Origin of the sequence: Kluyvera sp. Awk 3 (genome assembly GCF_028069715.1) — a bacterium.
Lineage (GTDB): Bacteria > Pseudomonadota > Gammaproteobacteria > Enterobacterales > Enterobacteriaceae > Kluyvera > Kluyvera georgiana_A.
In genome coordinates this window covers 1-43851 of sequence record NZ_JANEWH010000026.1, presented here as the reverse complement: position 1 = coordinate 43851, position 43851 = coordinate 1, and the positions used below count along the sequence as shown (strand labels likewise).

The 43851-nt window shown below is 56.1% G+C and carries 41 protein-coding genes and 1 riboswitch; of the genes, 25 read left to right on the top strand and 16 right to left on the bottom strand.

From position 1 onward, the window contains the following. Positions 1-140 precede the first annotated feature (140 nt). The 4 genes from dps to glnQ all read left to right on the top strand — a co-directional run bounded on the left by dps (position 141) and on the right by glnQ (position 3212). On the top strand, positions 141-644 hold the full coding sequence (gene dps / locus NNN71_RS08030; RefSeq protein ID WP_163447058.1) for a DNA starvation/stationary phase protection protein Dps: 504 nt from the start codon (positions 141-143) through the stop codon (positions 642-644). A gap of 363 nt (positions 645-1007) precedes the next feature. After that, positions 1008-1754 carry a glutamine ABC transporter substrate-binding protein GlnH gene (gene glnH, locus NNN71_RS08025; protein WP_065355584.1) on the top strand — a complete coding sequence of 249 codons (747 nt, stop codon included), beginning with the start codon at positions 1008-1010 and terminating at the stop codon, positions 1752-1754. Positions 1755-1833: 79 nt separating this feature from the next. Further along, positions 1834-2493, top strand: coding sequence for a glutamine ABC transporter permease GlnP (glnP, locus tag NNN71_RS08020; RefSeq protein WP_065355583.1), 660 nt, complete (start codon positions 1834-1836; stop codon positions 2491-2493). Further along, positions 2490-3212 (top strand): glutamine ABC transporter ATP-binding protein GlnQ, encoded by a 723-nt coding sequence (glnQ, locus tag NNN71_RS08015; RefSeq protein ID WP_223802203.1) that lies wholly within the window; start codon positions 2490-2492, stop codon positions 3210-3212. The genes glnP and glnQ overlap by 4 nt, the downstream gene beginning before the upstream one ends. Positions 3213-3253: 41 nt before the next feature. Here glnQ and rlmF read toward each other — a convergent pair whose 3' ends face one another. Then, positions 3254-4180, bottom strand: a complete 927-nt coding sequence (gene rlmF, locus NNN71_RS08010; protein WP_271458254.1) for a 23S rRNA (adenine(1618)-N(6))-methyltransferase RlmF — start codon at positions 4178-4180, stop codon at positions 3254-3256. Positions 4181-4276: 96 nt separating this feature from the next. On the opposite strand from rlmF, the gene NNN71_RS08005 reads away from it, so the two are divergent. The 5 genes from NNN71_RS08005 (at position 4277) to ybiJ (ending at position 9195) form a co-directional block, all read left to right on the top strand. Further along, complete coding sequence (locus tag NNN71_RS08005; RefSeq protein WP_271458253.1) at positions 4277-4897, top strand: flavin reductase family protein; 621 nt, start codon at positions 4277-4279, stop codon at positions 4895-4897. Between the two features lie 85 nt (positions 4898-4982). Further along, positions 4983-5231 (top strand): DUF1471 domain-containing protein, encoded by a 249-nt coding sequence (locus NNN71_RS08000; protein WP_163447064.1) that lies wholly within the window; start codon positions 4983-4985, stop codon positions 5229-5231. A gap of 236 nt (positions 5232-5467) precedes the next feature. After that, positions 5468-7750 (top strand): catecholate siderophore receptor Fiu, encoded by a 2283-nt coding sequence (locus tag NNN71_RS07995; protein WP_271458252.1) that lies wholly within the window; start codon positions 5468-5470, stop codon positions 7748-7750. A gap of 46 nt (positions 7751-7796) precedes the next feature. After that, positions 7797-8474 carry a PKHD-type hydroxylase YbiX gene (ybiX, locus tag NNN71_RS07990; RefSeq protein WP_271458251.1) on the top strand — a complete coding sequence of 226 codons (678 nt, stop codon included), beginning with the start codon at positions 7797-7799 and terminating at the stop codon, positions 8472-8474. A 460-nt stretch (positions 8475-8934) separates the two neighbouring features. After that, positions 8935-9195: a DUF1471 family protein YbiJ gene (ybiJ, locus tag NNN71_RS07985; RefSeq protein WP_064548464.1), complete on the top strand. Its 261-nt coding sequence runs from the start codon at positions 8935-8937 to the stop codon at positions 9193-9195. Positions 9196-9378: 183 nt separating this feature from the next. Here ybiJ and ybiB read toward each other — a convergent pair whose 3' ends face one another. From ybiB to rhlE, 3 genes are all read right to left on the bottom strand, one after another. Beyond that, positions 9379-10347, bottom strand: coding sequence for a DNA-binding protein YbiB (ybiB, locus tag NNN71_RS07980; RefSeq protein WP_271458250.1), 969 nt, complete (start codon positions 10345-10347; stop codon positions 9379-9381). Positions 10348-10399: 52 nt separating this feature from the next. Continuing rightward, complete coding sequence (dinG, locus tag NNN71_RS07975) at positions 10400-12538, bottom strand: ATP-dependent DNA helicase DinG (RefSeq protein ID WP_163447073.1); 2139 nt, start codon at positions 12536-12538, stop codon at positions 10400-10402. Between the two features lie 96 nt (positions 12539-12634). Continuing rightward, positions 12635-14011 (bottom strand): ATP-dependent RNA helicase RhlE, encoded by a 1377-nt coding sequence (gene rhlE, locus NNN71_RS07970; RefSeq protein ID WP_163447075.1) that lies wholly within the window; start codon positions 14009-14011, stop codon positions 12635-12637. 228 nt (positions 14012-14239) lie between these two features. Between rhlE and cecR the strand changes: the two genes are divergently transcribed. The 5 genes from cecR to NNN71_RS07945 all read left to right on the top strand — a co-directional run bounded on the left by cecR (position 14240) and on the right by NNN71_RS07945 (position 19969). Continuing rightward, complete coding sequence (gene cecR / locus NNN71_RS07965) at positions 14240-14917, top strand: transcriptional regulator CecR (RefSeq protein WP_163447125.1); 678 nt, start codon at positions 14240-14242, stop codon at positions 14915-14917. Beyond that, the gene (hlyD, locus tag NNN71_RS07960; RefSeq protein ID WP_163447077.1) at positions 14914-15909 is read left to right on the top strand and encodes a secretion protein HlyD; all 996 of its coding nucleotides are present in this window, start codon (positions 14914-14916) and stop codon (positions 15907-15909) included. Before cecR ends, hlyD begins: the two co-directional genes overlap by 4 nt. Further along, entirely contained in the window at positions 15902-17641 is a 1740-nt protein-coding gene (locus NNN71_RS07955) for an ATP-binding cassette domain-containing protein (RefSeq protein ID WP_271458249.1), read from the top strand. The genes hlyD and NNN71_RS07955 overlap by 8 nt, the downstream gene beginning before the upstream one ends. Beyond that, positions 17631-18764 carry an ABC transporter permease gene (locus NNN71_RS07950; RefSeq protein ID WP_271458248.1) on the top strand — a complete coding sequence of 378 codons (1134 nt, stop codon included), beginning with the start codon at positions 17631-17633 and terminating at the stop codon, positions 18762-18764. Before NNN71_RS07955 ends, NNN71_RS07950 begins: the two co-directional genes overlap by 11 nt. 98 nt (positions 18765-18862) lie before the next feature. Continuing rightward, positions 18863-19969, top strand: a complete 1107-nt coding sequence (locus tag NNN71_RS07945; RefSeq protein WP_271458247.1) for an ABC transporter permease — start codon at positions 18863-18865, stop codon at positions 19967-19969. Here NNN71_RS07945 and NNN71_RS07940 read toward each other — a convergent pair. The 7 genes from NNN71_RS07940 to moaA form a co-directional block, all read right to left on the bottom strand. After that, complete coding sequence (locus tag NNN71_RS07940) at positions 19931-20341, bottom strand: YbhQ family protein (protein WP_163447083.1); 411 nt, start codon at positions 20339-20341, stop codon at positions 19931-19933. The two genes, NNN71_RS07945 and NNN71_RS07940, sit on opposite strands and share 39 nt — an antisense overlap. A 284-nt stretch (positions 20342-20625) precedes the next feature. After that, positions 20626-21330 carry a Bax inhibitor-1/YccA family protein gene (locus NNN71_RS07935; protein ID WP_167576359.1) on the bottom strand — a complete coding sequence of 235 codons (705 nt, stop codon included), beginning with the start codon at positions 21328-21330 and terminating at the stop codon, positions 20626-20628. Between the two features lie 42 nt (positions 21331-21372). Then, positions 21373-21825, bottom strand: a complete 453-nt coding sequence (gene moaE, locus NNN71_RS07930) for a molybdopterin synthase catalytic subunit MoaE (RefSeq protein WP_271458246.1) — start codon at positions 21823-21825, stop codon at positions 21373-21375. A gap of 1 nt (position 21826) precedes the next feature. Continuing rightward, the gene (gene moaD, locus NNN71_RS07925) at positions 21827-22072 is read right to left on the bottom strand and encodes a molybdopterin synthase sulfur carrier subunit (protein ID WP_064548439.1); all 246 of its coding nucleotides are present in this window, start codon (positions 22070-22072) and stop codon (positions 21827-21829) included. Then, entirely contained in the window at positions 22065-22550 is a 486-nt protein-coding gene (moaC, locus tag NNN71_RS07920) for a cyclic pyranopterin monophosphate synthase MoaC (protein ID WP_167576360.1), read from the bottom strand. Before moaC ends, moaD begins: the two co-directional genes overlap by 8 nt. Positions 22551-22553: 3 nt before the next feature. Next, positions 22554-23066, bottom strand: coding sequence for a molybdenum cofactor biosynthesis protein B (moaB, locus tag NNN71_RS07915; protein ID WP_163447091.1), 513 nt, complete (start codon positions 23064-23066; stop codon positions 22554-22556). A gap of 22 nt (positions 23067-23088) precedes the next feature. After that, the gene (gene moaA / locus NNN71_RS07910; RefSeq protein ID WP_167576361.1) at positions 23089-24078 is read right to left on the bottom strand and encodes a GTP 3',8-cyclase MoaA; all 990 of its coding nucleotides are present in this window, start codon (positions 24076-24078) and stop codon (positions 23089-23091) included. Continuing rightward, a riboswitch (molybdenum cofactor riboswitch) is annotated at positions 24066-24202 on the bottom strand. (Overlaps the previous gene by 13 nt.) 241 nt (positions 24203-24443) lie before the next feature. On the opposite strand from moaA, the gene yvcK reads away from it, so the two are divergent. Genes yvcK through pmrB form a run of 4 tightly spaced genes read left to right on the top strand, consistent with a single transcriptional unit; the run spans position 24444 to position 28822 of the window. After that, positions 24444-25367 (top strand): uridine diphosphate-N-acetylglucosamine-binding protein YvcK, encoded by a 924-nt coding sequence (yvcK, locus tag NNN71_RS07905; RefSeq protein WP_249022132.1) that lies wholly within the window; start codon positions 24444-24446, stop codon positions 25365-25367. 58 nt (positions 25368-25425) lie between these two features. Next, entirely contained in the window at positions 25426-27057 is a 1632-nt protein-coding gene (eptA, locus tag NNN71_RS07900; RefSeq protein ID WP_163447097.1) for a phosphoethanolamine transferase EptA, read from the top strand. Positions 27058-27067: 10 nt separating this feature from the next. After that, on the top strand, positions 27068-27739 hold the full coding sequence (gene pmrA, locus NNN71_RS07895; RefSeq protein ID WP_163447099.1) for a two-component system response regulator PmrA: 672 nt from the start codon (positions 27068-27070) through the stop codon (positions 27737-27739). A 3-nt stretch (positions 27740-27742) separates the two neighbouring features. Next, positions 27743-28822: a two-component system sensor histidine kinase PmrB gene (gene pmrB / locus NNN71_RS07890; RefSeq protein ID WP_271458245.1), complete on the top strand. Its 1080-nt coding sequence runs from the start codon at positions 27743-27745 to the stop codon at positions 28820-28822. A gap of 326 nt (positions 28823-29148) precedes the next feature. Here the strand turns inward: pmrB and uvrB are convergent, their stop codons facing one another. From uvrB to bioB, 5 genes are all read right to left on the bottom strand, one after another. Then, positions 29149-31173 carry an excinuclease ABC subunit UvrB gene (gene uvrB, locus NNN71_RS07885; protein ID WP_163447102.1) on the bottom strand — a complete coding sequence of 675 codons (2025 nt, stop codon included), beginning with the start codon at positions 31171-31173 and terminating at the stop codon, positions 29149-29151. A gap of 638 nt (positions 31174-31811) precedes the next feature. Continuing rightward, positions 31812-32489 (bottom strand): dethiobiotin synthase, encoded by a 678-nt coding sequence (gene bioD, locus NNN71_RS07880; RefSeq protein ID WP_163447105.1) that lies wholly within the window; start codon positions 32487-32489, stop codon positions 31812-31814. Then, positions 32482-33237, bottom strand: coding sequence for a malonyl-ACP O-methyltransferase BioC (gene bioC / locus NNN71_RS07875; RefSeq protein ID WP_271458244.1), 756 nt, complete (start codon positions 33235-33237; stop codon positions 32482-32484). Before bioC ends, bioD begins: the two co-directional genes overlap by 8 nt. Continuing rightward, positions 33221-34378, bottom strand: coding sequence for an 8-amino-7-oxononanoate synthase (bioF, locus tag NNN71_RS07870; RefSeq protein WP_271458243.1), 1158 nt, complete (start codon positions 34376-34378; stop codon positions 33221-33223). Before bioF ends, bioC begins: the two co-directional genes overlap by 17 nt. Next, the gene (gene bioB, locus NNN71_RS07865; RefSeq protein ID WP_163447110.1) at positions 34375-35415 is read right to left on the bottom strand and encodes a biotin synthase BioB; all 1041 of its coding nucleotides are present in this window, start codon (positions 35413-35415) and stop codon (positions 34375-34377) included. The genes bioF and bioB overlap by 4 nt, the downstream gene beginning before the upstream one ends. 84 nt (positions 35416-35499) lie before the next feature. Here bioB and bioA point away from each other — a divergent pair, with 84 nt between their 5' ends. From bioA to NNN71_RS07830, 7 genes are all read left to right on the top strand, one after another. Next, positions 35500-36789: an adenosylmethionine--8-amino-7-oxononanoate transaminase gene (gene bioA, locus NNN71_RS07860; RefSeq protein WP_271458242.1), complete on the top strand. Its 1290-nt coding sequence runs from the start codon at positions 35500-35502 to the stop codon at positions 36787-36789. A 70-nt stretch (positions 36790-36859) separates the two neighbouring features. After that, the gene (locus NNN71_RS07855; RefSeq protein ID WP_163447114.1) at positions 36860-37336 is read left to right on the top strand and encodes a kinase inhibitor; all 477 of its coding nucleotides are present in this window, start codon (positions 36860-36862) and stop codon (positions 37334-37336) included. A gap of 446 nt (positions 37337-37782) precedes the next feature. After that, positions 37783-39759, top strand: a complete 1977-nt coding sequence (locus NNN71_RS07850) for a PTS mannitol transporter subunit IICBA (RefSeq protein WP_271458241.1) — start codon at positions 37783-37785, stop codon at positions 39757-39759. A gap of 53 nt (positions 39760-39812) precedes the next feature. Next, entirely contained in the window at positions 39813-40970 is a 1158-nt protein-coding gene (locus NNN71_RS07845) for a mannitol-1-phosphate 5-dehydrogenase (RefSeq protein WP_271458240.1), read from the top strand. Positions 40971-41136: 166 nt separating this feature from the next. Continuing rightward, positions 41137-41694 (top strand): MltR family transcriptional regulator, encoded by a 558-nt coding sequence (locus NNN71_RS07840; protein ID WP_223804163.1) that lies wholly within the window; start codon positions 41137-41139, stop codon positions 41692-41694. A 197-nt stretch (positions 41695-41891) separates the two neighbouring features. Then, positions 41892-43175: a putative acyl-CoA thioester hydrolase gene (locus tag NNN71_RS07835; RefSeq protein WP_163447120.1), complete on the top strand. Its 1284-nt coding sequence runs from the start codon at positions 41892-41894 to the stop codon at positions 43173-43175. Between the two features lie 203 nt (positions 43176-43378). Then, a partial coding sequence (locus NNN71_RS07830) for a GntR family transcriptional regulator (protein WP_271458239.1) occupies positions 43379-43851 on the top strand: 473 nt, incomplete at its 3' end.

Below are 43851 nucleotides of genomic sequence, written 5' to 3'. Positions count from 1 at the left end.
AAACCACGCTCTCTATCAAACCTATAGGCAGAATCAGAAAATACCGTCCCGCTCACGGTGCTATACTTGTTTTCGTTAATTCATGAGGACGCAGATACACATGCTTTTATAAGTGTATCGGATCAAGAGGATATATGATTATGAGTACTGCAAAACTGGTTAAAACGAAAAACGCCCAACTTCTCTATACGCGTAACGACGTTCCGGAAAGCGAAAAACAGGCCACCGTTGCGTTACTCAACCGTCAGGTTCTTCAGTTTATCGATCTGTCGCTGATTACAAAGCAGGCGCACTGGAACATGCGCGGTGCCAACTTTATCGCGGTGCATGAAATGCTTGATGGCTTCCGCACTGCGCTCACCGACCATCTGGATACCATGGCTGAACGTGCCGTACAGCTCGGCGGGATTGCGCTGGGGACCACTCAGGTCATCAACGCCCAGACGCCGCTGAAAAGCTATCCGCTGGATATCACCAGCGTGCAGGATCACCTGAAAGCGCTGGCTGAGCGTTATGCGATTGTTGCTAACGACGTACGTAAAGCGATCGGTGAAGCCAAAGATGAAGATACCGCCGATATCTTCACCGCCGCTTCCCGTGACCTGGATAAATTCCTGTGGTTCATCGAGGCAAACATCGAATAACACATAGGAAAATCTTATCTCCCTCCGGTCCCTCCACCGGAGGGATTTGCACCAGAAAAGTGCACCCAATCGGACAGAAACCCCGCCAAAGTAAATCATTTGTAATAATCACCTCACACAATCGTTAATAAAAGATTGTTTTCTCCTCTGCGTTTGCGCTAAAAAACGCCATACTTAACAACACGATTTTCGCGCACCACTTTGGTGCCCTTTTCTGGTGCAAAGCGGTCGTTATTTTTCCGCTTTTGTGCAATGAAAAACGCATTATTTGTTAAGAAACAACTGATTGTAAAGTTGGCACGTTTTTTTCATAAGCCGTTTGTTATCGCAGGGGATCGCCCCGTGGATATAAAAGGAAATGCTATGAAGTCAATGTTTAAAGTTTCACTGGCTGCACTCACCCTGGCGTTTGCGGTCTCTTCTCAGGCTGCCGAGAAACAGCTGGTTGTGGCAACGGATACCGCGTTCGTCCCGTTCGAGTTCAAGCAGGGTAATCAGTATGTCGGCTTTGACATCGACCTGTGGGCAGCAATTGCGAAAGAGCTGAAGCTGGATTACACCCTGAAGCCGATGGACTTCAGCGGCATTATCCCGGCACTGCAGACCAAAAACGTCGATCTGGCGCTGGCTGGCATTACCATTACCGACGAGCGTAAAAAAGCGGTCGACTTCTCCGACGGCTACTACAAAAGCGGCCTGCTGGTGATGGTGAAAACCAACAACAATGACATCAAGAGCGTGAAAGATCTGGATGGCAAAGTGGTGGCGGTGAAGAGCGGAACAGGCTCCGTTGATTATGCAAAAGCGAATATCAAAACCAAAGACCTGCGCCAGTTCCCGAACATCGATAATGCGTACATGGAATTGGGCACCAACCGCGCCGACGCGGTGCTGCACGATACCCCGAATATTCTCTACTTTATCAAGACTGCCGGTAACGGTCAGTTCAAAGCGGTAGGCGAATCGCTGGAAGCTCAGCAGTACGGTATTGCGTTCTCGAAAGGCAACGACGAGCTGCGCGAAAAAGTGAATGGCGCGCTGAAAACGCTGCGTGAAAACGGCACTTATAACGAAATTTACAAAAAATGGTTCGGTACTGAACCTAAATAATTATTCCAAAATCTGATGCAAACTCAGGGGCGGCCTTTCGCCCCTGCTATTTTTGAACCACGGTAACAGGATTATCATCATGCAGTTTGACTGGAGCGTCATCTGGCCTGCCATTCCTATTCTTCTGGACGGCGCCAAAATGACTCTGTGGATTTCGATCCTCGGCCTCGCGGGCGGCATCATTATCGGTCTGGTGGCTGGCTTAGCCCGTACTTACGGCGGCTGGATTGCAAACCATATCGCCCTCGTATTTATTGAAGTGATCCGCGGTACGCCTATCGTTGTACAGGTCATGTACATCTACTTCGCGCTGCCAATGGCTTTCCCGGACATTCGTATCGATACCTTCACTGCGGCAGTTGTCACCATCATGATCAACTCCGGTGCTTATATTGCAGAAATCACTCGTGGCTCAGTGTTGTCCATCCACAAAGGCTTTAGCGAAGCGGGTCTGGCACTCGGCCTGTCGCGCCGCGAAACCATTCGCCATGTGATTATGCCGCTGGCCGTTCGCCGTATGCTGCCTGCGCTGGGTAACCAGTTGATCATCAGTATCAAAGACACCTCTTTGTTTATTGTTATCGGTGCCGCTGAGCTGACCCGCAGCGGTCAGGAAATTATCGCCGGAAACTTCCGCGCGCTGGAAATCTGGACCGCCGTTGGCGTTATCTACCTGATCATCACCCAGGTACTGAATATCGTGCTCCGCATTCTTGAAAGAAGGATGAAAATCCTGTGATTGAATTTAAAAACGTCTCCAAGCACTTTGGTCAAACCCAGGTGCTGCACAACATCGACCTGAAGGTCAAACAGGGCGAAGTGGTCGTGATAATCGGGCCTTCCGGCTCGGGAAAATCGACGCTGCTGCGCTGCATTAATAAACTCGAAGAGATAACCAGCGGCGATCTGATTGTCGATGGTCTGAAGGTAAACGACCCGAATGTTGACGAACGCCTGATCCGTCAGGAAGCCGGTATGGTGTTCCAGCAGTTCTATCTGTTCCCACACCTGACGGCGCTGGAAAACGTGATGTTCGGGCCGCTCCGCGTCCGCGGTCTGAAAAAAGAGGCGGCGGAAAAGCTGGCCAAAGATCTGCTGGCCAAAGTGGGCCTGGCGGAACGCGCGCACCACTACCCTTCCGAGCTTTCCGGCGGCCAGCAGCAGCGCGTGGCGATTGCCCGAGCGCTGGCGGTGAAGCCGAAAATGATGCTGTTCGATGAACCAACCTCGGCGCTGGACCCGGAATTGCGCCACGAAGTGCTGAAAGTGATGCAGGATCTGGCGGAAGAAGGGATGACGATGGTGATTGTCACCCACGAAATCGGCTTTGCTGAGAAAGTCGCGTCTCGCCTGATCTTTATTGATAAAGGCCGGATTGCCGAAGATGGCAATCCGCAGGAGCTGGTGAAGAACCCACCAAGCCAGCGTCTGCAAGAGTTCCTGCAGCACGTCTCCTGATAAGCACGCCGTTTATCCCTCGGGGTAAACGGCGTTTTCTCTTAGCGTTTGCGCGCCAGGAAACGACGACGCTGCTCATCATCCATAAACGACCAGGCGATAAAGCGGCTCTGCTTCTGCCCCTGAGCCATCTCTTTTTTCACCACTTTAACGGCCCCCACCTCGGTTAACGCGCGATACAGCGGCGGCAGGTTTTCCCCTTTCGACACCAGCGACGTAAACCACATTACCTGACGGGCAAAGCCTTTGCTCTCGGCGATCATCTGTTTGATAAAGGCCACTTCCCCGCCTTCACACCACAGTTCCTGCTGCTGGCCGCCAAAGTTCAGCGCATCATCACGATCCTGTCCCAGATTACGGCGTTTGCGCTCACTGCCAGCGCGAGCCGCGGTGGCAGAATCATGGAACGGCGGGTTGCACAGCGTGGCATCGTATTGTTCGTTTTTATGGATCACGCCGTTAAACATCGCCGACGTGTCTTTCTGGCGGCGCAGACGGATCATCCGGTTCAACGAGGGGTTAGCGCTGAGAATGGCCTGTGCGCTGGCAAACGCCTGCGGGTGCGTTTCGCTGCCGGTAAAGCGCCAGCCATATTCATGCGCACCAATCAGCGGATAAATACAGTTTGCGCCAACTCCGATATCCAGAATATTTGCCCCCTTCACCACGTTGCCGTTTTCATCGCTTAACAGGTCGCTCAGATGATGGATATAGTCCGCACGGCCTGGAACGGGTGGGCAGAGGAAGCCTTCCGGAATATCCCACTCTTTTACCGCATAAAAATGCGCCAGCAAGGCTTTGTTCAGGGTCTTCACCGCCAGCGGATCGGCAAAATTAATGGTTTGCTCGCCAACCGGGTTGAGGGTAATAAAATCGCTCAGCGCGGGGCAGGCCTGACGCAGCGCGTCCAGGTCGTAGCGGCTGTGATGACGGTTACGCGGGTGCAACCCCGGTTTTTGGGTACTCATGACTTTCTCCTGTCGTAATGCGGCGTAAGATACCCGTTGACGACGATGCGGTAAATAAGGGAGTCTGAATAACTGCTTATTGATAACAGGTGTGCTATGTATTTTTATCAACCTTCCCAGGGCCATGGGCTACCACACGACCCGCTTAACGCCATCGTAGGGCCGCGACCGATTGGCTGGATTTCATCTGTCGATGCCGAAGGGCGACATAACCTGGCCCCCTACAGCTTCTTTAACTGCTTTAACTATCACCCGCCGATCATCGGTTTTGCCAGCAGCGGCTGGAAAGATAGCGTGCAGAATATCTTCGAGACCAAAGAATTTGTCTGGAACCTGACGACCCGCAGCCTGGCGGTGGCGATGAATGAAACCTCTGCCACCCTGCCCCACGGTGATGATGAGTTTACCCGTGCCGGGCTCACCGCTGCCCCAGCCCAGATCGTCAGCGCGCCGCGCGTCGCGGAAAGCCCGGTGAACTTTGAATGTCGGCTGTCGCAATGTATTCAGCTCACCGGCGCCGACGGCACCCCGGTGGATACCTGGCTGGTGCTTGGCGAGGTGGTTGGCATTCATATTGATGAGTCGCTGCTGGAAAACGGCATCTACCAGACCGCGCGAGCCCAGCCGGTGCTGCGCGCAGGCGGGCCTTCTGCCTACTACACCATTGACGAGAGTCATCGTTTTGATTTAATTCGCCCGGACGCCCGCCGCTCCTGATGAAAAACAGCCACCCCGGTGGCAGTTTTTTTCCATCAACGACCTACAATTAAGGTATTCCCTGTTGCCATCAGGAGGGGATACCATGAACACCTTTCATCGCTTTTCTCTCGCTCTGCTACTCGCTACAACAACCGCCTGCGCCCAGCCCACACCGCCTCCTGGCGTGCCGTTTCGCCCGGTCGGTACAGTGACGGTCAGCGGTGCCAGCAACCTTGACGATCTTCAGCAGCAGCTTGCCAGCAAAGCGCACAAAGCCGGCGCGATAGCCTTTGTGGTCGACGTTGCCGGTGGGAAAAACAAGCTTTTTGGTTCGGCAACGCTGTATGAGTGAGCGGTAATCTCCCTCAGAAACGTAATCTTTATGTATAAAAAATGAAGAAACTGTAAACCAGTGTATTTATTTTTAAGCCAATGAGTGATAAAAAATACGCCGATTTGATAATGATTATCACAATCATTATCAACATCATTTAATAAAAAAGAAATCACCTGCAGTGGCAAAAGGGACGAAACACGCCCGATTGTCATTTTTAAATGGCTTTTAAAAATTATAAGACGCTCATTGATATGGAAAAAAATCGCACCATCCCGTTCAGCAGCTTTAGTTCTCTCACCTTCTTTACCGGTCTTTGTCTCGGCCTGACACCTGCCGCCCAGGCCGATGAGGGCAAAGAAAAAAGCACCGGCGATACGCTGGTTGTGGAAGCGCAGGCTCCTTCACTGTATGCCCCAACCCAGTCGGCCGACCCCAAATTTAGTCGCCCGATTGCCGATACCACGCGTACCGTGACCGTCATTTCCGAGCAGGTCCTCAAAGATCAGGGGGCCACCAACCTGACCGACGCACTGAAAAACGTGCCGGGCGTTGGCGCCTTCTTTGCCGGGGAAAACGGGAGCTCATCGACGGGCGACACCATCTATATGCGTGGTGCCGATACCTCGAACAGCATCTATATCGATGGCATCCGCGATATTGGCAGCGTAACCCGCGATACGTTCAATACCGAGCAGGTCGAGGTGATCAAGGGGCCGTCGGGATCCGACTATGGCCGCAGCGCGCCAACGGGATCGATCAACATGATCAGCAAGCAGCCGCGCCTGGATTCGGGCATTGATGCCTCCGCCAGTGTAGGTAGCGCATGGTATCGACGCGGTACGCTGGATCTCAACGAAGCGATCGGTGAAACCAGCGCGGTGCGTTTAAACCTGATGGGTGAAAAAACGCATGATGCCGGGCGTGATAACGTGAAAAACGAGCGCTACGGCATTGCCCCCTCCATCGCGTTTGGCCTGGGTACCGAGAATCGTCTGTACCTCAACTATCTGCACGTCACCCAGAATAATACTCCGGATGGCGGCGTACCTACCGTGGGGCTGCCGGGCTACTCCGCGCCCAACGCAGCAACTTCGGCGTTGAACAGCTCCGGAAAAGTCGATACCCACAATTTCTACGGTACCCAGTCCGACTACGACGACTCCACCACCGATACGGTGACGATGCGCTTCGAGCATGATTTTAACGACACCACCACTGTCCGCAACACCACCCGCTGGTCGCAGATCAAGCAAGATTACATGATGACGGCGATAATGGGCGGCGCGAGCAATATTGGCCGACCGGACCCGAGTAACGTGAATACCTGGACCTGGACACGCAACATCAATACCAAAGATGTCAGCAACAAGATCCTCACTAACCAGACCAACCTGACCTCGAAGTTCTACACCGGCGCCGTTGGCCACGATATCAGCACCGGCGTGGAATTTACCCACGAGCAGCAAACCAACTACGGCGTGTATCCGTTTACCGCGCCGGCGGTAAATCTGTATCACCCGGATAGCAACGTTTCGTTAGGCAGCCTGCAACGCAGCGGAGCGAATGCAAACGGCCAGACCGATACCTTCGGGATTTACGCCTTCGATACGCTACAAATTACCCGTGATTTCGAACTCAACGGCGGTATTCGCCTGGATAGCTATCATACTGAGTACGACAGCGCATCGCTGTGCGGCGGCACCGGGCGCGGCGCCATCGCCTGCCCGGCAGGCGTCGTCAAAAATACCCCGGTCACCACCGTGGATGCCGCCAAGTCGGGCAACCTGGTGAACTGGAAGGCCGGCGCGCTATACCACTTGACGCAGAACGGCAACGTTTACGTCAACTATGCCATCTCCCAGCAGCCTCCTGGCGGCAGCAACTTTGCGCTGGCGGCGGGCGGCTCCGGCAGCAGCGCCAACCGTACCGACTTCAAACCGCAGAAGGCGAAAACCAGCGAAGCGGGGACCAAATGGGAAGTGCTGGATAAGCGTCTGCTGCTGTCCGCCGCCGTTTTCCGCACCGACATTGAAAACGATGTCGAAGCGAACGATGACGGCACTTACTCCCAGTACGGTACCAAACGTGTAGAGGGCTACGAGCTGTCTATTGCGGGCAACATTACCCCGGAATGGCAGGTTATTGGCGGCTTTACCCAACAGCGCGCGACGGTGCGTAACGGTGCCGACGTGGCGCAGGATCAAAGCGATTCTCTGCCCTACACGCCTGAACATGCCTTTACATTGTGGAGCCAATACCAGGCGACCGACGCCCTGTCCATTGGCGCGGGAGCACGCTATATCGGCAGTATGCATCGCGGCAAAGATGGCGCAGTGGGTACACCAGACTCCACCGACAGCTACTGGGTCGCCGACGCCAAACTGGGCTACCGCGTCAATCGCAATCTGGACCTGCAACTGAACGTTTATAACCTGTTCGATACCGATTATGTTGCCTCTATTAACAAGAGCGGCTATCGCTATCATCCGGGTGAACCGCGCACCTTCGTGTTAACGGCAAACGTTCACTTCTAAGTGATTGTGTGGGGCGAAAGCCCCACTTTTTTCAGGAGACACTGCCATGATGTATCGAATTCCCGGGGTGCTGAGCGCGGACGAGGTACGCGATCTGGTCGCGGAACTCAACCAGGCGCAATGGATCGACGGCCGAGCCACCGTCGGGGCGCAAGGTGCCCAGGTGAAGAACAATCAACAGGTTGATACACGCAGCGAACGCTACATGGCGCTACAGGCCCGCGTGCTGGAAGCGGTGAATCGTCACTCTCTGTTTTTTGCCGCCGCGCTGCCAAAAACCCTTTCCAGCCCGCTTTTCAACCGTTATCAGCAGCAGGAGACCTATGGCTTTCATGTGGATGGCGCTGTACGCCAGCATCCCCATAGCGGCTGGATGCGTACCGACCTGTCGGCCACCTTGTTTCTGTCTGACCCGGAAAGTTACGACGGCGGCGAACTGACCATTAACGACACCTACGGACAGCACACGGTCAAACTCCCGGCGGGCGACCTGGTGCTCTACCCTTCCAGTAGCCTGCATTGCGTCACGCCGGTGACGCGCGGCGTTCGGGTGGCGTCATTTATGTGGATTCAGTCGATGGTCCGCGATGATAAACGTCGCGCGATGCTGTTTGAACTCGACCGGAATATCCAGTCGCTCAACAGTCGGCACGGTGAGTCGGAGGAGGCGCTTTCGCTGCTCAATCTCTACCACAACCTGCTGCGCGAATGGTCTGAGATCTGAAACTCGCCAATATTTCTCAAAATATATGAAGAAGATGGGCGCTTAAAAACTGACGAAACGGCAGCGCCTGCCGCTTCGCCAGCGCCCCACAAAAAGACAATATAAAAACTTACAGCGAAAACAATAATCAGGATATAATCTTAATCAACCGCTAAATACACAGGTTTTATTACAAATCCATACCGCAGCATACAGAGCAATCGATTATCTTTACGAGTACGCTTTTTGGCAAAAAAAGTAGCAAATCGTGCCTTCGTTGCTCTGTCTTTCGGTTGATTCACGCCAAACGTATTCATACCGTGAATATTTTATTAATAATCAATAAATTAATAATCATTCAATTTTTTTGATTATGGTCATCAATTCTCTTCGATTTATTCCACCAAATAAAAACGTGATACTTATCACATCGACGAAGACATCGTCCCCCGAACGGAACAACCTGCGAGAGATTAATATTATGAAAAACGTTAAATATGCTGTTGCTGCTATCGCCCTGTCTGCCCTGTCTTTTGGTGCTTTCGCTGCCCAACCAGTAACTCAGGCACAGGCTCAGAAAATGAATGAAATGGGTACCGTGTCCGTTGACGGCGCGACCACTCTGGATGGTATGGAAGCTCAGCTGGCGCAGAAAGCTGCCGCAGCGGGCGCTACCGGTTATGCCATCACCTCTGCTAACACCAACAACAAAGTTAGCGGTACTGCGGTTATCTACAAATAATCGCCACCCTCTGTTATACCCCGTGAGCTGACCTCTCGCGGGTGCTCCAACCCTCATTGAACTTGTTGATACCCTTTTTTGCCCGGCTGCCACGCCGGGCTTTTTTTTGTCCGGGATTCAGCAAAGAAAAACCCGGGGTCGCTTACGCTTTCCCGGGCTACGAGAGTATTGGCTGGATGCGGGTTAATACGCCTGCGCGACGCAGGCCAAACCGGCTTCGAGAGAGCTCACTTCACCGGTCGCCAGCAGGCAGCAGGCCATCTGAATCTTCAGCGATTGCGGTACTGGCTCGACACCCGCCACGCAGCGTTCAATCCACTGCGCGGTCGTTTGCGGATCTTTTGCCGTTGGCAGCGCCACCGGCGCATCCGCCTGCTCGCTCTGACGCTCGTTCACCACCCGCGCGCCCGCGGCGTCTATCAGGGTAATCTGAGGACAGCGCAGTGGATTCGCGTACACTTCGCCTTCCGTGCCATGCATCAGTAGACTACGCCCGCCAATATCACTGAAGAACTTCGCCACTTTCCCCACGTATTCCGGATGCGAAACGCTGGACAAGCGCAGCGCCGCATCCTCAGCAAACGGCGTTGCCAGCTTGGCCAGCGTATGCGCGCTGTTGCGCACGCCAAGCTGCCAGCGCAGGTTCAACTGACGCTCCAGCGGCGGGCAGAGTGCGCCGACAGGAATATAAACGGGCTGATGGCCGTCAAGCTTCGCCTGCGCCTGGCCGGCGTGACGGGTAGGTTCAACGCCCATTAGCTCAAAAATAGTTTCGGTGATCACGCGGGTAGGATCTTCACTGACCCCATGAACCACCACAGGAAAGCCCAGCTTATGCAGCAACATCGCCAGCAGCGGCGTCAGGTTGGCCTGCTTGCGCGCGCCGTTATAACTCGGGATCACAATCGGCATCGGTTTACCCACTGGTGGGGTCAAACGCATCGTTTTCTGCTGCATCGCTTCATAGAAGCCGAGCATCTCCGCCTCACCTTCCCCCTTAATGCGCATCGACAGCAGAATGGCGCCCATTTCCAGATCCGCAACGTCACCATCAAGCATTCGGGTGTACAGGCCGCGCGCGGTATCCTGATCCAGGTCGCGCGCATGATTTTTACCACGACCGATTTCTTTGATGATTTTGCGATAATCCATTTTCTGCTCCTTTGCTCGTCGTTGTGCGCAACGCCATCCTGCCTACACCGGGCTACCTTTTTTTACGGCGTGAGGGTTTCGCTTTCTGTTTTACTTCCGGCACTTCCGGACGTTCAATCGGGAAAACCGGTAACGCATCCAGTAAACGCTTACCGTAGTTTTTGGTCAACAACCGCTTATCGTAGATGATCACTTCGCCCCAACAGCCGTGGCTACGAATTAATCGCCCTACCTGCTGAATCAGGTTAAATGACGCGCTTGGCAGGCTTTGCACCTCAAAGGGATAGCGATTGAGACTCTTAAGCCATTCACCCTCGGTGATAACCACCGGGCTGTCGATGGGCGGAAACGCGATTTTGTGGATGTGCACCTGGCTTAGCAACTCGCCTTTTAAATCCAGCCCCTCGGCAAAAGATTGTAGCCCAACCAACACGCTGCGCTCGCCGCTCTCCACGCGCTTGCGATGTAGCTCCACCAGCCGATAGCGCGGCTGATCGCCCTGCACCAGCAGCATTAGCCGCAGGTCGGTCACGTGCTCAAGGAAGCGCTGCATCGCTCGCCCGCTGGCGAACAGCACCAGCATGCCATGATGCTTCTTACTCTCAACCTGCTCGCGGAAATAGGCCGCCATTTCGGCAATATGCTGCTCTTCGTTTTCCATCAGCGGCTCGTAGCGCATCTGCGGGATCACGATTTTTCCCTGTTCGACGTGGTTAAACGGCGAGTCCAGCGCCACAAAGCGGTCGCCCGCTTTCTCTTTCAACCCGCTCATTTCCTGTAACCGCGAGAAGCTGTTCAGTGAGCGCAATGTGGCCGACGTCACCACAATATGCGGCACGCTGCGCCACAGCAGACGCTCAAGCTGGTCGCTCACGCGAATGCCGACGCAGTGGAACCAGACGTGCATCTGCCCATCGCGTACGTCGCGGGTCGCCCACTTGGTGACCGGCGCGCCCGACGCCTGCGAAAGCGACGCCAGCCGCCACAGTTTGCTCTGGGACTCAAACATGCCCAGCGCGCGATTCATCTGCAAGATAACCCGGTGCAGACGGACAATATCGTGGCTACCGGTTTTCTCGCTGAGATCGTTTAAGAACAGCTCCGCCAGCCCGCGCAGCATTTCGGTGAGTTTGGCCAGACGCTGGCATATCTCCATCACTTCATCGGGCAACTCGCCCATCGGGAAGCGGTGTTCGGCTTCCTGAGTTGCAGGGAGATACAGATTAAGAATGTTATTCAGTGAAGCAATCAGCTCGTACAGCTCTTCGCAGTGCGCAGTCAGCCGTTCCGGCAACGCCAGCGGCGGCGTGGTTTTCGGGCGGAACTGCTCCATGCATGTCGCCACCAGCTTGCTGAACAGATCGAGCTGGAGCCGATACCACGGCGCAGTAATTTCGGCGCTCATCTCCAGCGCATCGCGCGCCACGTCCGGCAGGTGATGGCCTTCATCAAGCACCAGCAGCAGATTTTTCGGTTCCGGCAGTACCGCTTCGCTCTCCATCGCCGCCATCACCAGCGCATGGTTAGCCACCACCACTTCGGCTTCCTGAATCTCGCGGCGCGCGACAAAAAACGGGCATTCGCGGTAGTAATGACAGTTACGGTTCAGACAGCTGGCTTTATCCGTACTGAGCCGCCGCCACAGGTCGTCGTCAATGGCGATATCGGTATGATCGCGCAGACCGTCCCACTTATAGCCATCGAGGTCGCCCTTCAGCTTCGCGCAACGCTTCTGTTCTTCCTGGTTGCTCGGCGTCAGCTCATCATCAAGGAACGCGAGCAGATCCTGCTGGTTCGGTTCGCTGCTGGCCAGCGCCGCAAGGTTACGCGGGCAGACATAGCGGCCACGACCAAAGGCGGCGGTAAAACGTAGATCGGGGATGATTTTGCGCAGCAGCGGCAGATCTTTACTGTAGATCTGATCCTGCAGCGCCACGTTAGCGGTGCTGACCACCAACGTCTTTTGTTCTTCGCGAGCAATCGCAATACCGGGAATCAGATAGGACAAGGTTTTCCCGACGCCGGTCGGCGCTTCAATCGCCAGATGGCGCCCCTCTTCCCCAGCCAGCGTTTTGGCGACGTCCGCAATCATCTGCCGCTGCGGCGCGCGGGGGATAAAGTCGGGGATCTGTTCCTGAAGCGCCTTGTACCAGGCGGCGATTTGCGCTTTCAGCGCGGCGGTCAAAGCCATGAGAAAACCTGAGATACTGTATAAACAGCCACTATTGTGGCATTTTCTGTACGCCGTCGCAAAAAAGAAAGCCCGGCTTTCGGCCGGGCTCGCAATTTACTGTGCTGCTGCGGGTTTACGCGGGCGACGCGGCGGACGTGGCTTATCGCCAGCCGGTTTGCCTTCCGCGCTGCGCGGCTTGGCTTTCGGTGCACCACCGTCGTTGCGACGCGGCTGCTGCTGGCTGCGCCCCGCCCCCTGGCCTTGCCCCTGGTTCTGACCGCGACCACGACCGCCGCCGTTACCGCCGCCACGCTGCTGGCGACCGTTCTGAATCGGCTCGGCCTTAATGGACGGATCCGGCTCGTAACCCGGCAGCGCAATGCGCGGAATTTCTTTCTTCAGCAGGCGCTCAATGTCACGCAGCAGTTTGTGTTCATCAACACAAACCAGCGACAGCGCTTCGCCGGTCGCCGCCGCGCGGCCAGTACGGCCAATACGGTGCACGTAATCTTCCGGCACGTTTGGCAGCTCGTAGTTCACCACGTGCGGCAGCTCTTCAATATCCAGGCCGCGCGCGGCGATATCAGTTGCCACCAGCACGCGAATATCGCCGGATTTAAAATCGGCCAGCGCACGGGTACGCGCACCCTGCGATTTGTTACCGTGGATCGCGGCGCTGCGGATACCGTCTTTATTCAGCTGCTCCGCCAGATGGTTGGCGCCGTGTTTGGTACGGGTGAACACCAGCACCTGCTGCCAGTTGCCTTCGCCAATCATCTGCGACAGCAGCTCGCGTTTACGCTTTTTATCGACCATATGAACGTGCTGGGTGACCTGCTCGGAAGCGGTGTTACGGCGCGCCACTTCAATTTCCAGCGGGTTGTGCAGCAGTTTTTCCGCCAGACCTTTAATGTCATCAGAGAAGGTCGCGGAGAACAGCAGGTTCTGACGCTTCGCCGGCAGCTTAGTCAACACGCGGCGGATATCGTGGATGAAGCCCATATCGAGCATACGGTCCGCTTCATCGAGCACCAGAATTTCTACCTGATCGAGCTTGACGGCGTTCTGGTGTTCCAGATCCAACAGACGGCCCGGTGTCGCCACCAGCACGTCAACGCCACCGCGCAGCTTCATCATCTGCGGGTTGATGCTCACGCCGCCGAACACCACCAGCGAGCGGATGTTCAGGTATTTACTGTATTCACGCACGTTTTCGCCAATCTGCGCCGCCAGCTCACGGGTTGGGGTGAGGATCAGCGCGCGCACCGGGCGACGGCCCTTCACGTGAGGCTCGCGAGAAACCAGCAGTTGCAGCAACGGCAGAGTAAAGCCTGCGGTTTTACCGGTGCCGGTTTGCGCGCTGGCCATCAGGTCACGGCCCTGCAGTACCGCAGGAATCGCCTGCTGCTGGATGGGGGTGGGTTCGCGATAGCCTTGCTCAGCAACGGCACGCAAAATATCGGGGTTCAGTCCGAGGGAATCAAAAGACATAAATACTCCACACCCACCCCGACCGCATGCGGTGTAGTTTTCGAGGGGATAAAAAAACAGGTAATGACAAAAACCACAATGTCATGAAGGGGCGGAGTGTAGCAGTTTTTGTGATTCACCGCATAAATTATCCCCTTCGCGGTAGAAAACAAGATTATTCACCAGACTGGACAAGCGCAAAAACCCGGCATAATCTTAATCAATCGTTTGATTAATTCTGGTGGCATGATGAATACGACACCGATAACCAGCAAAGGCGAGCAGGCCAAGAGTCAGCTCATCGCCGCCGGGCTCGCCCAGTTTGGCGAGTATGGCCTGCACGCCACCACCCGCGATATTGCCGCTCAGGCCGGGCAGAATATTGCCGCCATCACCTACTATTTTGGCTCAAAAGAAGATTTATACCAGGCCTGCGCCCAGTGGATTGCCGACTTTATCGGCGAAAACTTTCGCGCCCATGCCGAAGCCGCCGAGCAACTGTTTGCCCAGCCGCAGCCGGACAGAGAGGCCATGCGCACCCTGATCCTCCGCGCCTGCCAGAACATGATCTTACTGCTGACCCAGGACGATACCCTTAACCTCAGCAAATTTATCTCTCGCGAGCAGCTGTCGCCGACTGCCGCCTACCAGCGTATCCACGATCAGGTCATTGCCCCGCTGCACGCGCACCTGACCCGGCTGATCGCCGCCTATACTGGCTGCGATGCTAACAGTACGCAGATGATCCTCCACACCCACGCCCTGCTGGGCGAAGTGCTGGCGTTTCGCCTCGGGCGAGAAACCATCCTGATGCGCACCGGCTGGACGCAGTTTGATGCCGACAAAGCCGAGCAAATTTTCCAGGTAGTGACCTGCCATATCGATCTGATCTTGCAAGGATTAACGCAAAGGAGCCTCAACTCATGAAAAAACCGGTGGTTCTGATTCTGGCGGTGGTGGTCATCGTCGCGCTGATTGGCGGCGGCACGTGGTGGTACCAGAGTCGGCAAAACAACGGCCTGACGCTCTATGGCAACGTGGATATTCGTACGGTGAACATGAGCTTCCGCGTCGGCGGCCGCTTGCAGTCATTGACGGTCGACGAAGGCGACGCCATCAAGCAGGGGCAGACCCTCGGTCAACTGGACCAGGCGCCTTATGAAAATGCCCTGATGCAGGCTAAAGCCAACGTCGCGACGGCGCAGGCGCAGTACGACCTGATGATGGCAGGCTACCGGGCGGAAGAAATTGCCCAGGCCGCGGCCTCGGTGAAACAAGCGCAAGCAGCCTACGACTATGCGCAAAGCTATCTCCAGCGCCAGCAGGGATTGTGGAACCGAAAACTGCTGTCGGCCAACGATCTGGAAAACGCCCGCTCGTCCCGCGACCAGGCGCTGGCGACGCTGAAATCGGCACAGGATAAACTCAGCCAGTATCGTGCGGGGAATCGTCCGCAGGAAATTGCCCAGGCGAAAGCCAATCTCGAGCAGGCGCAGGCGCAGCTGGCCCAATCCACTCTCGATCTGCATGACACCGTACTGACCGCCCCCTCTGACGGCACCCTGCTCACCCGCGCGGTTGAACCCGGCAGCATGCTGAGCGCAGGCAGTACCGTACTGACTCTTTCCCTCACCCGTCCGGTGTGGGTCCGCGCCTATGTGGACGAGAAAAATCTCAACCAGGCGCAGCCGGGCCGAGAAATTCTGCTTTATACCGACGGCCGCCCGAATAAGCCGTATCACGGCAAAATTGGTTTTGTCTCCCCGACCGCGGAATTTACCCCGAAGACGGTTGAGACGCCGGATCTCCGTACCGACCTGGTCTACCGTCTGCGTATTATCGTCACCGACGCCGACGACAGCCTGCGACAGGGGATGCCTGTCACGCTTCAGTTCAACGAAGAGTCGCGCCATGAGTGACGGCCAGATTCAGCTACGCGGGCTGGTCAAACGGTTCGCCGGCATGGATAAACCGGCGGTCGCCCGGCTGGACTGCACCATCAACGGCGGCTATGTGACCGGTCTTGTTGGCCCGGACGGCGCGGGAAAAACCACGCTGATGCGCATGCTCGCCGGGCTGCTGAAGCCGGACGAAGGCAGCGCGACCGTGCTCGGGCTGGATCCGATTGCCGACGACAGCGCGCTGCATTCGGTGTTGGGCTATATGCCGCAGAAATTCGGCCTGTATGAAGATTTAACGGTGATGGAAAACCTTAATCTCTATGCCGATCTGCGCAGCGTAACCGGCGACGTCCGCGAAAAAACCTTTGCCCGGCTGTTGGAATTTACCGCCCTGGGGCCGTTTACCGGACGGCTGGCGGGGAAGCTTTCCGGCGGCATGAAGCAGAAGCTGGGGCTGGCCTGTACGCTGGTTGGTGAGCCAAAAGTTTTGCTGTTAGATGAACCCGGCGTCGGCGTCGATCCTATCTCACGCCGTGAACTCTGGGAGATGGTGCACGAGCTGGCGGGCGACGGCATGCTGATCCTCTGGAGCACCTCCTATCTCGACGAAGCCGAACAGTGCCAGGACGTGCTGCTGATGAACGAAGGCGAGCTATTGTATCAGGGGGAACCCACCGCCCTCACCCGCACCATAGCCGGGCGCAGCTTCTTAATGCACAGCCCGGCGGAAAATAACCGCAAGCTGCTGCAACGGGCGCTGAAACAGGAGATGGTCAGCGACGGCATGATTCAGGGCCGTTCGGTCCGCGTGATCCTTAAAAAATCGGCCACCGCCGAGACGCTAAAGCAGGCGCCTGGCATGCCTGAACTGGAGATGGAAGAAACCGCGCCGCGATTTGAAGATGCTTTTATTGACCTACTGGGCGGCGCGGGCACCTCGGAATCGCCGCTGGGCGCCATTCTCCACACCGTTGACGGCTCGCCGGATGAAACGGTGATTGAAGCCAAACAGCTCACTAAAAAATTCGGCGATTTCGCCGCCACCGACCACGTTAACTTCGCCGTCAAACGCGGCGAGATCTTCGGCCTGCTGGGGCCGAACGGCGCAGGGAAATCGACCACCTTCAAGATGATGTGCGGGCTGCTGGTGCCCACCTCCGGCAATGCGCTGGTGCTGAACATGGACCTGAAGGTCAGTTCGGGTAAGGCGCGTCAGCATCTCGGCTATATGGCGCAGAAATTTTCGCTGTACGGCAACCTCACCGTCGAGCAAAACCTGCGCTTCTTCTCCGGGGTGTACGGCCTGCGCGGCCGCGCACAGAACGATAAAATCGACAGCATGAGCAACGCTTTCGGTCTGAAAGCCATCGCGCGCCACACCACCGACGCGCTGCCGCTGGGGTTTAAGCAGCGCCTGGCGCTGGCCTGTTCGCTGATGCACGAGCCGGATATTCTGTTCCTTGATGAACCCACCTCGGGCGTAGACCCTCTCACCCGCCGCGAATTCTGGCTGCATATCAACAGCATGGTGGAGAAAGGGGTCACGGTGATGGTCACCACCCACTTTATGGATGAGGCGGAATACTGCGACCGTATCGGCCTGGTCTATCGCGGCAAGCTGATTGCCAGCGGCACGCCGGACGATTTAAAAGCGCAGGCGGCGGATGACCAGCTGCCGGACCCGACCATGGAACAAGCCTTTATCACGCTGATCAACGACTGGGATAAGGAGCATGCCGATGAGCGCTAAGATGCTGTCGTGGCGGCGCGTGCGCGCGCTGTGCGTGAAGGAGACGCGGCAGATTGTCCGCGACCCCAGCAGTTGGCTGATTGCGGTGGTTATCCCGCTGTTGCTGCTGTTTATCTTCGGCTACGGCATTAACCTCGACTCCAGCAAACTGCGCGTTGGCGTACTGCTGGAGCAGCAAAGCCAGGAAGCGCTGGATTTCACCCACACTCTGACCGGCTCCCCCTATATCGACGCCACCATCAGCGACAACCGTCAGCAGCTGATTGAAATGATGCAGGCCGGGCGTATTCGCGGCCTGATCGTCGTGCCGGTTGATTTCGATAAGAAGATGACCCGCGTTGGCGACGACGCGCCGATTCAGGTGATTACCGACGGCAGTGAACCGAATACCGCCAACTTTGTGCAAGGCTACGTTGAGGGTATCTGGCAAATCTGGCAGCAGCAGCGCGCTGAGGATAATGGTCAGGAGTTCGAACCGCTTATCGACGTGCAGACCCGCTATTGGTTTAACCCGGCGGCCATCAGCCAGCATTTTATTATTCCCGGCGCGATCACCATTATTATGACGGTCATTGGCGCGATTCTCACCTCGCTGGTTATTGCCCGCGAATGGGAGCGCGGCACCATGGAAGCGCTGCTTTCCACCGAAGTCACCCGCGTCGAGCTGCTGCTGTGCAAGCTGATTCCCTACTATTTCCTCGGCATGCTGGCGATGCTGCTGTGCATGCTGGTATCGGTGTTTATTCTCGGCGTGCCGTACCGCGGTTCGCTGGTGATCCTGTTTTTCATCACCAGCCTGTTTTTGCTCAGCACGCTGGGGATGGGGCTACTGATTTCCACCATCACCCGCAATCAGTTTAACGCCGCCCAGGTGGCGCTTAACGCCGCGTTTCTGCCGTCGATCATGCTGTCCGGGTTTATTTTCCAGATAGACAGTATGCCCGCGGCCATTCGCATGGTGACCTATATCATCCCGGCGCGCTATTTTGTTAGCACCCTGCAAAGCCTGTTCCTGGCGGGCAATATTCCCGTGGTGCTGATGATTAACACCTTGTTTTTAATCGCTTCGGCGGTGATGTTTATTGGCCTGACGTGGATGAAAACCAAACGTCGATTGGATTAACGCTGGCACTCGTATTTTGCCCGACGGCGCTGCGCTTACCGGGACAACGAGGCTTGTAGGTCGGGCAAGCGAAGCGCACCCGACATGAGGAAAGCACTATGTTTTATCGCTTATGGACGCTTATCCGCAAAGAGCTACAGTCGCTGCTGCGCGAGCCGCAAACCCGCGTCATTCTGATTATGCCGGTGCTGATCCAGGTGCTGTTGTTTCCCTTTGCCGCCACGCTGGAAGTGACCAACGCCACCATCGCCGTCTATAACGAAGACAACGGCAAGCACGCCGTTGAATTGACCCAGCGCTTCGCCCGCGCCAAAGCGTTTACCCACGTGCTGCTGCTGAAAAGCCCGCAGGAGATCCAGCCAACGCTCGACACTCAAAAAGCATTGCTGCTGGTGCGTTTCCCGGCCGATTTTTCCCGTAATCTCGATACCTTCCAGACCGCGCCGATGCAGCTGATACTCGACGGGCGCAACTCTAACAGCGCGCAGATTGCCGCCAACTACCTGCAACAAATCGTCAAGAACTACCAGCAGGAGCTGATGGAGGGCAAAGTAAAACCGAACAACAGTGAACTGGTGGTGCGCAACTGGTACAACCCGAATCTCGACTACAAGTGGTTCGTGGTACCCTCGCTGATCGCCATGATCACCACCATCGGCGTGATGATCGTCACCTCGCTGTCGGTTGCTCGCGAGCGCGAACAGGGTACGCTGGATCAGCTGCTGGTCTCCCCCCTCGCCACCTGGCAAATTTTTGTCGGTAAAGCGGTGCCCGCGCTGATCGTCGCCACGTTCCAGGCCACGATCGTGCTGGCCATCGGCATCTGGGCCTATCAGATTCCTTTCGCTGGTTCGCTGGCGCTGTTTTATTTCACTATGGTGATTTACGGGCTATCGCTGGTCGGGTTTGGGCTGCTGATTTCCGCGCTGTGTTCAACGCAGCAGCAGGCGTTTATCGGCGTGTTCGTCTTTATGATGCCAGCGATTCTCTTGTCGGGCTATGTGTCGCCGGTCGAGAACATGCCGGTATGGCTCCAGCATTTAACGTGGATTAACCCGATTCGGCATTTTACCGATATTACCAAGCAGATTTATTTGAAGGATGCGAGTCTGTCGATTGTCTGGGGGAGCCTGTGGCCGCTACTGTTTATAGCGGCCACGACGGGATCAGTGGCGTACGCGATGTTTCGCCGCAAGATCGCCTGAGGTTTTTTCTTTGACCAGCAGCGAGAACACGGCTGGCCCAGCGAGAATAACCAGACCGGCCACCGCCAGCAGGTAGTTATTTTGCAGCACGCGCGACAGCAGCCAGACGACAATCATCGCCGCGCCAAAATACCAGGTGGTGGTCAACTCTTCGAGCACGTCGGCGACGTCTCGCCAGCGCTGCTCGTGGTGACGCTGTAGCGCCAGCATCAGTAAAACGGTAACGGCATACACGACGCAGAGACCCAGGCCAACGCGCACCAGCGCGCCGCTCATCCAGCCCATCACCAGCACGGCGACGACCAGCAAATGCAACATAATCTGCCAGCAACTTAGCCCCGTTGCGACACGAACTCGTTGTTGCCACTTCATGGCTTCTCTCCTGAAGAATTTTATTTGCTTATTCAGAGTACCCGAGTGTACGGAAAATTCCGTAAATGTGGTGCTTTTTGTGACGTTGGTGTCACTTTTTCGCTCAGGAAGAGAGCAATTTGTCTGTTTTTAGCGCAATCAATGCCAGCTAAAAAACAACCGCCACGGCGGTGCTCAATCGAGTTCCCCATCGGTAAGCTGCTTTTAACGTGCGTTTGAGACCAGAATAAAATCCGAAAAAAATCCCGGAACCAGTCCGGGATCGTTAAACTCACTCAGCCTACCTAGCGGCGATTACCAAAAATCCGCAGCAGCATCAGGAACAGGTTGATGAAGTCGAGATACAGCGTCAGCGCGCCGAGAATGGCGTACTTACGCAGATTTGAGGTATCGCGCACGTCAATCTGCTCGCCGATGTTTTTCAGCTTTTGGGTGTCGTAGGCGGTCAGCCCAACAAAGATAATCACGCCGATATAGGTAATCGCCCACATCAACGCTTCACTTTTCAGCCAGAAGTTAACCAGCGAAGCCAGCACGATACCAATCAGCCCCATAAACAGCATGCTGCCCAGGCCGCTGAGATCGCGCTTGGTGGTGTAACCGTACAAGCTCATGATGCCGAACATCCCGCCGGTTACCACGAAGGTGCTGGCGATGGATGAGTAGGTGTAGACGATGAAAATGCTCGATAGCGTCAGCCCGGTGAGCGCCGAGTAGAGCATAAACAGCGTGGTCGCCATGCCCGCACTTAAACGCTGCACCATGCCGGAAAGCACGAATACCAGCGCCAGTTGGGCGATGATCAGCCCAAAGAAGGTGATTTTGCTGGAGAAAACAAACATCATCACCGCCGGCGTGTTCGCCGCGTACCACGCAATAAACGCGGTCAGCAGCAGCCCGCAGGTCATCCAGCCGTAAACCTGAGCCATGTAGGTTTGCAGACCGCTACGGGCCTGCACGATTGAATCAGAGCGAGGGAATCGGTCCATGACGTTCTCCTGAATTAATGAAAGCCTGAAGTAAGTGTAACGCTACCAACGCTCGGCTGCCTGTTTATCGCTGTCGCGCGCTTCCACCCAACGCTCGCCTTCCGGTGTCGCTTCGCGCTTCCAGAACGGCGCGCGGGTCTTTAGATAGTCCATGATAAATTCACCGGCGTCAAAGGCGCTGCCGCGATGGGCGCTGGTGACGCCGACGAAGACAATCTCTTCGCCCGGCCACATCTCGCCGATGCGGTGAATCACGGTGACGCGGCCCAGCGGCCAGCGTTCACGGGCGGCGTCGACGATTTCCGCCAGCGCTTTTTCGGTCATACCCGGGTAGTGCTCGAGGCTCAGCGCCTTCACGCTATCGCCAAGATTATGGTTACGCACTTTGCCGGTAAACGTCACCACCGCGCCATCTTCATCGCGTTCAGCCAGCCAGGAATATTCATCGCCAACGCTAAAGCGTTCATGGCGAACGATAATACGGGTTTCGCTCATGTTACCCTCCCGTCACCGGCGGGAAAAACGCCACTTCATCACCATCGGTAACCGGATGATCGAAGCTGACCAGCGTCTGGTTCACCGCCGCGAGCAGCTTGCCCTCTTCAAGGGCCAACGACCAGCGCCCTTCCTGCGCGGCCAGATGCTGACGCACGGCTTCCACATTGGCAAATTCAGGCGCCAGCGCCAGCGAGTCCACGCCCACCAGCTCACGAACCTGAGCAAAAAACAGCACATTAATCATGAGTATCCGCCTTGAAATCGCCCGATTTACCGCCGCTTTTCGCCAGCAGGCGAACCGGGCCAATAACCATATCTTTTTGCACCGCCTTACACATGTCATAGATGGTCAACGCCGCGACCGATGCGGCGGTCAGCGCTTCCATTTCGACGCCGGTTTTCCCGGTGAGGCGACAGAGCGATTCGATGCGCACGCGGTGGTGTTCCGGCTCCGCCAGCAGGTTCACTTCCACCTTGCTCAGCATCAGCGGGTGACAAAGTGGGATAAGATCCCAGGTGCGCTTAGCCGCCTGAATCCCGGCGATACGCGCGGTGGCGAACACATCGCCCTTGTGGTGGCTGCCTTCAATAATCATCGCCAGGGTTTCCGGCTGCATGGTGACAAACGCTTCAGCGCGCGCTTCGCGGACGGTTTCGGTCTTGGCGGAGACATCCACCATGTGGGCTTCACCCGCTGCGTTAATATGGGTCAGTTGCGACATCGTTTATTTCTTCAGATGAGGGTGGAAGTTACACGGACGGGTACGAGCATCCAGCTGCGGGGCAATAATGTTATCCCACGCGGTGCGGCAGGCTTTGGTCGAACCCGGCATCGCAAAAATCAGCGTCCGGTTGGCCATCCCGGCAACGGCGCGCGATTGCAGCGTGGCGGTGCCAATCTCCTCGAAAGAGAGCATGCGGAACACTTCGCCAAAGCCTTCGATTTCGCGGTCAAACAGCGGCAGCAGCGCTTCCGGCGCCTGATCGCCATCGGTCAGCCCGGTGCCGCCGGTGATCAATACCACCTGGACGTCGTCGCGGGCAATCCAGGCAGACACCTGGGCACGAATCTGGTAGCGGTTCTCTTTGACGATCGCCTTATCGACAATCTGATGCCCGGCCTCGTGGGCCGCATCGCGCAGGAAGTGCCCGGAGGTGTCATCCTCCTCGCCGCGACGGTTGGAAATAGTAAGAATAGCAATGCGTGTCGGGATAAATTCAGCGCTCACCTGACTCATTTAATAGCTCCTTGATAGCCAATTATCCGCCGATATAGGATAAATTCTGGGTAATGCCGGTATTGCCCTGGTGCAGGAAGTGGGTCTGTTTTTTATGCGTCAGGGCTTCAGCAATACGCTCTTCCAACGCCTGTTGCTGGGCGTCATCGGCCAGCAGTTCGCGCAGGTCAACGCCGCCGTCGCCAAACAGACACAGATGCAATTTCCCAACGGACGATACGCGCAGACGGTTACAGCTGGCGCAGAAGTCTTTCTCATACGGCATAATTAAGCCGATTTCCCCTTCGTAGTCGGGGTGACAGAAAACCTGCGCCGGGCCGTCGCTGCGCTGACGGATCTGATGGATCCAGCCTCGCTTAAGCAGTTCGTCGCGCAGCACCATGCCCGAGATATGGTGCTTACGGAACAGCTCGCTGCCCTCGCCGGTTTCCATCAGTTCAATAAAGCGAAGTTGAATGCGGCGCGGTTTGATCCACGCCAGAAAGGTGTCGAGCTGGTGATGGTTCACGTCGCGCATCAGCACGGTGTTGACCTTCACTTTTTCAAAGCCGGCGGTGAAGGCGGCATCGATGCCCTCCATCACCTGGCGGAATTTGTCCTGACCCGTGATGGCGTGAAACTGACGCGCATCAAGGCTATCTACGCTCACGTTGAGTGCCGTCAACCCGGCATCACGCCAGGCGGCGACATCGCGCGCCATGCGGTAGCCATTGGTGGTCACGGCAATCTGGCGGATAGAGGCGTTTTCTTTTACAGCGGCGATAACGTCGGTAAAGTCACGACGTAACGACGGCTCGCCGCCGGTGAGACGCACTTTTTCCGTTCCCAGCGCCGAAAAGGCACGCGTCACCCGGCGAATTTCGTCCAGTGACAGAAATCCTTTGTTGGTGACCCCATTCGGCTGATAGCCGTTCGGCAGGCAATAGGTGCAACGGAAGTTGCAGACGTCGGTAATCGACAGGCGCAGATAGAAAAACCTACGCGCAAACGCATCGGTGAGTTGTAAAGCCATAGACACCTTTCCAAATACGGGAGGCGAGATCATTTCTTCCTTCGCCCTGGCAACGGCGTGACCCGTTGCGGCCAAAGCACCTTATTTTTCAACTTAGGCGCAGAGGCTAGAGTGTTTTGTTCAGCCTGTTGTACACAGCGTGCTGAACCAGGTTATGCCGAATAGTAGCGCGAGAATAACAGTTTCGCCATTTTCGCTTTCGCTATATAAACTTATACATAGCGACACGATCGTGCACTTTCCCTACAGAATACGTAAAAATCACGTTTTTGCATTGATATACGTCATTTTGACCGGTACAGAGCATCGTCTTTTAGTGGTAGTTAGGCTAATGTAAGCGGGTTTTCAGGACATAAGGAAGTTCTATGCGCAATCGCACTTTTGCCGATCTCGACCGCGTGGTGGCGCTCGGCGGCGGCCACGGCCTTGGACGCGTGATGTCATCCCTGTCATCGCTGGGCTCTCGCCTTACCGGTATCGTCACGACCACGGATAATGGCGGGTCTACGGGACGTATTCGTCGTTCAGAGGGCGGCATTGCCTGGGGCGATATGCGTAACTGTCTTAATCAATTAATCACCGAACCCAGCGTAGCGTCGACGATGTTTGAGTATCGTTTTGGCGGCAACGGTGAACTTTCCGGGCATAACCTTGGAAACCTGATGTTAAAGGCGTTAGATCACCTGAGCGTACGCCCTTTAGAGGCGATCAATTTAATCAGAAACCTACTGAAAGTTGAGGCGTATTTAATCCCGATGTCGGAACAGCCGGTCGATTTGATGGCAATCGATAGCGAGGGGCATGAAATCTACGGCGAAGTGAATATCGATCAGCTGACGCTACCGCCGCAGGAGCTGATGCTGACCCCGTCAGTGTCCGCTACCCGCGAAGCAGTACAGGCCATCGCCGAAGCCGATTTAATTCTCATCGGGCCCGGTAGTTTCTACACCAGTCTGCTGCCAATCCTGCTGCTACCGGATATCGCTCAGGCCATGCGCCGCACGCCTGCGCCGATGGTCTACATCGAAAACCTGGGTCGCGAGCACAGCCCTGCGGGCAATCTGACGCTTGCTGACCGCCTTCACCTGCTGGAGCACTATATTGGCAAGCCGGTGATTGATGCCGTGATTGTAGGTCCGAAAGCAGACATCAGTGGCACAGAGGGCAAAGTGGTTATCCAACAGCCGCTGGAGGCTAGCGACATACCCTACCGCCACGATCGCACCCTGTTACGTGCGGCGCTGGAAGAGGCGCTTCAGGCCTTTGGCCGCGCTTCCTTAAAATCTTAAGGTTGTCTTAAAATAGATCGGGCAGCATAACGAGCATCAATCTTCATAGGTTACCGTTATGCTTCGCCTGTTACGTAAACGTCCCGTTGTCAGCCGTCTGACCTACATTATTCTGTTCGCGCTCTATATTGCTCTGGCGCTGAACGTCGTTTTTTATCGTCAGGCATTTAGCCTGCTGCCGGTAGACAGCCTGCACAATACCCTCGTCTTCCTGACCATGCCGGTAGTCGCTTTTGCGGTGATGGCAATTTGTCTGGCGATTGCGTCGGTTATTCGACTTGAGAAGCTCCTCGTCACGCTGTTTATTCTGCTCAGCGCCAGCGCGCAGTATTTTATGAAGAATTACGGTGTGATTATTGACCGTTCAATGATCACCAATATCTTCGATACCACACCCGCCGAGAGCTACGCGCTGCTCTCTGGTCAAATGATTGTCGTGCTGGGTTTAACCGCTCTGCTGTTTATTGCCCTGGCGTGGTGGATTAAAATTAAACCGGCGGCAAATCTGTGGCGCGGCGCGTTAATGCGTGTCGGTACCGTCCTGGTTTCAGCACTGTTAATCGTACTGGTCGCGGGCCTGTTTTATAAAGATTACGCCTCGCTGTTTCGCAATAATAAAGAGCTGGTGAAATCGTTGAACCCATCAAACAGTATTGTGGCGCTCAACTCCTGGTATTTTCACCACAAGATGGATAATTTGCCGCTGGTAAAAATTGGTGAAGACGCGCAGCAAAAAGCCATCATGAAAAACGGACCGCGTAAGAACCTGACCATTATTGTTCTCGGAGAGACCTCGCGCGCCGCAAACTTCTCGCTGGGCGGTTACGATCGCGACACCAACCCACTGTTAGCGAAAGATAACGTGGTCTATTTCCCGAAAACGACCTCTTGCGGTACAGCAACGGCGGTTTCTGTTCCCTGTATGTTCTCCAATATGCCGCGAGCTCGCTATGATGAGTCTTTAGCCCATCATCAGGAAGGCCTGCTCGATATTATTCAGCGCGCGGGAATTCAGGTGCTGTGGAACGACAACGACGGTGGTTGTAAAGGCGCCTGTGACCGCGTACCGCATCAGGATATGACGGCGATGAAGTTACCGGGCCAGTGCATTGACGGCGAATGCTATGACGACGTGCTGTTCCACGACTTAGAAAAAACCATCGACAGCATGCAGGGTGACGGCGTGATTGTGCTGCACACCATCGGCAGCCACGGCCCGACCTATTACAACCGTTACCCACCGCAGTTCCGTCGTTTTACGCCAACCTGCGATACCAGCGAAATTCAGTCTTGTTCTCAGGAACAGCTGAAAAATACCTACGACAACACCATTCTGTACATCGATTATATTGTCGATAAAGCGATTAAACTGCTGCAATCAAAGCAGGATAAATTTACCACCAGCCTGGTTTATCTTTCCGACCACGGAGAGTCGTTAGGTGAAAATGGCGTTTATCTGCACGGCTTACCGTATTCTATTGCGCCAGAAACGCAAAAACATGTGCCGATGCTGTTATGGTTATCTGACGATTATCAAAAACGCTATGGCGTGAACTACGATTGCCTGCAAAAACAGGCCAAAGAAAATGACTATTCACAGGATAATCTGTTCTCTACCGTACTGGGTATGACCGGCGTAGAGACAAAGGAATATCATGCAGCGGATGATATATTAGCGACCTGCAAATAGAGGCGAACAGATGAAAATATTAGTCGTTGAAGATGACACGCTGTTACTGCAGGGGCTGATTCTGGCCATGCAGAGTGAAGGATACGCCTGCGACGGTGTTGCCACCGCGCAGCAAGCGGCGCTGAGTCTTGCTAATGGCCACTATAGCCTGGTGGTGCTGGATCTTGGCCTGCCGGATGAAGACGGGCTGCATTTCCTGCATCGTATGCGTCAGGAAAAAATGAGCACCCCGGTGCTGATTCTGACGGCCCGCGATACCCTGGAAGACCGCGTCAGCGGCCTGGATACCGGTGCCGACGACTATCTGATCAAACCCTTTGCGCTCGAAGAGCTCAATGCCCGCATTCGCGCGCTGCTGCGCCGTAATCTCAATCAGGGCGATAACGAAGTGACGGTCGAAAATCTGCGCCTTAACGTCACTCGCCGCCAGGTATGGCTGGACGGCGAACTGCTGGAGCTGACGCCTAAAGAGTACGCCCTACTTTCCCGCCTGATGCTCAAGGCCGGCAGCCCGGTGCACCGCGAGATTCTCTACAACGATATCTACAACTGGGATAATGAACCGGCAACCAACACGCTGGAGGTGCATATCCACAACCTGCGTGACAAAGTGGGTAAGGCCCGTATTCGCACCGTGCGCGGCTTTGGCTACCAGCTGGTTAATTCCAGCCCAACGGAGTAACCCATGGCATTATTCTCCGTTCGCCAATGGCCAATGCGCCACCAGTTGCTGCTGGCGATTGGCCTGATTCTGATCGTATTCCAGCTTATCAGCGTGTTCTGGCTGTGGCATGAGAGCAAAGAGCAGATCGAGCTGGAAGTGGCGATGCTGCTCAACAACCACAACAACGTGAAACATATCCGCCACGAAGTTCGTGAAGCGATTGCCAGCCTGCTGGTGCCAAGCGTGGTGATCATCGGGCTGGCGCTGTTTTTGTGTCTACAGGCGGTCAAACGTATCACCCGCCCTCTGGCTGACCTACAGCAAGAGCTGGATCGCCGTACCCCGGGGAATTTACAGCCCATTTACCTACAGCAAACCACCGTTGAGGTTGAAGCGGTCACCAAAGCCATCAACCAACTGGTGGAAAACCTGACCCAAACGCTCGACCGGGAACGCCTGTTCACCGCCGACGTGGCCCATGAGCTACGAACCCCGCTGGCGGGGTTAAAGCTGCATCTGGAGCTGCTGGAGAAAACGCAGAAACTGAGCCTTGCGCCGCTGATTCAGCGTTTGGATCAGATGACTGAAAGCGTTGCGCAACTGCTACTGCTGGCGCGGGTCGGCCAGTCGTTTTCAGCGGGAAGCTATCAGCAGGTGAATTTGCTGAGTGATGTGCTGGAACCGCTTAAGGACGAGCTGGAAACGATGCTGGAGGCGCGAGCGCAGAAGTTAGTCATTGCCGAGCCGACACCCACGGTAACCGTTGCCGGTGATGCGACGCTACTGCGCCTGATGGTTCGTAATCTGGTGGAGAATGCGCATCGCTACAGCCCAAAATCAACCACCATTACGCTGTCGCTGGCCGCAGACAGCAAACCGATGTTGATTGTGGAAGATGAAGGGCCAGGAATTGATGAATCGAAGGTGGGCGAGCTAAGTCAGGCTTTTGTGCGCATGGACAGCCGCTATGGCGGCATTGGCCTCGGGCTTAGCATCGTGACGCGCATCGCCCAGCTGCATGAAGCGGCGTTCTTCCTGCAAAACCGCGAAAACACAACCGGGACGCGGGCGTGGGTAGAGTTTTTGCCGACAAAGCGCTAAGAGAAGTCAGTAGCTCAACAGCCAGTGGCTCAGGAAACCGGCAACGATGGCAACGGAGACGAGTAAGGTAAATAACTGCTGGAAATTCAGATTCGACATGACGCTACCCCTAATAATTTTAAGGATAGTATCAGCAGAATAGATTAAGTGAACATTAAGGCAGATTGCTGGCTCGTGATGGCTACCGCAATTTAGATAAATAATGCCTGATACGCCGCCCGTAGGCCGGATAAGGCGTTTGCGCCGCCATCCGGCAAATGAGCCGAACGGCCTGATGGCGCTACGCTTATCAGGCCGACTCGATATTCACGCACAGGCTCACGAAATCACGACGCTGCGATAAACAGTTCACGCAGTTGATGCAAACGGTCGCGAATTTCTGCCGCTTCTTCAAACTCGAGGTTCTGCGCGTGTTTCAGCATCTGCGCCTCCAGCGTTTGAATCTGCTGCTGGAGCGCTTTCGGCGTCAGCGCTTTCACGTCTGGCTCAACGATTGGCGAGGCAGAACGAGACTTGCCGCGCCCCTTCGCTTTCGTTTTGGCCAGCCCCTCGCCCATCGCCAGAATATCGACAACGTCTTTCACCAGCCCCTGAGGCACGATGCCATGCTCTTCGTTGTAGCGTTCCTGCTTCTCGCGACGGCGTTCCGTTTCGCCAATCGCCTTCGCCATTGATGGGGTAATCTTGTCGCCGTAGAGAATGGCCTTACCGTTGATATTACGCGCGGCACGGCCAATGGTCTGAATCAGCGAACGTTCCGAACGCAGGAAGCCCTCTTTGTCGGCATCGAGAATCGCCACCAGCGAGACTTCCGGCATATCCAGGCCCTCACGCAGCAGGTTGATACCCACCAGCACGTCAAACTCGCCCAGACGTAAATCCCGAATGATCTCCATACGTTCAACGGTGTCGATATCGGAGTGCAGGTAGCGCACGCGCTCACCGTGTTCTTCAAGATATTCCGTCAGGTCTTCCGCCATGCGTTTGGTCAGGGTCGTCACCAGCACGCGTTCGTTGATAACCGAGCGCTTGCGAATTTCTGACAGCAGATCATCCACCTGAGTCGCCACCGGGCGTACCTCAATCAACGGATCAAGCAGGCCGGTTGGACGCACCACCTGGTCGATAACTTCACCGCCGGATTTCTCCAGCTCGTAGTTACCCGGCGTTGCCGAAACATAGATGGTTTGCGGCGCCAGCGCTTCAAATTCTTCGAACTTCAACGGGCGGTTGTCGAGTGCCGACGGCAGACGGAAGCCGTACTCGACCAGTGTCTCTTTGCGCGCCCGGTCGCCGCGGTACATGCCGCCAATTTGCGGAATGGTGACGTGCGATTCATCAATCACCAGCAGGCCGTCAGCCGGCAGATAATCGAACAACGTCGGCGGTGGCTCGCCCGGCCCGCGCCCGGAAAGGAAGCGTGAGTAGTTTTCAATGCCCGAGCAGTAGCCAAGCTCGTTCATCATTTCAAGATCGAACTGAGTACGCTGGCTCAGACGCTGCTCTTCGAGCAGCTTGTTATTTTCCAGCAGCACCTTGCGGCGCTCTGCCAGCTCAACCTTGATATCTTCCATCGCCTGGACAATGCGCTCACGCGGCGTGACGTAGTGCGATTTCGGGTAGATGGTGAAGCGCTGAATGGTTGACTCGACGTGCCCGGTCAGCGGATCGAACAGCGAGAGGCGCTCGACCTCTTCATCAAACAGCTCAACGCGCAGCGCCAGATCGTCAGACTCTGCCGGGAAGATATCAATCACCTCGCCGCGTACGCGGAAGGTCGCGCGCTGGAACGCCTGATCGTTGCGGGTGTACTGCAGCTCAGCCAGGCGACGCAGAATTGAACGCTGGTCGATAATCATGCCGACCGTCAGGTGCAGCATCATTTTCAAATAGAGATCGGGATCGCCCAGGCCGTAAATCGCCGACACCGAGGCCACCACCACGACATCGCGGCGCTCAAGCAGCGCTTTGGTGGCGGACAGACGCATCTGCTCGATGTGTTCGTTCACCGAGGCGTCTTTTTCGATAAAGGTGTCGGAGCTGGGAACGTAGGCTTCTGGCTGGTAGTAATCGTAGTAGGAGACAAAATACTCCACCGCGTTTTCCGGGAAGAATGCCTTCATTTCGCCATAGAGCTGCGCGGCCAGCGTTTTGTTCGGCGCCAGCACCATCGTCGGACGCTGGAGATCGGCAATGACGTTGGCCACAGTAAAGGTTTTCCCCGACCCGGTAACGCCCAGCAGCGTCTGGTGCGCGAGACCGTCCTCCAGCCCCTCTTTCAGACGTGAGATGGCTACCGGCTGGTCGCCGGAAGGGCTGAACGCGGAATGTAATTTAAAGGGTTTACTCATGGGCAACGCTACCTGATAACGGATGGGTCGGGCTGGAGATTAATTCTACTCGCCGCCTGCCAAATTGCCAATAAAAAACACTGGATATAAAAACAGTAATCTATTATCGTATTTTGGGCAAAACAGGTTGCGGCATGCGTCACAGGCGAAAATTTATCCTCTGACAACATAAAACACCAGTTGAACCGGGTTATCCCCAGAACTTTTTCTCTTTTAACATTTGTCAATATCGGTCATGAAAGTTTTATGGCAATCCGCANCACTTTTTATTACGCCATTGCTTTTATTTATCTTGTTGATTATTAATAAAAAGATAGAAAAGCCGCCTTTCGCATCAATTCAGGCGCAGGCCGCATGTTCTCTCGTTTACCGCTAGTTTTCTAACTCTAATACACAGGGTTATCCACAGGAATAGTGGATAACTGCCGCTAGCCCCTATCCCTCGCCACCCGGCGGTTTGCGCAACTTCCTGTCAACGTGAAATCAAAAAAATATTTTCTCGCCAATTTTGATATGTATCAGCGAAAAGGCGCACGTGTTTTATCCATAACGGCGTGCTTTTTCCTTACGTTTTCTGCGGGTTATCGCTTACGAATGAAGATAACCCGCGAGAGAAAAATCAGAATAAAAAAAGGGGTTTATAACAGACTCAAATCGAGATAGCCGCCAAGAGGTCGATCGTCGACCGACTCGCCAAGCCACGGAATTTCGCCCAGCAGGGGGGCAGGCAGCATTCTCTGGAGGGTACTCAGATACTCGGCATGGCGGCGCCCCGGCGGTACGACGTCATTGGCAATCCAGCCAGCCAGCCGCAGCCCGGCCTGCTGTACTGCCTGAGCGGTTAGCACGGCATGATTGATGCAACCCAGTTTCACCCCCACCACCAGAATAACCGGCAGTTGCTCGTCGCGAACCCAGTCAGCGAGCGTCAGCGTGGGCGAGAGCGGCGTAAACCAGCCGCCAGCGCCTTCCACCAGCACCCAATCGGCCTGCGCTTCTAAAGCACGCAAACCCGCCGATAGCACGCCAGCCTCAATAGGTCGTTGCTCATCGGCGCTCACAATATGCGGTGACGTGGGTTCCGCAAAGGTATACGGGTTCACCTCTTCATAACGCAGTGGCAGCGCGCTGTTACGCTGGAGCGCCAGCGCGTCGCTGTTGCGCAACCCCTCATCGGTCATTTCGCTGCCCGATGCTACCGGCTTATAGCCCACGGCGCGACGGCCCAGCAGGCGTGCGGCCTGCAATAGTGCGGTGCTGGCAACGGTTTTCCCGACTTCCGTATCGGTTCCGGTTACATAAAAACGTTCAGTCACGTGTGATGATTCCTGTGAAAAGATGGTAGGTCAGCGGACAAATCCCCTCCTGCCTCGGCCAGGCCAGCTGTAGCTGCTGGAGCCTGCCGCGGGTGAGCGGCTGGCGGCTGCGCCCCTGGTGCAAGTGTGTTGCGCCAATCCCCTTTAACGAGCGCATCGCGCTCAGCGCATCGGGAAAAGAAAGGGTGATGGTGGTCGCCATCCCATGGCCAGAATAGGCCGCCAGCGCCTCGCGCAGCGTCGCTTCAGGCAGGAAGCGATTGGCGTGCGGATGGCTGTCGAGAGCCTGCCACGCCTGGTTAAGCTCCGGCAGCGAACCCGCCGTCAGCGTGGTAAATGCCAGCGTGCCACCGGGGGCGAGCTGGCGATAAAGGCCAGCCAGCGCTGCATGCAGATCGCTACACCACTGAATAGCCAGATTGCTCCACGCTAAATCGAAGCCGCCGACGGGCAGCGGAATATCCTCGATATCCGCCAGCAGATACGTATCCGCCGCCTGCTGTAGACGCGCCTGTCGCAGCATCTCCGCCGAGAGATCCAGCGCGGTAACGTGGCTGCCCTGCTCGCGCCAGTAGCGACTGTAGCTCCCCGGCCCACAGCCGGCGTCGAGTACGCGGGAAAACGCCCGCGCCGGCAGCTGGGACAGCAGCTGCGCGGCGCTGAGGCGCTGTAACTCGTCGTGTTGTTGATAAGACGCCGCCGCGCGGCCAAACGCCGCGGCGACCGCCTGTTTATCCACGCTCGCCATGCAAAACCTCCAGCAGATGAGCAACGTCCTGCGCGTCATGCGCGGCAGTGAGCGTCAGACGCAAACGCGCGGTGCCCGCGGGTACCGTCGGTGGACGAATAGCCGTAGCCCAGCAGCCCTGCACACGCAAGTGTTCGGCTAACCGCAGCGTGTCTGCGTTATCACCGACGATCAACGGTTGAATGGCGCTCTGCGAGCCGCTCAGCGCGTAGGCCAGCCCTTGCGCGCCACGGCGAAAATCAGCAATGTGTTGGGCCAAAATTTCGCGGCGCTGTTGGCCGTCATCGCTCTGAATGACCGCCAGCGCCGCCTGTAACGCTTGCGCCTGGGCGGGAGGCATCGCGGTGCTGTAAATCAGATGACGGGCGAACTGGATGAAATAGTCGGCGACCGCCTGGCTGCAAAGCACCGCCGCGCCGCTCAGGCCAAAGGCTTTGCCGAACGTCACCACCAGTAGCTCCGGCTTAACGCCCTGCTGAGAGCAGCTGCCGCGTCCATTTTCACCCACTACACCAATACCGTGCGCATCGTCGACCATCAGCCACGCATCGGCGGCGCGCGCCGCGGCAACGACCTCGGCCAGCGGCGCGCTGTCGCCATCCATACTGAACACCCCTTCCGTCACCACCAGCTGTTGCCCTTCGACGGGGGCAGCCAGCAGCCGGGCAAGATGTAGGCGGTCGTTATGCTGAAAACGCCGCAACTGCGCGGGGCTGAGGGTTGCCGCTTCCAGTAGCGATGCGTGGCTCAGGCGGTCGGCGACGATACGGTCCTCGCGTCCGGCCAGTGCGGCAATCACCGCCTGATTGGCGGCAAAACCGGAGATAAACAACAGCGCGCGGTCATAGCCGAGCCAGTCCGCCAGCTGTTCTTCCAGGCGCAGATGCGCCTGGTGGTAGCCGGTGACATGCGCGGATCCGCCGCTGCCGACGCCGTAACGTTCCGCCCCGTCCTGCCAGGCGCGAATCACCTGCGGATGCTGGCTGAGGCCCAGATAGTCGTTGCTGGAAAAATTGCGGTAACGGCGTCCTTCGCACATCAACCAGCGCCCAGCCCCCTGCGCCAGCGGCTGGCGCTGACGAAAGGCCTGCGCTTCACGACGTTCAGCGACAGCGCGGTCGATTCGCTGCTGCCAGCTCATACCGCCGCCGCGTTGTAATAATCGTCGGTATCCGGCGTCATCAGCGCCTGTTCGAGACGCTGCTGCTGCTCGTTGTCTCCGGCGGTGACCGTGGTTTGCTGCGGGTTCAGCCCCAGCTTGCGGAACAGCTGCAAGTCTTTATCTTCTTCCGGGTTTGGCGTCGTCAGCAGCTTGCAGCCGTAGAAGATGGAGTTAGCGCCCGCCATAAAGCACATTGCCTGGGTCTGCTCGTTCATCTGCTCGCGCCCCGCGGACAGGCGCACGTGCGAGGTCGGCATCATGATACGCGCCACGGCAATCGTGCGAATAAAATCAAAGGCATCAACGTCTTCGTTATCGGCCAACGGTGTGCCTTTGACCTTCACCAACATGTTGATCGGCACGCTTTCCGGCGGGGTCGGCAGATTGGCCAACTGGAGCAGCAGACCGGCGCGGTCATTAACCGTTTCCCCCAGCCCGACGATCCCGCCGGAACACACTTTAATCCCGGCTTCGCGCACTTTATCCAGGGTATCAAGACGTTCCTGATAGCTGCGGGTGGTGATGATATTGCCGTAGAACTCCGGTGAGGTATCGAGGTTGTGGTTATAGTAGTCCAGCCCCGCCGAGGCCAGACGCGCCGCCTGGCTGTCAGAGAGCGTTCCGAGCGTCATACAGGCTTCGAGCCCCATCTCTTTGACGCCCTGCACCATCTGCTCGAGATACGGCATATCGCGCTCGTGCGGGTTTTTCCACGCCGCGCCCATACAGAAACGGGTGGAGCCCGCCAGCTTGGCTTTGCGCGCCGATTCCAGCACCTGTTCCACTTCCATCAGGCGTTCGCTCTCCAGCCCGGTTTTGTAGCGTGAACTCTGCGGGCAGTACTTGCAGTCTTCCGGACAGGCGCCGGTTTTAATCGACAGCAGCGTACTCACTTGTACCTGCTGAGGGTCAAAATGTTGGCGATGGACCTGCTGCGCTTCAAACAGCAGTTCCAGCAGCGGTTTTTCGAAAAGAGCGGTGACCTGCGACATTGTCCAGCGTAAAGGGTGAGCCATTGGCTTCTCCGGGGGTTTTGTTAATTTTCGGTTCGGTTTATACTCGTAAACCTAAAACTTTTCAAAATGGTTTACAAGTCGATTATGACAACGGACGATCTCGCCTTCGATAGCCGCCATATCTGGCATCCCTACACCTCCATGACCGCACCGTTACCGGTTTATCCGGTGGTTTCCGCCGAGGGCTGCGAGCTGCAGCTTGCCAGCGGCGAGCATCTGGTCGACGGCATGTCCTCCTGGTGGGCGGCGATTCATGGTTACAATCACCCGCGTCTGAACGCGGCGATGAAAGCGCAGATTGACCAGATGTCGCACGTGATGTTTGGTGGGATAACCCACCCTGCCGCGGTGGCACTGTGCCGTAAGCTCGTGGCCATGACGCCCGAACCGCTGGAGTGCGTCTTCCTGGCCGATTCCGGGTCGGTGGCGGTTGAAGTGGCGATGAAGATGGCGCTGCAGTACTGGCAGGCCAAAGGCGAGTCGCGTCAGCGTTTTCTCACCTTCCGTAACGGCTACCACGGCGATACCTTCGGCGCGATGTCGGTTTGCGATCCGGATAACTCCATGCACAGCCTGTGGAAGGGTTATCTGCCGGAGAATCTGTTTGCCCCCGCACCGCACAGCCGCTTTGACGGTGAGTTCGACGAGTACGATATGGTGGCGTTTGCCCGCCTGATGGCCGCTCATCGCCACGAGATTGCCGCGGTGATCCTCGAGCCGGTAGTCCAGGGGGCGGGCGGCATGCGGATGTATCATCCGGAATGGCTAAAGCGCATCCGTAAGATGTGCGATCGTGAGGGGATCCTGCTGATTGCCGACGAAATTGCCACAGGCTTTGGCCGCACCGGCAAGCTGTTCGCCTGCGAGCACGCGGGGATCAGCGCCGATATTCTGTGCCTTGGTAAAGCGCTCACCGGCGGCACGTTGACGCTGTCTGCCGCTATCACCACGCGCGAGGTGGCGGAAACCATCAGCAACGGCGAAGCAGGCTGCTTTATGCACGGGCCGACATTTATGGGCAATCCGCTGGCCTGCGCGGTGGCGACGGAAAGCCTGGCGCTGCTGGAGAGCGGCGAGTGGCAGACTCAGGTGGCAGCGATTGAGCAGCAGCTTAAGCGCGAGCTGGCCCCTGCCGCCGACGCGCCGCTGGTCGCCGATGTACGCGTTCTGGGCGCGATCGGCGTGGTCGAAACGCGCTACCCGGTCAACATGGCGCTGCTTCAGCGATTCTTTGTTGAGCAAGGGGTCTGGATTCGACCATTTGGCCGCCTGATCTACCTGATGCCGCCGTACCTGATTACCCCGCAGCAGCTGACGCGTCTGACCCGCGCGGTGTGCCTCGCGGTCGAACAGGAAACATTTTTTATCCAATAAGCAGCGGTAATCTGCCGCGGTTAACGCTACACTCCTTTGTTAATCAGTAGATTAACAAAGGAGGCAGTTGATGAAATTAGTCAGCCACGATCTGCGTGACGGCGAGAAACTACCCCAGCGCCAGGTATTCAATGGGATGGGTTACGACGGTGAGAATATCTCGCCGCATCTGGCCTGGGACGATGTGCCTGCCGGAACCAAAAGCTTCGTTGTGACCTGCTACGATCCGGATGCCCCAACTGGCTCCGGCTGGTGGCACTGGATTGTCGCCAACATTCCAGCCGACACCCGCGAACTGCCCACCGGCGCAGGCTCCGGCCTCGTTGGCCTACCTGCCGGCGCGCTGCAAACCCGCACCGATTTCGGTAAAGCAGGCTACGGCGGCGCAGCACCGCCTAAAGGCGAAACGCATCGCTATATCTTTACCGTCCACGCGCTGGATATCGACAAAATCGACGTTGACGAAGGCGCCAGCGGCGCAATGGTGGGCTTCAACGTCCATTTCCACAGCCTCGGCAGCGCGAGCATTACCGCACTGTTCAGCTAACCGTACGTTAAACGTATTCAGCCCTGCCGGGAAACCGCGCGGGGCTTTTTTTGTTGCAGATGTAATTTTCTAACGAAAAAAGGGCTGATGAGAAAAGCGAAACTGGCTGATGAGGTTAACGCCAAAATAGCTTGTGAATGAGATCACAATTTGAAAACAAACACGCCAACATAAAAAGTGATTTTAATCACAAAAAATAGCGAGACAAAGGCGATAATTTAACGTTGTAGCAGACTTACAGCCCATTTATGTGATCAAAATCACCATAAACACCCCAAAACCCGGCCATTCACAGTGACTAAGATCACAAAAAACCCTCGGGGTACGCGAGACGAAAACGGCGTGATAGAGTCGATTTTGCATACAGAACGACTGGCTGGTTTTTGGCGAAACCAGCACAACTATTACGCGCGCAACATCTGACGCGCACCACGAGGGGTGTTTTTATGTTATCACCAGATATCAAGGTCAAGGTACAGAATTTTGGCCGCTTCCTCAGCAATATGGTGATGCCCAATATTGGCGCATTCATTGCCTGGGGTTTGATTACCGCACTGTTTATTCCTACCGGCTGGTTGCCGAACGAGACGCTGGCTAAGCTGGTCGGCCCAATGATCACCTATCTGCTGCCGTTGTTAATCGGCTATACCGGGGGTCGCCTCGTTGGCGGCGAGCGCGGCGGCGTGGTCGGCGCGATCACCACCATGGGGGTGATTGTCGGCGCCGATATGCCGATGTTTATGGGCGCGATGATCGCCGGTCCGCTGGGCGGCTGGGCCATCAAACGCTTTGACCGCTGGGTTGATGGGAAGATCAAAAGCGGCTTCGAGATGCTGGTAAACAACTTCTCTGCCGGGATTCTCGGCATGCTGCTGGCGATGCTCTCCTTCCTGGCGATTGGGCCAATGGTGGAGCTGCTGTCGAAAGCGCTGGCGAGCGGCGTCAACGTCATGGTGCAGAACAACCTGCTGCCGCTGACCTCAATTTTTGTCGAGCCGGCCAAAATCCTGTTCCTCAATAACGCCATCAACCACGGTATCTTCTCACCGCTGGGTATTCAGCAGGCGACGGAAACCGGCAAGTCTATCTTCTTCCTGATTGAAGCTAACCCGGGTCCGGGTCTGGGGATCCTGCTGGCGTACATGTTCTTTGGCAAAGGCAGCGCGAAGCAGTCCGCAGGCGGCGCGGCGATTATTCACTTCTTCGGTGGGATTCACGAAATTTACTTCCCGTACGTCCTGATGAACCCACGCCTGATTCTGGCGGTGATCCTCGGTGGGATGACCGGCGTCTTTACCCTGACGCTGTTCAACGCGGGCCTGGTCTCTCCGGCTTCTCCGGGTTCTATTTTTGCCGTCCTGCTGATGACGCCGAAAGCGTCGCTGATTGGCGTCGTACTGTCGATTCTGGCCTCCACGCTGGTTTCCTTCCTGACGGCGTCGATGCTGCTCAAACGCGTTCGCGTGGGTGATGAAGAGAGCAACGGTCTGGCGGAAGCCACCCGTCGCATGCAGAGCCTGAAGCAGCAGTCAAAGTCCGGCGCTAAACCGTCCGGCGAACTGCCACAGCCCGCACCGGCGCTGGATTTGGCGAAAGACCTGCACCACGTGCGTAAAATCATCGTCGCCTGCGATGCCGGAATGGGCTCCAGTGCGCTCGGCGCGGGCGTGCTGCGTAAAAAGGTAAAAGACGCCGGTCTGAGTCATATTTCAGTGACCAACTGCGCCATCAACAGTTTGCCGGACGATGTCGATCTGGTGATCACCCATCAGGACCTTACCGAACGCGCCATGCGTTTTGCACCGCAGGCAATGCATATGTCGCTGAGCAACTTCCTCGACAGCGGCCTGTACACCGACTTAACCACCCGCCTGCTGGCCGCTAAGCTGCCGCCCGCGGCGAACGACAGTCGCCTGATTAACCAGACGATTATCGCCGCCAACGACGATGCGTTCACGCCCGGCGAGCGCGAGGATAACCTGTTTAAGCTCAGCGCCGATAACATCTTCCTTAACTTAACCGCCGACACCAAAGAGCAGGCCATTCGCTTTGCCGGTGAAATGCTGGTCTCCGGCGGCTACGTCGAGCCGGATTACATCGACGCCATGCTGGCGCGTGAAGCGCTGACCACCACCTACCTCGGAGAATCTATCGCCGTTCCGCACGGCACCGTAGAAGCCAAAGACCGCGTGCTGCGCACCGGGATTGTCATTTGCCAGTACCCGCAAGGCGTACGTTTCGGCGACGAGCCGGACGATATCGCGCGCCTGGTGATCGGCATTGCCGCCCGCAATAACGAGCACGTACAGGTTATCGCCCGCTTAGCCAACGCGCTGGATGATAAGGACGTGATCGAACGTCTGACGCAGACCACCAGCGTGCAGGAGATTTTACAGCTCCTGTCCGGCGAGCAAGCGGCATAAGGCAACGGGGCGTACAGCCCCTGATACGGAACGTTTTTTTCGAGGTAACAGTCATGAAAGCAATTCATTTTGGCGCAGGGAATATCGGTCGCGGCTTTATTGGTAAACTACTGGCGGACGCACAGGCGGAGCTGACCTTTGCCGATGTCAACCAGCCGCTGGTCGATCAGCTGGCGCATCAGCAACATTATCAGGTCAACGTGGTGGGGGAAAATGCTCGCGTTGAGCAGGTCAATCGCGTCAGCGCCATCTACAGCAACAGCCCGGACGCCATCGCGCAGATTGCCCAGGCCGATATCATCACCACCGCCGTTGGCCCGCAGGTGCTGAGCAAAATCGCCAGCACCCTGGCCCAGGGATTAATCGCCCGTTTTGAGCGCGGCAACCACCAGCCGATGAATATCATCGCCTGCGAAAATATGGTGCGCGGCACCAGCCAGCTTAAGCAGCACGTGCTGCAATCGATACCCGCCGAGCTGCACGTCTGGGTGGAAGAACACGTCGGGTTTGTCGATTCGGCTGTCGACCGTATCGTGCCGCCGGGGGCCGCAGCGAACGACGATCCGCTGGATGTCACCGTTGAGACCTTTAGCGAGTGGATTGTCGACCGTACCCAGTTTAAAGGTACGTTACCGGACATCGCCGGGATGGAGCCCACCAGCAATCTGATGGCCTATATTGAACGTAAGCTGTTTACCCTCAATACCGGCCATGCGATAACCGCCTATCTTGGCCAATTGGCAGGCTATCAGACTATTCGCGACGCCATCCTCGACCCGGCGATACGTGAAGCAGTGAAAAATGCCATGCGTGAGAGTGGCGAAGTACTGATTCAACGTTACGCCTTCGATCCCCAGCAGCATGCGGCCTACATCGATAAGATTCTCACCCGCTTTGAGAACCCTTATCTGCATGATGAGGTGGAGCGCGTTGGCCGTCAGCCGCTGCGTAAATTGAGCGAGAACGATCGCTTAATCAAGCCGCTGCGAGGAACGCTGGAATACGGGCTCCCCAATCGCCACCTGATTATCGGCATTGCCGCCGCCCTGCATTATCGCAGCGACCAGGACCCGCAGGCGCAAGAAATGGCAAACCTGCTGGCGGAAAATGGGGTAACAAGCACGGTCATTGAGGTTTGTGGCCTGCAGGATCAGCCAGAGCTTGTCGCCCAGATAGTGAATGTGTATAACGCCATGCAACGCAAAGAATGATGTAACACCCATAGCTGGGCGCGGAGGTTCACGGCCGCCGCGCCCGATGAAGAAGGGTAAGATGAAATTGAATCTCCTGCGCAAGAATGCGCAACCAGCAGCAGAAAATGAGCGTCCGAAGGACACGGCACCAGAGAAGCCACGGTTAGCGGAAAGCACAACAAAGATGATGGCCATGATGGACGACGCGCACTTAACCCAAAATCAGGCGGCGGAGAACCGCATCCTGGAGCGGCTTAACGCCCGCCAGACGCTAACCGGTTTTATACAGACCGCGGTGGGCTTACTGTCTGAAGCGGTCGACCAGCTGATTTTGCAGGCTTTCCGTAAAGACGATTACGCGGTGAAGTACGCGGTGGAACCGCTGCTGGAAGGCAGTGGGCCGCTGGCGAATTTACCGGTGCGGCTAAAGCTGATTTATGCTCTGGGCGTCATCAGTCGCGATGAATATGAAGACGTTGAACTGTTACTGGCGCTGAATAACGAACTGGCGCACGAGAACAAAATCTACAGCTTTACCGATGACGAAATTCTGGGGCCGATCAACATGCTGCACTGCATGACGACGCTGCCGCCTCCGCCGACGCTGCACCTGCCGGAAGACGTGGTCGACGACGCGCTGAGAACCATGCAGGAACAGCGCTATCAGCAAATGGTGCGTTCAACGCTGGTACTCAGCATCACCGATTTAGTCACCAGCCTGGCGCACAAAAAAGCGTTCTAGCCGCGAACACTCCAGGGCGGATGGATAAGGCCTTTCAATGGCTATCTTCCTCCCCTTTCGCCCGCTTTCCTTTTCGCTGACATAAGTTGTCAAAAAAACAGGCGATTTTTTGTCAGCACATCTTCCCGTTTCGCTCAACTTAGTATAAAAAGGCTGCTTTTACAGGATTCCCTTTTACTTAATTAGCCTGGAGCAACATGAACACTTTTTCGGTTTCTCGTCTGGCGCTGGCATTGGCTTTTGGCGTGACACTGACTGCTTGCAGCTCAACCCCAGCGGATCAGCGCCCTTCTGACCAGACCGCACCTGGTACCTCTTCCCGTCCGGTACTGTCGGCGGACGAAGCGCAGAACTTTACTGCCGCGCGTTACTTCTCTTCGTTAGATCCTAACGCTGCCGCCTGGTCCCCGTCTTCTATCACCGTACCGGCGAAAGCAGATTTCGTGGTTGGCCCGGCAGGGACTGAGGGCGTGACGCACACCAGTATTCAGGATGCCGTTGATGCCGCTATCGCGCGTCATAGCAGCTCTCGTCTGTACATCGCCGTACTGCCGGGTGAATATAAAGGCACCGTCTATATCCCGGCCGCTCCGGGCAGCCTGACGCTCTACGGTACCGGTGAAAAAGCGATCGACGTAAAAATTGGCCTGGCCATCGATTCCGAAATCGACCCGACCAGCTGGCGTAAACTGGTTAACCCAGGCGGCAAATACATGCCGGGTAAACCGGCGTGGTACATGTTTGATGGCTGCCAAAGCAAGCGCAGCGCCACCATCGGCGTGATGTGCTCCGCGGTCGTGTGGTCACAGAACAATGGCTTACAGCTGCAAAACCTGACGATTGAAAACAATCTGGGTGACAGCGTGGATGCCGGTACTCACCAGGCGGTGGCCCTGCGCACCGATGGCGACAAAACCCAGCTTAACAACGTCAATATCCTGGGCCGCCAGAACACCTTCTTCGTGACCAACAGCGGCGTTGATAACCGTCTGCAAAATAATCGCCAGACCCGTACGCTGGTCAGCAACAGCTACCTCGAAGGCGATGTGGATATCGTTTCCGGCCGCGGCGCAGTGGTGTTCGACAACACCGATTTCCGCGTAGTGAATTCCCGCACCCAGCAGGAAGGCTACGTCTTCGCCCCGGCGACCCAGGCCAACATCTTCTACGGCTTCCTGGCGACCAACAGCCGCTTCACCGCCGCCGGTGACGGCGTGGCGCAGTTGGGCCGCTCGCTGGACGTGGATAGCAACACCAATGGCCAGGTTGTGATTCGTGATAGCGTGATCAACGAAGGCTTTAATTCCGCGAAACCGTGGGCCGACGCCGCCGTTTCCAAACGTCCGTTCAGCGGCAATACCGGCGCGCAGGACGAGAAAGGCCAGATTAAACGCGATCTTAACGACCGCAACTTCAACCGCATGTGGGAATACAACAACCGCGGCGTGGGCAGTCATGTTGTGGCGGAACCGAAGCAGTAATTTCAGTTAGTGATGAAAAGGCCCATGACTGTCATGGGCCTTTTTTTATACCTATTCCACTTAAAACAACCAGTTACTTATTGTTTTAAAAGAAAACTAAACACAAAACCGTCACGCTTTGTGACGCAATTAACATCACGACATAGCGAGGTCATGACATCCTTATCACGCTTAAACGCAGCTCTTATTGAGGATGGATTGCCATGCGCATCAACAAAAAAAGCAAATTGCCCTTGTACGCTCAGCTTTTTGAGCTCATTACGCAACAAATCAGCGCGGGCGAATTCAAAGAAGGCGAGCAATTACCCTTTGAGCGAGAGCTATGCCAGCAGTATGAGATCAGCCGCACGACCGTCCGTCAGGCTATGTCAGAGCTTGAAAAAGAGGGATATATCAAGAAAATCCATGGCAAAGGTATGTTTGTGCAAGGACAAGCGGTTAAACAAAGTCTGATGACCGTTTATAACTTTCATGAGGAAATGAAACGTCTACATAAAACACCGGGCAGCACCCTGCTGCACTTTAGCCTGACAACGCCGCCAACCCGGATAACGCAAAAGCTAAATACAGAAGATGCCGTCTATCATATCATCCGTCTGCGTCTTGCAGATAACGAACCTATTTTATATGAAGAGACCTATCTCGTTGCCAGTAATTTTCCAGAATTAAAGAAAGA

Excerpts from the sequence above, each read along its gene's own strand:
- dps (WP_163447058.1), top strand. The coding sequence starts at position 141 with ATGAGTACTGCAAAACTGGTTAAAACGAAAAACGCCCAACTTCTCTAT.
- glnH (WP_065355584.1), top strand. The coding sequence starts at position 1,008 with ATGAAGTCAATGTTTAAAGTTTCACTGGCTGCACTCACCCTGGCGTTT.
- glnP (WP_065355583.1), top strand. The coding sequence starts at position 1,834 with ATGCAGTTTGACTGGAGCGTCATCTGGCCTGCCATTCCTATTCTTCTG.
- rlmF (WP_271458254.1), bottom strand. The coding sequence starts at position 4,180 with ATGAGTACCCAAAAACCGGGGTTGCACCCGCGTAACCGTCATCACAGC.
- NNN71_RS08005 (WP_271458253.1), top strand. The coding sequence starts at position 4,277 with ATGTATTTTTATCAACCTTCCCAGGGCCATGGGCTACCACACGACCCG.
- NNN71_RS08000 (WP_163447064.1), top strand. The coding sequence starts at position 4,983 with ATGAACACCTTTCATCGCTTTTCTCTCGCTCTGCTACTCGCTACAACA.
- NNN71_RS07995 (WP_271458252.1), top strand. The coding sequence starts at position 5,468 with ATGGAAAAAAATCGCACCATCCCGTTCAGCAGCTTTAGTTCTCTCACC.
- ybiX (WP_271458251.1), top strand. The coding sequence starts at position 7,797 with ATGATGTATCGAATTCCCGGGGTGCTGAGCGCGGACGAGGTACGCGAT.
- ybiJ (WP_064548464.1), top strand. The coding sequence starts at position 8,935 with ATGAAAAACGTTAAATATGCTGTTGCTGCTATCGCCCTGTCTGCCCTG.
- ybiB (WP_271458250.1), bottom strand. The coding sequence starts at position 10,347 with ATGGATTATCGCAAAATCATCAAAGAAATCGGTCGTGGTAAAAATCAT.
- dinG (WP_163447073.1), bottom strand. The coding sequence starts at position 12,538 with ATGGCTTTGACCGCCGCGCTGAAAGCGCAAATCGCCGCCTGGTACAAG.
- rhlE (WP_163447075.1), bottom strand. The coding sequence starts at position 14,011 with ATGTCTTTTGATTCCCTCGGACTGAACCCCGATATTTTGCGTGCCGTT.
- cecR (WP_163447125.1), top strand. The coding sequence starts at position 14,240 with ATGAATACGACACCGATAACCAGCAAAGGCGAGCAGGCCAAGAGTCAG.
- hlyD (WP_163447077.1), top strand. The coding sequence starts at position 14,914 with ATGAAAAAACCGGTGGTTCTGATTCTGGCGGTGGTGGTCATCGTCGCG.
- NNN71_RS07955 (WP_271458249.1), top strand. The coding sequence starts at position 15,902 with ATGAGTGACGGCCAGATTCAGCTACGCGGGCTGGTCAAACGGTTCGCC.
- NNN71_RS07950 (WP_271458248.1), top strand. The coding sequence starts at position 17,631 with ATGAGCGCTAAGATGCTGTCGTGGCGGCGCGTGCGCGCGCTGTGCGTG.
- NNN71_RS07945 (WP_271458247.1), top strand. The coding sequence starts at position 18,863 with ATGTTTTATCGCTTATGGACGCTTATCCGCAAAGAGCTACAGTCGCTG.
- NNN71_RS07940 (WP_163447083.1), bottom strand. The coding sequence starts at position 20,341 with ATGAAGTGGCAACAACGAGTTCGTGTCGCAACGGGGCTAAGTTGCTGG.
- NNN71_RS07935 (WP_167576359.1), bottom strand. The coding sequence starts at position 21,330 with ATGGACCGATTCCCTCGCTCTGATTCAATCGTGCAGGCCCGTAGCGGT.
- moaE (WP_271458246.1), bottom strand. The coding sequence starts at position 21,825 with ATGAGCGAAACCCGTATTATCGTTCGCCATGAACGCTTTAGCGTTGGC.
- moaD (WP_064548439.1), bottom strand. The coding sequence starts at position 22,072 with ATGATTAATGTGCTGTTTTTTGCTCAGGTTCGTGAGCTGGTGGGCGTG.
- moaC (WP_167576360.1), bottom strand. The coding sequence starts at position 22,550 with ATGTCGCAACTGACCCATATTAACGCAGCGGGTGAAGCCCACATGGTG.
- moaB (WP_163447091.1), bottom strand. The coding sequence starts at position 23,066 with ATGAGTCAGGTGAGCGCTGAATTTATCCCGACACGCATTGCTATTCTT.
- moaA (WP_167576361.1), bottom strand. The coding sequence starts at position 24,078 with ATGGCTTTACAACTCACCGATGCGTTTGCGCGTAGGTTTTTCTATCTG.
- yvcK (WP_249022132.1), top strand. The coding sequence starts at position 24,444 with ATGCGCAATCGCACTTTTGCCGATCTCGACCGCGTGGTGGCGCTCGGC.
- eptA (WP_163447097.1), top strand. The coding sequence starts at position 25,426 with ATGCTTCGCCTGTTACGTAAACGTCCCGTTGTCAGCCGTCTGACCTAC.
- pmrA (WP_163447099.1), top strand. The coding sequence starts at position 27,068 with ATGAAAATATTAGTCGTTGAAGATGACACGCTGTTACTGCAGGGGCTG.
- pmrB (WP_271458245.1), top strand. The coding sequence starts at position 27,743 with ATGGCATTATTCTCCGTTCGCCAATGGCCAATGCGCCACCAGTTGCTG.
- uvrB (WP_163447102.1), bottom strand. The coding sequence starts at position 31,173 with ATGAGTAAACCCTTTAAATTACATTCCGCGTTCAGCCCTTCCGGCGAC.
- bioC (WP_271458244.1), bottom strand. The coding sequence starts at position 33,237 with ATGGCGAGCGTGGATAAACAGGCGGTCGCCGCGGCGTTTGGCCGCGCG.
- bioF (WP_271458243.1), bottom strand. The coding sequence starts at position 34,378 with ATGAGCTGGCAGCAGCGAATCGACCGCGCTGTCGCTGAACGTCGTGAA.
- bioB (WP_163447110.1), bottom strand. The coding sequence starts at position 35,415 with ATGGCTCACCCTTTACGCTGGACAATGTCGCAGGTCACCGCTCTTTTC.
- bioA (WP_271458242.1), top strand. The coding sequence starts at position 35,500 with ATGACAACGGACGATCTCGCCTTCGATAGCCGCCATATCTGGCATCCC.
- NNN71_RS07855 (WP_163447114.1), top strand. The coding sequence starts at position 36,860 with ATGAAATTAGTCAGCCACGATCTGCGTGACGGCGAGAAACTACCCCAG.
- NNN71_RS07850 (WP_271458241.1), top strand. The coding sequence starts at position 37,783 with ATGTTATCACCAGATATCAAGGTCAAGGTACAGAATTTTGGCCGCTTC.
- NNN71_RS07845 (WP_271458240.1), top strand. The coding sequence starts at position 39,813 with ATGAAAGCAATTCATTTTGGCGCAGGGAATATCGGTCGCGGCTTTATT.
- NNN71_RS07840 (WP_223804163.1), top strand. The coding sequence starts at position 41,137 with ATGATGGCCATGATGGACGACGCGCACTTAACCCAAAATCAGGCGGCG.
- NNN71_RS07835 (WP_163447120.1), top strand. The coding sequence starts at position 41,892 with ATGAACACTTTTTCGGTTTCTCGTCTGGCGCTGGCATTGGCTTTTGGC.